The sequence below is a fragment of the Anabaena catenula FACHB-362 genome (assembly GCF_014698735.1).
GTDB lineage: Bacteria > Cyanobacteriota > Cyanobacteriia > Cyanobacteriales > Nostocaceae > Anabaena > Anabaena variabilis_A.
The window spans coordinates 1-57,671 of record NZ_JACJTQ010000018.1; the positions used below are offsets into that span (position 1 = coordinate 1).

The 57,671-nt window shown below is 39.7% G+C and carries 48 protein-coding genes, 1 tRNA gene and 1 pseudogene (1 of these 50 running past the window's edge); 20 read left to right on the plus strand and 30 right to left on the minus strand.

What is annotated here, in order from left to right:
• From H6G68_RS13075 to alr, 3 genes are all read right to left on the minus strand, one after another.
• Positions 1-104: helix-turn-helix domain-containing protein (locus tag H6G68_RS13075; RefSeq protein WP_190907044.1), on the minus strand; the 104-nt coding region annotated here is incomplete at its 3' end.
• Between the two features lie 412 nt (positions 105-516).
• Positions 517-598 (minus strand) — tRNA-Leu (locus H6G68_RS13080).
• Positions 599-697: 99 nt separating this feature from the next.
• Positions 698-1,885, minus strand: a complete 1,188-nt coding sequence (gene alr / locus H6G68_RS13085) for an alanine racemase (protein ID WP_190907045.1) — start codon at positions 1,883-1,885, stop codon at positions 698-700.
• Positions 1,886-2,739: 854 nt separating this feature from the next.
• On the opposite strand from alr, the gene H6G68_RS13090 reads away from it, so the two are divergent.
• From H6G68_RS13090 to H6G68_RS13100, 3 genes are all read left to right on the plus strand, one after another.
• A complete protein-coding gene (locus H6G68_RS13090; RefSeq protein ID WP_071187873.1) occupies positions 2,740-3,237 on the plus strand; it encodes an HNH endonuclease in 498 nt (165 codons plus the stop codon).
• A gap of 988 nt (positions 3,238-4,225) precedes the next feature.
• Entirely contained in the window at positions 4,226-5,509 is a 1,284-nt protein-coding gene (locus tag H6G68_RS13095; protein WP_190907046.1) for a DHH family phosphoesterase, read from the plus strand.
• Between the two features lie 127 nt (positions 5,510-5,636).
• A complete protein-coding gene (locus H6G68_RS13100) occupies positions 5,637-6,416 on the plus strand; it encodes an energy-coupling factor ABC transporter ATP-binding protein (protein WP_190907131.1) in 780 nt (259 codons plus the stop codon).
• Between the two features lie 83 nt (positions 6,417-6,499).
• Here the strand turns inward: H6G68_RS13100 and H6G68_RS13105 are convergent, their stop codons facing one another.
• Positions 6,500-7,270: a response regulator transcription factor gene (locus tag H6G68_RS13105; protein WP_071187879.1), complete on the minus strand. Its 771-nt coding sequence runs from the start codon at positions 7,268-7,270 to the stop codon at positions 6,500-6,502.
• A gap of 763 nt (positions 7,271-8,033) precedes the next feature.
• On the opposite strand from H6G68_RS13105, the gene H6G68_RS13110 reads away from it, so the two are divergent.
• From H6G68_RS13110 to H6G68_RS13125, 5 genes are all read left to right on the plus strand, one after another.
• Positions 8,034-8,288 carry a DUF6761 family protein gene (locus H6G68_RS13110; protein ID WP_127051794.1) on the plus strand — a complete coding sequence of 85 codons (255 nt, stop codon included), beginning with the start codon at positions 8,034-8,036 and terminating at the stop codon, positions 8,286-8,288.
• A gap of 87 nt (positions 8,289-8,375) precedes the next feature.
• On the plus strand, positions 8,376-8,543 hold the full coding sequence (locus H6G68_RS26950) for a hypothetical protein (protein ID WP_206757406.1): 168 nt from the start codon (positions 8,376-8,378) through the stop codon (positions 8,541-8,543).
• A 516-nt stretch (positions 8,544-9,059) separates the two neighbouring features.
• Positions 9,060-10,256 (plus strand): LeuA family protein, encoded by a 1,197-nt coding sequence (locus tag H6G68_RS13115; RefSeq protein ID WP_190907047.1) that lies wholly within the window; start codon positions 9,060-9,062, stop codon positions 10,254-10,256.
• A 201-nt stretch (positions 10,257-10,457) separates the two neighbouring features.
• Positions 10,458-11,480 carry a sterol desaturase family protein gene (locus H6G68_RS13120; protein WP_190907048.1) on the plus strand — a complete coding sequence of 341 codons (1,023 nt, stop codon included), beginning with the start codon at positions 10,458-10,460 and terminating at the stop codon, positions 11,478-11,480.
• A 238-nt stretch (positions 11,481-11,718) separates the two neighbouring features.
• On the plus strand, positions 11,719-13,215 hold the full coding sequence (locus H6G68_RS13125; RefSeq protein WP_242045252.1) for an MFS transporter: 1,497 nt from the start codon (positions 11,719-11,721) through the stop codon (positions 13,213-13,215).
• 255 nt (positions 13,216-13,470) lie between these two features.
• Here the strand turns inward: H6G68_RS13125 and grxD are convergent, their stop codons facing one another.
• From grxD to H6G68_RS13140, 3 genes are all read right to left on the minus strand, one after another.
• On the minus strand, positions 13,471-13,794 hold the full coding sequence (grxD, locus tag H6G68_RS13130; RefSeq protein WP_127051797.1) for a Grx4 family monothiol glutaredoxin: 324 nt from the start codon (positions 13,792-13,794) through the stop codon (positions 13,471-13,473).
• A gap of 108 nt (positions 13,795-13,902) precedes the next feature.
• Positions 13,903-14,139: a BolA family protein gene (locus H6G68_RS13135; protein WP_071187888.1), complete on the minus strand. Its 237-nt coding sequence runs from the start codon at positions 14,137-14,139 to the stop codon at positions 13,903-13,905.
• 198 nt (positions 14,140-14,337) lie between these two features.
• Positions 14,338-14,919, minus strand: coding sequence for a hypothetical protein (locus H6G68_RS13140; protein WP_190907049.1), 582 nt, complete (start codon positions 14,917-14,919; stop codon positions 14,338-14,340).
• A 170-nt stretch (positions 14,920-15,089) separates the two neighbouring features.
• On the opposite strand from H6G68_RS13140, the gene H6G68_RS13145 reads away from it, so the two are divergent.
• On the plus strand, positions 15,090-17,210 hold the full coding sequence (locus H6G68_RS13145) for a S8 family serine peptidase (RefSeq protein ID WP_190907050.1): 2,121 nt from the start codon (positions 15,090-15,092) through the stop codon (positions 17,208-17,210).
• A 32-nt stretch (positions 17,211-17,242) separates the two neighbouring features.
• Here H6G68_RS13145 and H6G68_RS13150 read toward each other — a convergent pair.
• Positions 17,243-17,473, minus strand: a pseudogene (locus tag H6G68_RS13150) (hypothetical protein); the annotation flags it as partial.
• 219 nt (positions 17,474-17,692) lie between these two features.
• Here H6G68_RS13150 and H6G68_RS13155 point away from each other — a divergent pair.
• Positions 17,693-18,223: an orange carotenoid protein N-terminal domain-containing protein gene (locus tag H6G68_RS13155; protein ID WP_190907051.1), complete on the plus strand. Its 531-nt coding sequence runs from the start codon at positions 17,693-17,695 to the stop codon at positions 18,221-18,223.
• A gap of 189 nt (positions 18,224-18,412) precedes the next feature.
• On the opposite strand, the gene arfB is transcribed toward H6G68_RS13155, so the two are convergent.
• From arfB to H6G68_RS13205, 10 genes are all read right to left on the minus strand, one after another.
• Positions 18,413-18,826, minus strand: a complete 414-nt coding sequence (gene arfB / locus H6G68_RS13160) for an alternative ribosome rescue aminoacyl-tRNA hydrolase ArfB (protein ID WP_190907052.1) — start codon at positions 18,824-18,826, stop codon at positions 18,413-18,415.
• A 240-nt stretch (positions 18,827-19,066) separates the two neighbouring features.
• The gene (locus tag H6G68_RS13165) at positions 19,067-19,831 is read right to left on the minus strand and encodes an ABC transporter ATP-binding protein (RefSeq protein ID WP_199332590.1); all 765 of its coding nucleotides are present in this window, start codon (positions 19,829-19,831) and stop codon (positions 19,067-19,069) included.
• Positions 19,832-20,223: 392 nt separating this feature from the next.
• Positions 20,224-21,441 carry an ABC transporter permease gene (locus tag H6G68_RS13170; RefSeq protein WP_190907053.1) on the minus strand — a complete coding sequence of 406 codons (1,218 nt, stop codon included), beginning with the start codon at positions 21,439-21,441 and terminating at the stop codon, positions 20,224-20,226.
• On the minus strand, positions 21,441-22,910 hold the full coding sequence (locus H6G68_RS13175; RefSeq protein ID WP_190907054.1) for an efflux RND transporter periplasmic adaptor subunit: 1,470 nt from the start codon (positions 22,908-22,910) through the stop codon (positions 21,441-21,443). The genes H6G68_RS13170 and H6G68_RS13175 overlap by 1 nt, the downstream gene beginning before the upstream one ends.
• A 176-nt stretch (positions 22,911-23,086) precedes the next feature.
• Complete coding sequence (locus tag H6G68_RS13180) at positions 23,087-24,043, minus strand: CPBP family intramembrane glutamic endopeptidase (RefSeq protein WP_190907055.1); 957 nt, start codon at positions 24,041-24,043, stop codon at positions 23,087-23,089.
• 165 nt (positions 24,044-24,208) lie between these two features.
• Entirely contained in the window at positions 24,209-24,802 is a 594-nt protein-coding gene (locus tag H6G68_RS13185; protein ID WP_190907056.1) for a TetR/AcrR family transcriptional regulator, read from the minus strand.
• Between the two features lie 213 nt (positions 24,803-25,015).
• Positions 25,016-26,371, minus strand: a complete 1,356-nt coding sequence (locus H6G68_RS13190) for a TolC family protein (protein WP_190907057.1) — start codon at positions 26,369-26,371, stop codon at positions 25,016-25,018.
• A 113-nt stretch (positions 26,372-26,484) separates the two neighbouring features.
• A complete protein-coding gene (locus H6G68_RS13195; RefSeq protein WP_277925522.1) occupies positions 26,485-27,156 on the minus strand; it encodes an ABC transporter ATP-binding protein in 672 nt (223 codons plus the stop codon).
• Positions 27,157-27,258: 102 nt separating this feature from the next.
• Positions 27,259-28,536 (minus strand): ABC transporter permease, encoded by a 1,278-nt coding sequence (locus H6G68_RS13200; RefSeq protein WP_190907058.1) that lies wholly within the window; start codon positions 28,534-28,536, stop codon positions 27,259-27,261.
• A 191-nt stretch (positions 28,537-28,727) separates the two neighbouring features.
• Positions 28,728-30,290 (minus strand): efflux RND transporter periplasmic adaptor subunit, encoded by a 1,563-nt coding sequence (locus H6G68_RS13205; protein WP_190907059.1) that lies wholly within the window; start codon positions 30,288-30,290, stop codon positions 28,728-28,730.
• Between the two features lie 408 nt (positions 30,291-30,698).
• On the opposite strand from H6G68_RS13205, the gene H6G68_RS13210 reads away from it, so the two are divergent.
• On the plus strand, positions 30,699-31,583 hold the full coding sequence (locus tag H6G68_RS13210; protein WP_190907060.1) for a tetratricopeptide repeat protein: 885 nt from the start codon (positions 30,699-30,701) through the stop codon (positions 31,581-31,583).
• Between the two features lie 159 nt (positions 31,584-31,742).
• Here the strand turns inward: H6G68_RS13210 and H6G68_RS13215 are convergent, their stop codons facing one another.
• Positions 31,743-32,147 carry a response regulator gene (locus tag H6G68_RS13215; protein WP_127051782.1) on the minus strand — a complete coding sequence of 135 codons (405 nt, stop codon included), beginning with the start codon at positions 32,145-32,147 and terminating at the stop codon, positions 31,743-31,745.
• A 325-nt stretch (positions 32,148-32,472) separates the two neighbouring features.
• On the opposite strand from H6G68_RS13215, the gene gyrA reads away from it, so the two are divergent.
• Positions 32,473-34,980 (plus strand): DNA gyrase subunit A, encoded by a 2,508-nt coding sequence (gene gyrA, locus H6G68_RS13220; RefSeq protein WP_190907061.1) that lies wholly within the window; start codon positions 32,473-32,475, stop codon positions 34,978-34,980.
• Positions 34,981-35,043: 63 nt separating this feature from the next.
• Here gyrA and H6G68_RS13225 read toward each other — a convergent pair whose 3' ends face one another.
• Positions 35,044-35,433 carry a hypothetical protein gene (locus H6G68_RS13225; RefSeq protein WP_190907062.1) on the minus strand — a complete coding sequence of 130 codons (390 nt, stop codon included), beginning with the start codon at positions 35,431-35,433 and terminating at the stop codon, positions 35,044-35,046.
• Between the two features lie 356 nt (positions 35,434-35,789).
• Between H6G68_RS13225 and H6G68_RS13230 the strand changes: the two genes are divergently transcribed.
• Complete coding sequence (locus tag H6G68_RS13230; RefSeq protein WP_127051780.1) at positions 35,790-35,969, plus strand: chlorophyll a/b-binding protein; 180 nt, start codon at positions 35,790-35,792, stop codon at positions 35,967-35,969.
• Positions 35,970-36,106: 137 nt separating this feature from the next.
• Here H6G68_RS13230 and rpoD read toward each other — a convergent pair whose 3' ends face one another.
• The 3 genes from rpoD to H6G68_RS13245 all read right to left on the minus strand — a co-directional run bounded on the left by rpoD (position 36,107) and on the right by H6G68_RS13245 (position 39,285).
• On the minus strand, positions 36,107-37,279 hold the full coding sequence (rpoD, locus tag H6G68_RS13235; RefSeq protein ID WP_016950148.1) for an RNA polymerase sigma factor RpoD: 1,173 nt from the start codon (positions 37,277-37,279) through the stop codon (positions 36,107-36,109).
• A gap of 95 nt (positions 37,280-37,374) precedes the next feature.
• On the minus strand, positions 37,375-37,629 hold the full coding sequence (locus H6G68_RS13240) for a hypothetical protein (RefSeq protein ID WP_190907063.1): 255 nt from the start codon (positions 37,627-37,629) through the stop codon (positions 37,375-37,377).
• A 975-nt stretch (positions 37,630-38,604) separates the two neighbouring features.
• Positions 38,605-39,285, minus strand: coding sequence for an SDR family oxidoreductase (locus H6G68_RS13245; RefSeq protein ID WP_190907064.1), 681 nt, complete (start codon positions 39,283-39,285; stop codon positions 38,605-38,607).
• 385 nt (positions 39,286-39,670) lie between these two features.
• Here H6G68_RS13245 and H6G68_RS13250 point away from each other — a divergent pair, with 385 nt between their 5' ends.
• On the plus strand, positions 39,671-41,464 hold the full coding sequence (locus H6G68_RS13250; RefSeq protein ID WP_190907065.1) for a WD40 repeat domain-containing protein: 1,794 nt from the start codon (positions 39,671-39,673) through the stop codon (positions 41,462-41,464).
• Between the two features lie 494 nt (positions 41,465-41,958).
• On the opposite strand, the gene ftsH is transcribed toward H6G68_RS13250, so the two are convergent.
• Complete coding sequence (gene ftsH / locus H6G68_RS13255; protein WP_190907066.1) at positions 41,959-43,896, minus strand: ATP-dependent zinc metalloprotease FtsH; 1,938 nt, start codon at positions 43,894-43,896, stop codon at positions 41,959-41,961.
• Positions 43,897-43,981: 85 nt separating this feature from the next.
• A complete protein-coding gene (locus tag H6G68_RS13260; RefSeq protein WP_190907135.1) occupies positions 43,982-44,650 on the minus strand; it encodes a DUF1614 domain-containing protein in 669 nt (222 codons plus the stop codon).
• A 520-nt stretch (positions 44,651-45,170) separates the two neighbouring features.
• Between H6G68_RS13260 and H6G68_RS13265 the strand changes: the two genes are divergently transcribed.
• Positions 45,171-46,286 carry an AI-2E family transporter gene (locus H6G68_RS13265; RefSeq protein WP_190907067.1) on the plus strand — a complete coding sequence of 372 codons (1,116 nt, stop codon included), beginning with the start codon at positions 45,171-45,173 and terminating at the stop codon, positions 46,284-46,286.
• A 68-nt stretch (positions 46,287-46,354) separates the two neighbouring features.
• Here the strand turns inward: H6G68_RS13265 and H6G68_RS13270 are convergent, their stop codons facing one another.
• Entirely contained in the window at positions 46,355-47,992 is a 1,638-nt protein-coding gene (locus H6G68_RS13270; protein ID WP_190907068.1) for a pentapeptide repeat-containing protein, read from the minus strand.
• Positions 47,993-48,151: 159 nt separating this feature from the next.
• On the opposite strand from H6G68_RS13270, the gene H6G68_RS13275 reads away from it, so the two are divergent.
• Positions 48,152-49,321, plus strand: a complete 1,170-nt coding sequence (locus tag H6G68_RS13275) for a homocysteine biosynthesis protein (protein ID WP_190907069.1) — start codon at positions 48,152-48,154, stop codon at positions 49,319-49,321.
• A 20-nt stretch (positions 49,322-49,341) separates the two neighbouring features.
• Here H6G68_RS13275 and H6G68_RS13280 read toward each other — a convergent pair whose 3' ends face one another.
• Positions 49,342-50,352: a hypothetical protein gene (locus H6G68_RS13280; RefSeq protein WP_190907070.1), complete on the minus strand. Its 1,011-nt coding sequence runs from the start codon at positions 50,350-50,352 to the stop codon at positions 49,342-49,344.
• A gap of 379 nt (positions 50,353-50,731) precedes the next feature.
• On the opposite strand from H6G68_RS13280, the gene H6G68_RS13285 reads away from it, so the two are divergent.
• The gene (locus H6G68_RS13285) at positions 50,732-51,643 is read left to right on the plus strand and encodes a tetratricopeptide repeat protein (RefSeq protein ID WP_190907071.1); all 912 of its coding nucleotides are present in this window, start codon (positions 50,732-50,734) and stop codon (positions 51,641-51,643) included.
• A 203-nt stretch (positions 51,644-51,846) separates the two neighbouring features.
• Here the strand turns inward: H6G68_RS13285 and H6G68_RS13290 are convergent, their stop codons facing one another.
• A complete protein-coding gene (locus H6G68_RS13290) occupies positions 51,847-52,470 on the minus strand; it encodes a TMEM165/GDT1 family protein (RefSeq protein WP_190907072.1) in 624 nt (207 codons plus the stop codon).
• Positions 52,471-53,133: 663 nt separating this feature from the next.
• On the opposite strand from H6G68_RS13290, the gene H6G68_RS13295 reads away from it, so the two are divergent.
• Complete coding sequence (locus H6G68_RS13295; protein ID WP_190907073.1) at positions 53,134-53,427, plus strand: type II toxin-antitoxin system HigB family toxin; 294 nt, start codon at positions 53,134-53,136, stop codon at positions 53,425-53,427.
• Positions 53,417-53,818 (plus strand): helix-turn-helix domain-containing protein, encoded by a 402-nt coding sequence (locus H6G68_RS13300; protein WP_190907074.1) that lies wholly within the window; start codon positions 53,417-53,419, stop codon positions 53,816-53,818. Before H6G68_RS13295 ends, H6G68_RS13300 begins: the two co-directional genes overlap by 11 nt.
• 524 nt (positions 53,819-54,342) lie before the next feature.
• On the opposite strand, the gene miaA is transcribed toward H6G68_RS13300, so the two are convergent.
• Complete coding sequence (miaA, locus tag H6G68_RS13305) at positions 54,343-55,233, minus strand: tRNA (adenosine(37)-N6)-dimethylallyltransferase MiaA (protein ID WP_190907075.1); 891 nt, start codon at positions 55,231-55,233, stop codon at positions 54,343-54,345.
• Between the two features lie 228 nt (positions 55,234-55,461).
• Here miaA and gyrB point away from each other — a divergent pair, with 228 nt between their 5' ends.
• The gene (gene gyrB / locus H6G68_RS13310) at positions 55,462-57,399 is read left to right on the plus strand and encodes a DNA topoisomerase (ATP-hydrolyzing) subunit B (RefSeq protein WP_190907076.1); all 1,938 of its coding nucleotides are present in this window, start codon (positions 55,462-55,464) and stop codon (positions 57,397-57,399) included.
• A 239-nt stretch (positions 57,400-57,638) separates the two neighbouring features.
• Here the strand turns inward: gyrB and H6G68_RS13315 are convergent, their stop codons facing one another.
• Positions 57,639-57,671, minus strand: the end of a protein-coding gene (locus tag H6G68_RS13315; protein ID WP_190907077.1) for a pyridoxal phosphate-dependent aminotransferase. 1,149 nt of this gene lie beyond the right edge of the window; 33 of the gene's 1,182 nt are visible here — the last part of the coding sequence; its start codon lies beyond the right edge, outside the window; it ends in the stop codon at positions 57,639-57,641.

The window sequence follows — 57,671 nt, forward strand, 5'->3', positions numbered from 1 at the left end:
GCTAAACCTTGATTCCAAGCGTGTCTAGCTACTCCTGCGTGTTGTGCCAGTAGTAGACGTTGTTGCTTGTTTACCTTGAGTTCGGTCTTGAATCCTAGTAGCATGAATATATTTTACAACAAAATCCCAATACAGTCACAATAGCTGATGACTTTGCCGGGGAGCATAAGTGAGTAATTGGTAGTAATTGTTAGCTTTTCAGCTACTGTTAATTAACCTCATTAATACAGGTTTTTACTCATGACTATAGAGACGTTCAATGGAAAGTCTCTACGGTATTTATTTAGCGCAACTTCACATGGTATTGGTTTTAAGAAAAAGTTAATTTTTAAATTAATGCCTTATTATGTGCCATAGGCTACAGTCTATGGCAAAATAATACTGATGAGAAAATCACAGAGAAGGAATAAATGCTTACAAAAAAGAAGATAAGGCAATATACACAAATCCCATCTTTAAGAAATGAGATTTAAATAGGTAAAGTTTTTACCTTAGCTACAATTATTTATTTTTAAATGCGGATGAAAGGACTTGAACCTTCACTCCTTTCGGAACTAGAACCTAAATCTAGCGCGTCTGCCAATTTCGCCACATCCGCATCGGTAACTTATAATAGCATAGCAAATTAAAGATGGCAATAGGTAATTGGTGACAGTTATCAGTAAACAGTGAAGAGACTGATAACTGATCACTGATGCTACATGACCGCTACACGGGGTAAACGATGCTTGAAGCCGCAGAGAATTTCCCAAGAAATGGTGTTTAACTGATTTGCCCAATCATCTGCTGATATTTGTTCTTTTCCCTGTTCTCCCAGTAGGGTGACTATTTCACCTTCTTGCAGATCGGGTATGGAACTCACATCTAACATGATTTGATCCATTGTAATTGTGCCAATTTGTGGTACTCGCTGACCACGAATTAATACTTCCATTTGATTGGAAAGACTGCGGGGAACTCCATCAGCATAACCAATACCGACAACAGCAATACGCATTTCTCTGGGTGCAATAAACTGATGACTATAGCTGACACCAGTTCCAGGGGCTATGGTTTTAACTTGGGTAACTCGTGCTTTGAGTTGTAAAACGGGTTGAAGTTGGATTTTGTTTTTTAAATGGGTTGCAGGGTAGAGTCCGTAAATAGCTAAACCTGCACGCACCAGATCATAGTGTAATTTTGGATCTGCAAGAGTAGCGGCTGAGTTTGCTAAATGCAAACTAGGAATTTTAATCCCTCTGGCTTTGATTTGTGCGATCGCTTCCTCAAATCGTCTATGCTGCTCTTGCATGACTGTAGCATCAGGACTATCGGCTGTTGCTAGGTGAGAATAAATGCTGACAATATCAAGAAGAGGCAATCCCTGTACCAATTGGACAAAATCAGCAGCTTCTTGCCAATTTGTGCCTAATCTAGACATTCCTGTATCTAATTTGATGTGTACAGGTAGTGGAGAATTATAGTTTATTGCTTCAAGTGTATTAGAAAATATTAAAGCTTGTTTAGGGTTGCATAGTGTCGGTTGCAGTTTCCAGTGAGCGATCGCATGAATCTGTTCTTTTGTATTAATTGCCCCTAGAATCAGAATTGGGGCTTTTATGCCACCTTCACGTAACTGGATACCCTCAGGAACTGTCGCTACTCCCAACCAACTTGCACCCGCTTCCAATACAGTTTTTGCAACTGTTACCGCCCCATGTCCATAGGCATCAGCTTTTACTACTGCCATTAACTGGGTACGTGGTGATAAAAACTTTACCAACTGCTTAACATTATAGGACAACGCCCCCAAATCAATTTCTACCCAAGCCCGTTGAGAAAACCAAGCATAGGTATCACGCTCCTGACTATCAGCAAAAGTAGGGGTTTGCTTGCTACTAAACATTGCACTTCACTCCTATCACACCACTGCAAAGCTTCCAGATTATCTAATAATTCTGGCTTGCTACCCTGCAAAGCCATATCAATTTAATCAGGAAAGTTTACCCCTTATCCGGGAGCTTGTACAAGATGGTGGTGAGTCTTGAGTTATGAGTTTCTATACGTAGGTTTAGCAAAGCTAATCACCTACCTCATCACTCTAAAATCTCTTCTCATCAACTATTTACATTAGATATTTCTTCCTTATCAAGTCTATGATAGCAAAATTAAGATTGAAAGTCAAGACTAAAAACCTCCTCTATTCTGGTTTTGTGGCTAATTTGCTGCTTTTCGTGGTATGTCAGGTAAAGGAAAGGATACGAAAAACCGAGAATTGCTTACAAACTAATGCTTTAGGAATTATTTAGCTGAGATTAATTATATTTTCAAACTCCTGTCAATCGTATTTATCGTACTTTTACACTTCTTTTTTGGAGTTTTTTGCTCGAATTTTAACGATGAGCCTACCCAAGTATTTATACATAAAATTTATTGACACAATAGTTCGATCGTATTTAGGAAATACAAGAAACAAGGAGAATATGTAATCAGATAAGAGGAAATGTTTAGGAAACATCTCCGAAAAATGAATTATCCAATTTTACTGAATCAAAACGACTTTTCCTCCCCCTGTACCCTTCACTCTGCTCTAAGATGGGGTATTTTCTGATTTACAAGTCCCATTACTTGCTTGTGTCTTCTTTTTTTCGCTCCTGTCACCTGCCAGCAAATTATTTAGGAAGTATAAATTATTCTCATCTCCCCAGGAAGGTATATCTGTGTTAAGATATCAAAAACTAATACCTTGAGCTAACATCAATGGGGAAGGTTTTAGTCCTAAACGCCTCTTACGAACCTCTCAACATCACGAGTTGGCGACGTGCCATAGTTTTGTTGATTAAAGGCAAAGCAGAACACGTAGAACATAACGGCAAATTCATATACTCAGATTTTCCATTGCCAACCGTCATTAGGTTGCGTCATTACGTGCGTGTTCCCTATAAAGAAATTCCACTTACTCGTCGGAATATATTGCATCGTGACAGTCATACTTGTCAATACTGTGGCTACACGGGAGATGAGTTGACCTTAGATCATGTGATGCCGCGATCGCGTGGAGGAGGTGACACATGGGAGAACATTGTTACTGCCTGTGTACGCTGCAACGTCAAAAAAGGCTGTCGCACACCGCAAGAAGCCCGGATGCCTTTGCGTCATCCACCTCGTCAACCTCATAGCAGCCTGTATTTCGAGGTGACAAAACATCTGAAGAGTGGACTTCACCAAGAGTGGCAAAAATATGTAATAGGACTTTGACATTACACATAATCAATTCAGACCTCAGGAGAATTAAGTCTTCATCTGTAGATGTTATTGTTTGACGTTGGTCAACACATTACACACAACTCTTCGATGACTCAGCTTGGAGATTTTTTTACCTTACAGCTTGCCGGCGACGTTTCTAAAAGCTGGAATATTCAGGTTCCCAAAATTCAGGCTATTTAACACACCGATTTTCGATTATACCTTATTTTCTTAAGGTATAGATTATTTATGAGCAAATTTATAAAAATTACCAAAGAGTTAGGCTCAAAGGCAGATTTTCCTGCAAAAGAGTTGTTTAATGTTCATTAAACATAATAAAAATGTATTAAGAGTAGCAACTGTGAAATTTAAAACTAGTGTGAAATAAGAGCCTTCAATTATCCCCTAAGTCAGACAAATATTCAAGGCTTTTATGAGCTTTTAATAAAAATCTGCTTATTTATCCCGTAGAAAAACGAGAAAAAGATGATGAAATTGAAAAAGAGGCAAGGGAGCAGGGAGCAGGGAGCAGGGGGGATAGTTCAGATGGGGATTCAACCCCACCTGGACGAGAACCACTTTGTAGAAATGGGGGACTCAGACCCTTCGCTCCGCTTCACGACAGGAGGAAGGGAGTCATTTCTCCCTGCCCCCTGCCCATTTCCCCCTGCCTCTTCATTGAGTCCAGTTTATATACACAGTCTAGGCTGATTTAACAATCCCTTGACAGACTACTAGTCCAGTGCGGAAAAAATGAGCCAATACTTCAAAATCGCTGAAAAACTTGTTAAATCAGCCTTTGGAATATTGTATCCCCAGCCGGTGAGACTATTTTAAATTCTGCCAAGTTGTACTGATAACAAAAAATAAACTGCCATACGCAGTGTCAAGAATCTAATTTTTTGCCAAGATCATAGATGTGTGGCAAAACCAGTGATGCACCGATGGGAATATCTCTGAAGGCATAATACGAGCCATCACGCTTCAACCAAAATTCCTTATGTACTTGAATTCTTCACTGACTCAATTTGAGAATTTGTCATTAGAACCGAACCCGGAGGAAGTTGAAATAGATAAAGAATCAATTGAACTTCCACTACTTACCCGACCGTCCTTACCACCGTCGTCGAATAATGGTGAAGGAAGTATCTATTTAGCTCAACGTGGTAATTCCCTCGCTGCTCAGAAATCAGAAGAGTTGCAAAAAACCCTTCTCGGACATAGACATGAGCGTCAGTTAGTAATTTTACAAGATTTTCCTGATCCTGACGCGCTTTCTTGTGCTTGGACTTACCAGTTAATTGCTCAACAATACGATATCAAGTGTGAAATTATTTATGCGGGGACTTTAAGCCACCAAGAGAACATAGCGTTAGTTAAGCTGACGACCTTACCGGCTCAACGCTGGACAATGCAAACCCTGAAAACTAAAGATTTGTCATCTTATCAAGGATTTGTATTGATTGATAACCAGGGAACTACGTCGCAACTATTACCAGCAGTACAACAGGCTGGAATTCCGCTAGTAGTGCTGGTTGATCATCATAGTTTGCAGGGGGAACTCAAAGCCGAGTTTTTCGATGTCCGTCCTTATGTGCGCGCAACTGCAACTATTTTTACGCAGTATTTACAAGCGGGGATACTGAAATTAGATAGCAGTATTAGTCAACACGTTAAATGTGCAACGGCTTTGATGCATGGCTTGCGTTCTGATACGAATCGATTAATGCAAGCGCAAGAAGAAGATTTTATGGCTGCTGCGTATTTGAGCCGATTTTATGATGCTCAGTTGCTCAATGCCATTTTACAGGCGAATCGTTCTAAGCGGGTGATGGATGTGATCGAGCGATCGCTCAAAAACCGCATTGTCCAAAATAACTTTTCCATAGCCGGCGTTGGTTATTTACGCTACGACGACAGGGACGCAATTCCCCAAGCGGCTGATTTTCTAGTGACAGAAGAAAACGTCCACACAGCTGTAGTGTACGGGATAGTTCATGATGAAGATGACGAACTAGAAGTAGTCATAGGTTCCCTGAGAACCACAAAACTTACCTTAGACCCCGATGAATTTATCAAAGAAGCCTTTGGACAAGATAGTGCTGGGCGGTTTTTTGGTGGTGGACGCACTGGTGCTGGTGGCTTTGAAATTCCAATGGGTTTCTTATCTGGGGGAAATGAAAATTCTACGTATGCCAAAATGAAATGGGAAGTTTTCGATTCGCAAATTAAGCAAAAGTTGCTGAGGTTGGTAAATCCTAGAGATAACCCAATTCAGTCTTAGAATATACCTAGCGCTCAATTACAAGTTTGAGCGCTTATACTACTTATTAAAGAGCGAGTCGAGAGGCCATTGAAACTAGTTTATTTGTTTAATTTCTTTAATTTTTTCCAAACGTCCTTTGAAAAACTTGGATAATTTGACTGCAAAAACCGTACTTAGGCTAGAGCAAGTTAATCTGTTTACAAAGCTGAAAAGTCAGGTTCAAAGCAATTTGCCAGGATATCCAATTTTACAGGATATTTCCTTTGAGGTATTTTCAGGCGATCGCATTACCATTGTCGGTACTGCTGGTGCTGGTAAAACTTCCTTACTGCGTCTCATTAACCGCTTAAGTGAACCCAGTAGCGGTAAAATTTATCTGGAAAACCAAGAATATCGCCAAATTCCGATTATTCAGCTACGTCAAGAGGTGACGCTGTTACAGCAAGAAATTAAGCTGTTGGGGATGACAGTTCGGGAAGCCTTGGCTTATCCTTTAGTTTTGCGTGGTTTGTCTAAGCAGAAAATTCAGGAACGAGTTAGTTATTGGCAAGAACAACTGCAAATACCTGATGAATGGTTAGGACGAACCGAAGTACAACTTTCAGCCGGACAAAGACAGTTAGTTGCGATCGCTCGTACTTTAGTCATCCAACCCAAAATTTTACTGTTAGACGAGCCTGCAAGCGCCTTAGACCCTGGCAAGGCTTCCCGTTTGATCAACATCATCACCCAACTCACTCAAACCCCGAAAACAGCGATTTTGATGGTAAACCACCAATTTGACCTAGCCCAAGAATTTAGCACCCGGTTATTACATCTTCAGCAAGGTCAATTATTGGCAAACCTACCAACCTCTGAGATAGACTGGGAAGACTTAAAAGCCCGCTTGATACAAGCTGAAATTCAAGCATCTGAGGAGTGGTAATTGGTCATTGGTAATGGGTAATTGGGTTATTAACCTCCCCATCTTCTCCTTCCCAGTACCCAATCCCCAGTCCCCAATCCCCACTAAGAGATTTGAGTAGCAAGGGTAGAACGTGGATTACTGAATCTCTCTTTCGCTAACTTTGTTTGTGATTGCGGAACATTAGCATTCAAAGTTTCTATGTTAAATCGGTATCCCACATTGCGGATAGTTTGGATTAAGCTGGGTTGACGCGGATCAAGTTCCACCTTTTTCCGCAGTGATAAAACGTGAGTATCAATGGTTCGCGGATTATCAATAGCGTCAGGCCAAGCACGACGCAATAATTCCGACCTACTCAAAGGTACTCCCCCAGCTTGCGCCAAAACATACAGCAAACTAAATTCTTGGGGTGTGAGATCGATAAACTCCCCTTGAAAGCGGACACGGCGCTGAACCAGATCGATTTGCAAAGTGCCATAATCCAAGTAAGCTGGTGCAGTGGGTGTACGGTTGCGACGAATCAGTGCCTCTACCCTAGCCAAAAACTCTTGCATTCCAAAAGGTTTGCTCAAGTAATCATCGGCTCCTGCTTTTAAGCCTGCAACAATATCAGCTTCATTATTACGGGCAGATAGCATTAAAATTAGAGGCTGTTGTTGACGATTTAACCAACGACAAAACTCGATTCCATCACCATCTGGCAAATCCGCATCTAGAATGACTAGTGTCGGTTGATGACTTAAAAACACTTCCCTTGCTTGATAAATGCTGGCGGCTTGATGTACTCGGTATTCCAGTTGTTGCAAGTGCCAACCAAGCAACGACCTCAGATGGGGATTCCCCTCAACGATTTCAATACAAACCGAACCCACAGTGGCAAGACCCCTTAGCGTCGATGACTTTCAAATTAACAATCTCAAGCTCAACGTTTTGTAGCCTTTGTTACTTCAACTGCCATAATCTTTACATTTACTCCTATAAAACCTTGCAATAAATTTAATTTTCCCTTTGTCTACGGCATTCCTTAAGGACTTCCAAATAAAAAATATCTTATCGCTGTTTGGGCTGGGGAGCGATCTTGCAGAGGGAGGAAAAATTGTTTTGATTCTGTGAAATGGGATAATTTGTGTTTTGGAGTTCCCCAAGTAAGTATAGCAACGGACAAGGCTGTTAGGACATCAACCAATGCTAAAACTTAGACACCAAAAGACTTTTAGCTCTGTCACCTGTCACCTGTCACCTGTCACCTGTCACCTGTCACCTGCTATATCTTAATTTTGGTCTGAGTCTTTTGAAAAGTTTTTGCTAGTTAGAGGAAAAGCTCTGTTGAAAAAAATCACGCTTAACGTGAAATATCTATCAGCCTGGGACTACATACCCTAATTTGTAGTTATTGTAAACCGTAACAATAAAGTATCAAACAAGGCTGAAAATAGATAAAATCGTAAACAAAACTTACCAAATAATCATATTTTAGCTTTTTTGGAATAGGATGTAATAAGTTTTTAGCTGCTGGGGGGTCTCACCCAACGTCAAAATATTAACTTTAGGTTAATACTTAAGAAGGAAGTCATACTTCACTTTTGAGTGTAGATCATTTACAATTCTCATTCCCAAGAGATAAACACAGCAGTTATGCTCCAAGACACACAAACCATCCGTTATTACCAAAGACTGACTGACGCCTTCGTCGAGCTATGGAATCGCGGTTATCGCATTGATGATATGCGGATGTATTTGGATGGATATCTAGCCGCACTGAGACAAGGTAATGCCATTGAGCCTTATCTGATTCACCGCCTAGAAGAAGAAGCTAGCCGCTATTTGTACGATGCATCAAACTTTGCTATGACACAACCAGAGCCAGAAAGACAACACGGCTACTACTAAACACCAACAGTGTTATGAGTAGCGACTTGTAGATTGCCGCAGATAATTATAGCACAATTTCTGCGTTAGTCAACGGGGTGCAGTTGTATGAAATTTTGTAAATATTGTATTCTTGAAGAACATCCCCTCAGTGTTACGCGACTGAGGGGACTTTTGGCTAGTTCTTTCCAGATGTCAACACAATTGATTGCGACTTCACCAGCTATTGTCAAGGCAGTGTATTGTGGCTATATTCCCAAGACTTATGTCAAATAACGATTAATGAGCAAATCTCTATATGCTCATTTAAATATTTATGTGCATAATACTGATATTATTTTTATATTTAAATTTGACATACATTATGTGTAAATGCATATTTTCTGAGCAGAAATTCAGCTAATCATTGGTTGGTTGTTTAATTTTCCATAAAACTGTGAAGGAAGCTCAAGTTTATCATGTTAGGGTAACGATGAATTAATCGTGTCTTAACTATTTTTTGTGTTGTGGTATGGCATATTAAGATAATGTTTGAACAGTGATTAATAAGATATTAAAAACTCTTATACTTTCTTCAACCCACGCTACTGGCTTTAGGACTGAAAACCCTTCCACCGCAGTAGATCACCTTAAAAAGAGAGATTTAAAAAAATTTATTCCCTCGTTGATAAGGGGGGATAAAGAACTTATGGAGACAACCTAATATGTGACAAACATCTTCCAAGATATGCATCTAATTCACCTAAGTCTTAGTAAAGACTCAGATCTAAATTATCTCAATTGATAGTAGCTATGATTAAAATTCTTGATTCTACTCTTAGAGAAGGAGAACAAACTCCTGGAGTTTATTTTTCTCCTGAAAAAAAATTGGTAATTGCCCACTTTTTAGATCAAATCGGAATTGATATTATTGAAGTAGGTAATCCAGCAGTTGATAGGGATATTGCTTTAGCTATCAATCTCATTTCTCAAGCAGGCTTAAAAGCAAAAATAGGCGCTCATTCACTTTGTAAAATAGATAATGTTCAAAAAGCATTAGATTGTGGGATAGATTTTTTAGGTGTCTTTTTTAGTGTTTCTAAAAAGCGATTGTACCAAGACTACAACATCAGTTTAGAAGCAGCAATTGAGAAAATTGTGGAAGTGATAAATTTTGCTAGAGAGCAAAAAAATGATTTATTGATTAGGTATACACCAGAAGATACAGTTCGCTCACCTATAGAAAATGTTATTGCAGCAGCAAGCGCGGCAGTCAAAGCAGGAGTCAATATAATTAGCATAGCGGATACAACAGGCTATACAAATCCTTTTCATCCTCAACGGAGTATTTATAATTATGTAAAAACTCTGAAAGAAGAACTAAAAAAACAGAATTTATATCCGCAAATAGAGGTTCATTGCCACAACGATAAAGGTTTGGCTTTAGCAAATGCACTGGATGCTTATAGAGCAGGGGCTGACATTATTGATGTTAGTGTAATGGGACTAGGAGAAAGAGCAGGTATTGTAGATTTAGGAGAATTACTCATAAATTTAAGAGAAATGGGTGAGGAAGAAACTCATTGGCAACTCAGCTATTTACAAGATTTATACAATTTTGTCAGTGAACATTCTCATATTTCAATTCCTCCACATCAACCAATAACAGGTAAAAATGCCTTTACTCACTATGCAGGGGTTCATGTAAAAGCTGTAGCCAAGGATGAGATGCTTTATCAAAGTTTAAATCCACAAATTCTAGGAAAAAAAAGCAGCTTGGCATTAGGGATGCAATCAGGATACACTGCTGTAGAACTAGCTATGAAGCAAATTGGCAGAGAAGAATTGGCTGAAAACAAAGATTTAGTGGCTAAGATTCTCCAAGAAATTAAAGTAATTGCTAAAAGGGGTACTCCGATTGATATTGAAAAGGAACTACCAGAAATTGTAGACCGCTACTGCACCAATCAACATCCGCTTACGAATGGAATTTGTACTTTATCTACGTAAGTAAGTAGGTAGGCTCAAATAAACCTAACTATGTAACGAAATGTAAAATGCTCAAAACCGTTGCGATTGCTTTACTTCGCTTCTCTCAGTTCGCAATGACATAGTTATAAATTTTCCAGCCCACCTACTTAGATAAAGTATGATATAAACTAATCAAAAGAGAAAAACAGAATCTCGTATAAATCTTAACAAGGAGTTACTATGGCAATAATGGAATCAATATTTAAGAATTTTTTGTACCCACTGAAACAGCTAGTTGTTCCAGATTCTCAAATTTACTGGATGTACCTGCTGTCATCATTATTGATAGCACTGTTAATTTACCTAATCCAGTTTACTAAAACAGAAGAAAAAAAGAATTTTCTGGAATACTGCTTTCCGAAAGAGGTTTATCTTCATAAATCTGCAATTCTGGATTATCAGAACTATTTACCGATGATGTTGCTAAAAAGCTTTCTCATATCACCAATTACTACTATTTTATCTGCAACAGTTATTGCTGGTATAGTTAGTAGTTTTTTAAGCTATCTAACTGGGAGAACTGCTATTTTTGCAATAACAGAACCTCAGCTTTGGCATCATTTTGCATTTAGTATATTTCTAATACTAGCTATTGATTTTGGTTACTTTTATAATCATTATTTGAGACATAAGATTCCTTTACTATGGGAATTTCACAAAATACATCACACGGCTGAAGTTTTGACTCCATTTACTTTATTCCGACATCATCCCTTAGATTATTTTGTGCAAATAATCACAGTTTCTATATGCTCAGGCGTATCAATAGGATTGTGGACTTATCTATTTGGTAATCAAAACCAAGTTCTGTATATCAATGGCATACCCTTTTTGCTATTTGCTTTTTATCTGACTGGTAACTTCCGCCATTCTCATATTTGGTTAGCATTTCCCTATGGGATTAGTCATGTCTTTATTAGTCCGGCTCAACACTATATCCATCACGCTAACGAGTCTAAGTATTACGATGCAAATTACGGGAAAATATTCGCAGTTTGGGATTGGATTTTTGGGACATTGTATGTGCCGAGAAACTATGAAAAGCTGGATTTAGGTTTATCTGGTGATGATGGAAAGCCATTCGATAGTGTTTTCAACTTCTATTGGCAGCCATTTAAAGCTGTATTTGAGCAATCGAAAAATAAAAACTTTTCTTCTTTGGAAGTTTTAAATGAAGATAACCCATCAACCAAACAGATGTGAAAATAAAATAGAGAGGAATCCTAAATCCTTTTTGAAAAATCTTAGGTATTATAGGGCTGGCAATGCCTACAGTATATAGATTTTGGTCGGCATTGCTCACCCTACTGATATTTCAAATTTAAGATTGCTATATTTAATTAGAGCTTACCCATTTATTTTTGAATGTGAAAGCTTATTATTCACAGCAAAAAATGTCTTCACTATTTAAGTTATGCCATTGGATCAGCTAAAGGAAATAATGATAAGGTCAGAAATTCATGAAGAGCAGTCTAGTCAGATAAAGCAAAAAACACAAACGGCTGGAAAATGGTGGGCAATAATAGGTATTAGTATTGGCGTATTTATTTTTGCCTTGGATGTTTACATAGTCAATCTAGCTTTGCCAATTATGGTGGAATCACTCCACACAAGCTTTGCGACCATTCAATGGGTGGTGTTAAGTTATCTGTTAGCGATCGCTATTTTTGTGCTTAGTGCCGCTAAATTGGGTGATATGTGGAGCAAAAAACAGCTTTACATGATGGGACTCATAGTATTCACCGTCAGTTCATTACTGTGCGGACTAGCCCCAAATATAGGATTTTTGATAGCTTTTCGCGCCCTCCAGGGACTAGGTGCTGCGTTTATCTCTGGACTGGGAACAGCAATGATTGTAGAAATATTTCCACCAGAAGAACGAGGACTAGGCTTAGGTATCAGAGCCGGAGTTTTTGGACTGGGAATTATGTTAGGACCAACAGTGGGAGGACTGCTAATTAGTTGGGGTGACTGGCCATTAATCTTCTTAATCAATGTGCCGATTGGGATTATTGCCTGTTTGATTGTGGCTTATCTTGTCCCACCTTCTGCCGTCAGCGAGACCAAACAGAAATTTGATGTTATTGGCACATTAATTCTGACTCTAACTTTGACTTGTTTTACCCTTGGCATCACGTTTTTACAAAGTGAAGGATTTGGTTCTCATATAGCCTTAAAGTTGCTAGTTGTATCTGCCATTAGTCTTGGTTGTTTTTTAGTAGCAGAAGCACGGTTATCAGAGCCAATGCTAGAATTGAGCATTTTTCAATCTTTAGATTTCAGCCTAGGGTTAGTGCTGAGGTTTTTGGGTAATTTTGTGATGGCAGGTGTGATCTTGATACTGCCTTTCTTTTTGAAATTAGTTAAGCAATATCCCACTGAACAGGCAGGTTTATTACTTGCAGTACCGCCAATTATAATTGTGTTGACAGCACCAATCGCGGGAATTCTTTCTGATCGCTACGGCTCGCGGATAATTAGTTTAATCGGACTAGTATTAATGGCAATTGGCTGTTTAGTAGTCAGCACATTTAATACTGAATTAACTTTATCAAACTATATTATCGGGATTATTCCCTATGGTTTAGGTGTGGGAATGTTTCAATCTCCCAACAATAGTGCAATTATGGGAGCCGCACCACAAGATCGCTTAGGTATTGCTTCTGGTTTATTATCTTTATCACGGATTTTAGGGCAAACAGCAGGTGTGCCACTAGTGGGGGCTGCGTTTTCTTTTTTCACCATAAACAGTGCTAATCTTCAACCAACTATGGATGTCACAAATGCACCTGTTGAGGCATTAGTTTTAGGTATACAGATTACCTTTCGCCTTGTGGCTGCCCTTTTGTTGCTTTCCACAATTTTTGCATCTGGGGTATGGTGGCTAGAGAAAAAGAATTTTATTTTTTCATACCCAAATCCACAAAAAAGCCCCTGAAAATGGGTATAAGCCAATTTTTCAAGGGCAATAAAAACATAACAGAGTCAAATTAATTCGTAATTTATAATGCGTAATTCGTAATTCGTAATTATCACCTCATATCTAAAGCCAGTGGCTTGAACCAAGGAATAAATTTTTGCATCATAACTAAAGTTAGTTGCTTTGTAACCTTGAATTACGAATTACGTATCCCTAGCGGGACTGTAAACACTATTATGAAACACGAATTATTTGGTCATATGGTGGGAAATATTAGGAAGCTAGAGCAACTTCCACTTTTTGCTGCAATTCACCACTTTGATACAGTGTAATCAAAATATCAGAACCACCAACGAATTCACCATTAATATATACTTGGGGAATTGTCGGCCAGTTGGAATATTCTTTAATTCCCTGACGAATATCTTGATCGGAAAGAACGTCAACTGTCTCAAAAGGAACTCCCAATGTATTGAGAATCTGGACTACATTGTTGGAGAAACCACATTGAGGCATCAACTTGTTTCCCTTCATGAAAACCATAATCTTGTTTTCTTGTACCAAGTTATCAATTTTCTCTTTAACTTCTGGAGTCATGGTTTTTTGTTTCCTTTGTTGTTGAGGTTCACAAGTCAAGCGTCAATACAATTTTAGATTGTGAATTGAGAAGAAAAAATCTCACATCTAAAATCAGTGTTTTGCTAGTCAAGCTTGGGGAGTAGATGTTTTGAGAGCCAAGGCATGAATTGCTTCGGTTGACATAGCTTGCTGCAACGCACCATAAACCAACTGGTGTTGTTGCACCAGTCCCTTACCTGCAAACTGCGATGAAACTACTGTCACCTGATAGTGATCACCACCACCAGTCAAGTCCTGTACCTGAACTTGGGCATCTGGCAGTTCCGCCTTAATCATTGCCTCAACCTGCTGCGGAGTAATCATCGCCATTCCTGAAAAAACTTACTTCTCTATTATTAACAGATATTGAGCAAATGCCTTGGGGAGATAGGGAATGGGGTGATGGGGTGACGCGGTGACACGGAGATGGGGTGACGCGGTGATGGGAAGAAATAACTATCTACTGTCCCCTGCACCCTGCACCCTGCCCCCTGCTTTCTATCACCTGTCACCTGTCACCTATTACTTAGTGCCTTGTCGAGGATAAGCTGTATCGACAAAACCCAATTCAAATAACTGTTGATAGGCTTTCTTGCCTAATTCTCGTGTGGGATTTTGACTTTTAATAATTTGAATTAACAAAGGAACTGCTAATTCTGGCTGATTTAGCGCCCGATGGACTAGTGCTAGGCGATAGGTGGCATCATCTCTGAGTTGGGCCGTGTCTAGGGCTTTTTTGCGCTGGGAATCGGATACTCTGATATCAATTCCCGAAAAGCTAGAGTTGAGATCCTGATAAAAATTAGATAGTTGATTAAAAACTTGACGTGCTTCTTGGAGTTTCTTAGCAGCTACGTCATATTTTTGAGCAGAAACGGCCTCGTCTGACTCTTTTAAAAGCCGCTGTCCTCCTTCAATGCTCAAAATGCTGTTGCTTTTACTGGTGGGACGCAGGGTATTAGGATCGTTAGGATCAAGAGGTTGTGCTTGGGGATTATTGCCGGGTTGCTGTATTACCTGAGCATGAACAGGTGATAGCAGGCTCATAACGGTAATGAGAGAGAGGGAAGTGAACCGAATTAAGGAAGCAGCAGCAAGGTTCATGGGGTCAATTAGTGCAACAAGTCTATAGAAAATGTATGGAAACTTCGGGTATCTTAACTCTGTTTGTGCCTCAGATACAGTAAAACCGCACAATAAGTTTCTCTGGTTTAGACGGGAAACTTGTTGAATAGAGTTCCCTACCCCCTACTCATATACCAAAAATATTCCCTATGAGCGATTCCTTCGATTCTCAACCCACAGGTTTACCCCCCAGCAACCTGGAAGTGACTTTACAACGCGGTGGAGAAGAGTTAATTCTAGAAAAAGCTCTGTATGGCTTCACCATTCGTCCAAATGCTGACTTTTCTCGTGAGCAATTATCTCAGGTTGCTTGGGGTATTTGGCAGCGCAGTATCCCCAATGCCAACCTGGAACTATTCACTGTTGAATCTGGCCAGTTAGAGATGGGGATGTCTCAAGCACGGGCTGACGAAAATGTGGCTTTTGCCAGTCATGTATACAAATTTAAAGATAATCCTGGAACTTACGTTTATCTGAGTGACCAAATTACTATTCAATTTGCTACTTGGGTAGACGCTGCCAAAATTAATGTTATTGCTACCACATTTCACTTAGTCGAAGATCAAACAGTATTGGGTATACCCAATACCTTTGTATTTCTTGTCAGCAAACAGGCAATAGAAAATCCTATCAAAATTACCAATCAGTTACAAAAACTTCCAGAAGTTTTAGCTGCTGAACCAAATATTTTTATCCAACAGGAACCACATTACAAACCTAGTGATTCCCTCTATTCCCAGCAATGGTATCTCAATCATAATGGTGGTAATCAGTTGGGAATGGGTTCTCATATTGCTGTAGAACAAGCTTGGGATATGACTCGCGGTGTGCGTTCTGTGGTGGTAGCAGTGGTGGACGATTCTTTTGATTTGAATCACCCAGATTTTCAAGGTATGGGTAAAGTTGTAGCTCCCAGAGATTTGAAGGAAAATGATTTTTTACCTTTACCTGGGGAAAAAGAGACTAGTCATGGTACTGCTTGTGCGGGGATAGCTGTGGCTGAAGAAAATGGTGCGGGAATTGTCGGGGTTGCTCCTGGTTGTGCATTAATGCCGATTCGCACGACAGGATTTTTAGATGATCAAGCTATTGAGGATATATTTAATTGGGCAATTGATCAGGGAGCTAGTGTAATTTCTTGTAGCTGGGGAGCGTCTGCTGTTTATTTCCCTCTATCTTTGCGCCAAAAGGTAGCTATTACCCGCGCTGCAACAATGGGGCGTAATGGTAAGGGATGTGTGATTGTGTTTGCTGCGGGCAATGCTAATCGTCCAATTGACGGTAGTGTAAATGAGCAAAATTGGCCGAAGAATATTTTACAAGGTAAAACGGCTTGGTTAAGTGGTTTTGCTATTCATCCAGATGTGATTGCTGTGTCGGCTTCTACGAGTTTGAATAAAAAAGCTGCATATAGTAATTGGGGCGCGAATATTTCTGTGTGTGCGCCTAGTAATAATGCACCACCGGGAATGTGGTTTCAGGAAATGGGTTTTATTTATACACAACCAACAATCACGACTTCTATTTCTGGTTTGGGAATTTTTACGACGGATCAAGTAGGTGCTGCTGGTTATGACTCTGGTAATTTTACCAACAACTTTGGCGGTACTTCTAGTGCAACTCCTGTGGTTGCTGGGGTAGCAGCGTTGATTTTGTCAGCTAATTCTAATTTGACGGCTCAACAAGTTAACCGCATTTTGCAAGAAACTACAGATAAAATTATTGATACTGAACCAGATCCGCAATTGGGTTTGCGTGGGGGTAGTTATGATAGTAACGGTCATTGTCTCTGGTTTGGCTATGGTAAGGTAAATGCGGCTAAGGCTGTACGTGCAGCACAGCAGTTGCTTACAGTTGTATCAGGTCTGAGTAAAGAAGTGCGGGGTGAGAATAAAGCCCAAGTTACTATTCCTGATAATGATAAACGGGGGGTGAAAAGTGCGATAGCTGTACTCGCGGAAGGCATCGCTCTGAATGAGGCTGTAACTATTGCAGATATTCAGGTGACGGTTAATATCACTCACGAGTTTTTAGGAGATTTGGAAGTTTATTTGATTGCTCCCAATCATCAACAAGTTTTATTACAGAGTCGGATTTTAGGTAGACGGACTCAGTTACAAAATACTTATACAGTGCGATCGCATCCTGTTCTTAAACAATTACTTTCCCTTCCTGCTCAAGGACTTTGGCAATTACAAGTTATTGATTATTCACCCCAAGATGTAGGAAAACTCAATAGTTGGGAATTGCTTATAGGCTATGAGCAGTAATTTATGGTGTGGTAAAAATCTGACAATTAGGTTGTCTTTTCTGGTTCAGGGATTTCATATTTAGGTGCAGTGGCAGCTTCAGCAGCAATTTTTCCTTCATCTGTACGGTCAATTTCACTGACACTGAATTGCTGTGCAGCAGCATAATCAGCTTCAAAATCTACCTTTGGTGCTTTTTCTTGCCCACTAACTATTTGTTCGGCAGCTAATTGTGCATCATGGGTGGTAGCTTCATTGGGATTAGGCTGCACTTTATCAGACATAATTAAAACCTTAATTCTCATATTTACTTTGCTGGGGCAAGTTTATCAAAATAATTTACTCAACTCTTGTTCCACAAGAGAGATATTACCCTCTATTACAGGGTAGATCAAACATAAGTTATTTAATTAATAAACATCCTTCTCTTGGAGGTAGACCATAATTATAAAAATTTGATAATCCTGTAAGTCTTAACTGTTCAATTATTCTGGGGATGAATTATGACCACTAGTTACAATAAAAATGTTGCTCAAGCTCAGAGCCAGAAAACTCGAAATGTAGTAGAAGAGTTTAATGCTTTAGATACCGATGCCAAATTAGCTTGGTTATATTTCGTTTATGAAAAAATGGGTGATACCATTACTCCAGCTGCTCCCTCAGCCGCAGAACCAGAATTAGCTCCTATGTTGGTAGGAGACTATTTGCAATTATCGGATGAAGAACAACTAGAAATTATGCGGGATATAGTGAAGTGTAAGGATACAGTATATTCTCGTGCTTATGGGGCATTAAAAGAAAATAACCAGTTGTTTATTTGGTATGTTTGGGCAGAAGCAATGGGGGATACAGTGGTGGGAATGCCAGATAATTATGAGTCAACTGAGGCAATTAATGATTTACTTGCTCAAATTGAAGAAATAGATTTTGAAGGTCAAATTTCTATTTTGCGGACAATTGCTGGTGAGATGGGTTATAGCGATGTCAAGCCGATTGCGACGCAAGCGGAAACAGGGAAAACATCGAGTTTATAATTAATAATTCAAAATTCAAAATTCAAAATTCAGAATTTTGAGTTGGGAATTAATAAGTACCCAATAAATACCGTAGAGACGTTCCATGAAACGTCTCTACAACGATAAATAAATGGGATAAGTTCATTTAAATCAACTGGGTTGAGGTGAAAATGTATCACTTTACCTGAGATGTATTAGTTGCGCCGCTCATTCTGTAATTTTTCCTCGGAGGGCTTTAATTTCGCCGCGCTTAGTTTTACTATCAATGCGTTTATTTTTAGCGCTGCGTGTGGGTTTTGTAGGCTTGCGTTTTGCAGAGATGATAGTGACGCTTTTAATTAAGGTTTGGAGACGGTTGAGCGCGTCTTCTTTATTCTGTTCTTGAGTACGATGTTGCTGGGCTTTGATAATAATTATCCCTTCTTTGGTAATGCGTTGATCTCCTAAATTGAGCAGACGTTCTTTGTAAAGCGGTGATAGAGAGGAGGCGTTGATGTCGAAACGCAGATGAATGGCTGTAGCAACTTTATTGACATTTTGACCACCTGCGCCTTGAGAACGAATTGCACTAATACTGATTTCGCTGAGAGGAATGATGGTTTTATTGGTAATTTGCAGCATGGTGGTTTTTTAATGGCTTTGATTTTTATCCCACTTTTATTCTAATCCTTCGATTTGACGTAAGTATTCAGGATAGAGAATACTCCAAGTCAGGAGAATAAAGGCTTTTTTAGTCAACTTTGATGATTTTGATAAAATCTCACTTCTCTCTATTCTTCATTTCATAAGCATTCTGAACCAAAGGTCTGCGAAGCGTCTCCTGACTCCTGAATTCTTACAATTTGACTGTCGATATTCTGATCAAGAAACTACAAGCTGATGTAACTCACTTGGTGTAAGGTGAGAATGTAGGACTTCACCATCACGAAACCAAACAATCCGTTTAGTTTGACGCGCAACTTCTGTTTCATGTGTCACCATGACAACTGTAATCCCACTGCTATTTAATTCACCAAAAATATCTAAAACTTCTTGAGTTGTGCGGGAATCAAGTGCGCCGGTGGGTTCGTCAGCAAGGAGAACAACGGGACGGTTGACAATGGCGCGGGCGATCGCTACTCTTTGTTGTTGTCCCCCTGATAATTGGGTAGGTTTATTATTGAGACGTTTTTCTAAACCTACTTTTATCAATGCTTCAATCGCCCGTTCTTTTCTTTCCCCAGGTTTAACACCAGCATACACCATTGGCAGCATTACATTTTCCATTGCTGTCAATTGATTTAATAAATGGAATTGTTGAAATACAAATCCTAGCTTTTTATTGCGAATATGCGCCAATTCTGTATCACCGATTTGGGCTACATCAAGATTGTCTAAATAATAATGTCCCGAACTAGGACGATCTAAACAACCGATAATATTCATAGCTGTAGATTTACCAGATCCAGAAGGCCCCATAATTGCACAATATTCACCTTCTTCTATAACTAAGTTGATATCATTTAGTGCTTTTACTTCGGTTTCACCACTACCATATATTTTGAAAATATTCTCAAGCTGAATAATTCCTGATGGTGGTTCTGAATTAGGAATGTTTGAATCAGTTAAAGTCAGAGTATTAGACATGGAGATTGATCCTTTTTTTAAATAGTTTTTTTGTCAGAATCAGGATATCCAGGATTTAAGGATTGACAGGATGAAAATTTGATAATTATCATTTATAGCAGGAGTCACGAGTCAGGAGTAAAACTGGCTTGGTGTCTAGGTTTCAATTTGGATTCTTTACCTCATTGATCTGCAATCTGCTGTATGTCCAAAAATTCTCTAATCATCTAAATATTTCAATCCTGAAAATCCTTAAATCCTGGACATCCTGATTCTGACATTTTAAAAAACCGCTATTTTCCAAAATCCACATTTGTATATACAATATGTCCAAAAATTATCTAATCATCTAAATATTTCAATCCTGAAAATCCTCAAATCCTGGATATCCTGATTCTGACATTTTTAATTATTTACGCGCTTCTTAATGCCACAATTGGGTCAAGTTGAGCCGCACGACGGGCAGGAACTACGCCAAAAAATAAACCAATTCCACCAGAAATACCAACAGCCATTGTAATTGAAATGACGGAAATACTCGCTTCTAAAGGAGTTAGGGCTGATACCAATATTATGCAGCCAACACCAACCGTAGTACCAACTAAACCGCCAATTACAGAAACAATTACTGCTTCAATAATAAACTGAAGTAAAATGTCTTGCTGGGTAGCACCAATTGCTTTTCTTAATCCAATTTCTTGGGTGCGTTCGGTGACAGAAACGAGCATAATATTCATAATACCAATGCCGCCAACAAATAAAGAAATACCTGCGATCGCAGCCAGCATAGTAGTCAACGCCGAGGAAATTTGACCTACTGTTTGCAAAGCATCCTTTTGTGTGCGGATAGTAAAGTCATTTTCACCGACGAGTTTATGTCTTTGTCGTAGTAAATTGGTAATTTGAAACTCTGCTGCATCTACACTATCGGCATCTTTCGCAGAAGCGACTATGTAGGTTACTTCTAATCCGTAGGGAGAAGTCCGTCCAACTAGTCGATTTGCTGATGTAAGAATCGGGACTAATGCTGACTCATCGTAATCTACACCCAAATTTGAACCTTTGTCCGTTAGCACTCCAATTACTTGAAAGCTGGCATTTTTGATTCTGATCTGTTGACTAACAGGATTGGTATTACCAAAAAGCTTTTCTTTCAATTTTGCACCTAGCACCACAACTTGGTTGCTGCGCTTCATATCTATGTCGGTGAAAAACCTTCCTGTGGCTACTTCAAAATCACGTACTGTCAAAAAGCTGGGAGTTGTACCAATAATGTTGACATCGGTGTTTCTGTTTTTATAAGTAACCACCTGTCTACTATTCAATTCCGCTGTGGTTGCTGCTATTGTAGGTACTTGAGTTGCGATCGCATTAGCATCTTCTAAAACCAGAGTTCTTGTCACCTCTCTAGAAACCCGCTGCACTTCCTCATTACCGGGAATGACAAATACAACGTTTGGCCCTAAGGAATTTAGTTGATTGGCTACAAACTTTTGTCCCCCTTCCCCAATCCCAATCATCGCAATTACTGAGCCGTTACCAATAATAATACCCAGCATAGTCAGGGCGCTACGTAACTTGTTAGCGAGCAATGTTTTACCCGCCATTTGGACGCTTTCTAGAAAGTTCATTATTTTTTCTCTTCTTTAGCCTTTTCAATTTTGTAGTCTTTGGGTGGATTCACAAATATCAAATCACCCTTTTGTACTCCTTCTAAAACTTGAGTTTCGTCTTTGATTTGCGCTCCAATTGTGATTTCTCGAAACTGGGGTTTATTATTTGTATCTGGTATCAATACGCCAGTTTTGCCATTTTCGGTGAGAATGGCTACAGTTGGTAAGGTTAACGCATCGTTAATGCGATCGCCCAAAAACGTCACATCCACATTTAAACCAGAACGCAGTTTATCTGCACCACTATCAATCACCACCCGCACCTGAAACGATGTCACACCTTGCTCTATTACCGCTTCAGGAGCAATCAGACGTACACGTCCTTTAAATACTTGATCTGGATAAGCATCAGCGATAATTTCCACCTGCTGTCCCTGTTTAATTCTGCCAATATCAGCTTCGGGAACTTGAGCTAAAACTTCTAAACCCGTTGCTAACGCCACAATTGAACTAGAAGTTGCTGACGTACTCGTAGAAGCCGAAGTTGTTGGTGTGACAAAAGCGCCTATATTCGCATATTTTTGAGTCACAATCCCCGTAAAAGGAGCGCGAATAATGGTATCTTCCAACTGGACTTGTTGCTGCTTTAACTGAGCATTTGCAGCCGCTACAGAGGCTTTAAGTCGGGCAATTTCTTCAGGACGGTTGCCATTTTCTAGCTGTCGTAGTGCTTGTTGTTCTTGAATAACTACGGCTTCTTGCTTTTTGATATCTTCGTTGCGGTTACCAACTTTTTGTAGTGATAATCGCCGTTGAGCTTCTTCTAAACTGGCTTTTGCTCTTTTATCTTCACTGATATATTGTTCTAGGGAATCTTGGGAAATAGCTCCTTCTTTAGCTAACCCCTGATAACGTCTGACTCTGGCTTGGGTTAGTTCCACCTGCGCTTTAGCTGAATCTACAGCAGCCCTAGCTTGATCAATTTCCTGAGAACGATTACCCGCCCGAATTATAGCTAATTGGGCTGCTGCTTGGGCTACACGAGCTTTCCCTTGAGCAATTTCTTCGGGGCGGCTTCCTGCTTGACTCTCCGCTAATTGTGCTTTGGCTTGATCTAAGTTCGCTTGAAATTGGATAATTCGCATTTTAATTTCGGAATTATCCATGCGAGCAATAATTTGCCCTTTCTGAACTTTTTCGCCCTGTTCAATATTCAAATCGGTGATAATTCCCGGATTTTTAGGACTAATATTCACGCTTTGTACTGGTTGCACTTTCCCACTAGCGGTAATCCGCACTGTGACACTTTTGGCTGCAACTGGAACAGTGAGTTTAGTAATGTCTTGTTTACGGTTTTCTGGATTCGCTATTTTTAAAGCTGTGGTTGCTCCAACTATTAAAACACCAGATGCAATCAACCCGATTAACCAGCGAAATGGATATTTAATTTTTTTGCCTATTAGCGGAATTTCTATGTGAGTTGTCATATGATTTTGCAGTATTTACTAGAATTGAAAGTTGTTGATTTTTTAAACTAAATACTAAAGAATACTATTAATGGAAAGCATCAATAAAATCAAAGCATTGTTGATTTTTAGTTTCTATTGGATACTAGCAATTAAATATATGATGAGTCATCATATGATTTGGTGACTTTTGCTGGTTAGCTAAAATTTACTGGAATCAGACCTAGTTTACCTTTAGTTTTTTGAATTAAAAACATACTCACTACAATCATGGGCAGTACTAAATTTATTTCAGTTACTTGTTGAGCAATAAAACTTTCGGACAAAACTTTACCTCCCAGTCTGACTGAATCATTTGATAAACCGTGCATGACAATAGCTATTATGGTAGTCTGCCCAACCTGATTAAAAAAATAAGTCATAATTATGGAAATCAAGATAAATTTGCAGGTAAGAATGAAAAACATAGATAAAAAATTTATTATTCCATAATCGAATAATAAATTTATTTTCACGGGTATATGCCACATAGACCAGAAAAATCCTAGTATTATCGAAGCTTGTAGAGGTCGAAAGCGTTTTTGTAATAAAGGTAGAGCAAATCCTCGCCAGCCATTTTCTTCAAATAAACCTCCAGCATCTAGAAACATGGCAATAATCAAGCCGCTCCAAAAATTAATTGATAAAAAATTGATATCCCAGATAAAATATTGTTCAGGAAGTAGCCACTTATTTAATCCAGCTGAAGCCAGATTCATCAAAATAAAAACTAATATACAAATTCCCCAAATTCTCAAGGCATACTGCCAGTTCATACCTTGTTGCCAAAAACAAAATCGGTTTTTTAGTTCTAATAAACCTTTTTTTCCGTATGCAATACTAGCAACTATAAATGCTGCAATATCTGGTGCGGCTACTTGTAATATTGCTAATAAAACTCCAAAAAATGCTTCTGGTTCTGCTGATACTACCCGAAATGCAGTTACTAAATCAGTATTAAATTGAATACCAGTTTTTTGGAGTGCTTGGTCTACGGCAACATCAGCACCAGTTAATAAAAAAACTGGAATAATCAGAATTACAATTAAAACTGAAATGATGTAGTACCATGTCAGTGGATACTTTTTTACATAAGCTGTAAATTGTCTTAGCATAGTTGTCAATATTCCAAGATTGTAAACGCTGTCATACTCAAGTGTTTTTTCTACTGACAGGACAATGTTAGGTAGAATTTCTCAGATATGCTCCTAGTAAGTAAAAATAAAATGTAAGTAATCACTTATTAATTTCCTAAAAAAAGTTTTACTTAAATTATGCAATTAATCTTCAATAGGTGCAATTCCTCGCCAAAGAATATCCACGAGATTCTGGACAAATATTGCTTCTTCTGTTTTTATAACTTCTCCGGGGTGCATTTGCTCTAAGAAAACATAGTTCATTAGTGAGCCTAGCAATATCATAGCAATAGTATGAGGATCACTGGGGCGAAGCCGTCCTTGTTCTATTTCTTGGGCTAGGAAGTTAGTAAATACTTTGATTTCACGGATAGGTTTCGACTTGATCATACTTGCCGTTTCTGGAAGTAGATTACCGCACGCTTTCAACATCATCAATCTTGGCATCACTTGACGATGGAATTCTAAAGTTTGTAGACACAAATGAATGAGGTTTTGTTTGAGATTTCCTTTCCCAGATAAAGAATCAAGTTCTTGCACCCAAGGGGGTCTTTCAGGAATTCCCATTGACGCAAAAAATAGTTTTTCTTTGGTTGAGAATCGCTTGAAAATAGACGCTTCGGAAATTCCGGCTTTTTGGGCAATTTCTAAGGTTGAAGCACCAAACCCTTGTTCGAGAAAGATTTCACGGGCTGCGTCTAAAATTTGCTCATTAGTGATTTTTGGTGTGCGTGCCATAAATAAGTGTGTAGTCACTTATTAATTTACTCGTTGTTCATGGTGATGTCAAGAAGAAGATTTACTCAGCACTTATTTCTCGTTCCCATACTCTGTATGGGAATGAATTCTAGAAGGCTCTGTCTTCCTTGTAGAGATAAGAGTCAGAGCCTCTGTGATACCATTCCCAGTCAGAGACTGGGAACGAGATACGAGATACTCAGCACTCAGCAATCATTCCTTGACACTAGTTCTTTGTAAATTAGCCAAAGCGCGGTTGTAGTTTAAAATAGCGGTGACTCGATTACCTTCAGATATTGTGAGGTCATTTTCAGCAGAAATCACTTCAGTTTGAGTACCGACACCAGCTTGAAACCTGAGTCTAGCTATACTTAAAGCTTCCTTAGCTTGATTTATAGCCACAGTAGAAGTTTGTACATTATCCAAATTGGACTGTAACTGTAAATAATATTGTTCAACATCAAAGCGAATTAGGTTACGCTGGTTAGAAAATTGAGTTTCTGCGATCGCAATATTAGCTTTTGATTGAGCCGCACGCGCTCTTGCTGCTCCCCCATCAAACAAATTTAAACTTGCTTGAAGTCCCAGTGAATAACCATCACTAACGCTAACACCGTCGTTATAACGATCTAGTAAGCTGTAGCTGCCATTTAAACTAATTTGTGGACCTAACTGTGAAATTGCCTGTCTTCGTTGTTGCTCACTAATATTGCGTTGTGCTAAAACCTGTGGTAATTCTGGACGGTTTTGAAAAGCTTGGATAATAGTTTCTTCCAAAGTTTGTTGCCAAAGACCAGCTAATTGTACAGGATCTGCCGCAGTGATATTACTTGATTGTGGCAAACTTAACCGAGTTGCTAATCGACGACGCGCAATTTGTTGTTGTGAAATAGAATTAGTGAGATTTTGGAGAGAATTTGCTAAATTCACTTGAGTTTGTAAAACATCAAATCTTGTACCTACTCCAGCCAGTTGTCGAGCTTCAGCATCTCGAAAACTAGCCTGGGAATTTTCCACAGATGACTGATTAATTCTGACTTGTTCATCTGCTTGTTGTAGATCATAATATTCAGTTGTGACATTTAACCTAATTTCTAATAATCGGTTTTCCAGGTCTAATTCATCTATTCTTAATTGTTCCTCAGCCGCTCGAATACTAGCTTTCCTATTGCCAGATGTATAAAGGTCATAATTCAGTTGTGCTTGACCATTGAAAGAAGTGCTAGATGAAGAAGATGAATTGTTAATAAACCCATCACCGCTGTTAGTTAGACTACCATTAACATTAATATTAGGAAATAAAGCAGCTTGAGTTTCCCGTAATGCAGAACGACTGCGTTCTAATTCTAATTTTACTATCTGTAATTCTTGATTATTACGTTGTGCCAATTCCAAAGCTTGTATTAACGTAATTGGCACGTTTTCTTGAATTTTAACTTCTTCTGGACGGGTAGGAAATAATAAAGGATTGGGATTAGAGTTCGGGATAGGTAGAGTTTCTGCACTTGCAAAATTTGGGATGAGAGTGATAAATATTCCAACCCAGATAGAATGCACTTTAAATAACATAATTTTTACACTTGGTAATAGCTTTATTATTTTTCAAACTAACCGCAGAGGCGCAGAGTACACAGATAAAATAAAGAGAGATTTGTCTATTTTACATAAATATTATTCCAGCATTAACTAACAATTAAACCATCTTGAACTCGGATAATTCTTTGCGTTTGAGCAGCGATATCTGGTTCGTGAGTAACAATCACAATTGTGATTCCTTGTTGATTAAGTTCTGTAAGCAAATTCATTACTTCGTAGGAAGTCTCAGTATCTAAAGCTCCTGTTGGTTCATCTGCTAGAACTAAAGCTGGTTTGTTAACCAAAGCGCGAGCGATCGCAACTCGTTGCTGTTGACCCCCTGAGAGTTGACTAGGACGGTTAGAAGTGCGATCGCCTAATCCGACCCTTTCTAGAGCTTCCAAAGCCCTTTGGCGGCGTTTTGGCTTGGGTAAGTTGGCGTAAACCATCGGTAGCATCACGTTTTCTAGGGCTGTTGAACGTGCCAAAAGATTAAATTGTTGGAAAACAAAACCTATCCTTTGATTGCGAATATACGCCAATTCATCATCATCATAAGTAGTTAGGTTTCTACCTTCAAAAATATAGTTTCCTTTGGTAGGACGATCTAAACATCCTAAAATATTCATGAGTGTGGATTTACCCGAACCTGAAGCACCCATAATTGAAACATATTCTCCTTCTTCAATAGAGAGTTGAATTCCCTTCAATATAGGAACATCAACCTCGCCTAAATAGTAAGTTTTAGTAATAGATTCCAGCCAAATCATTGTTGTCATAATACTAGTAATTAAAAATTATATCTCTCAAAATCTTCCTCTCTGAGCCTCTGCGTCTCTGCGTGAAATAAATATTTTCACTTAGCAACGCCGAATCTTTATTTAATCGCTTCTTAAAGCATTAATTGGATCTAATTTAGAAGCATTTCGTGCGGGAATTACTCCAGCAACTAAGCCAACGATCAGTGAGAGTCCAAATCCGACGATGATTGATAAAAAAGAAATGATAAATGGAAATTTAAATATAGTTGATGCTGCAAAGGCAATTACAATACCACTTACAATACCAATGCTTCCACCAGCAATGGAAATCACGATTGCTTCAGCTAAAAATTGATTGAGGATGGCTGAATTAGTTGCTCCTACTGCTTTTCTAATGCCGATTTCTCTCGTTCGTTCTACAACAGAAACTAACATAATATTGGCAATGCCAATTCCGCCAACAACTAAAGAAATTCCTGCAATTGCTACTACCATCACTGTAAATAAACCCACCACGTTAGTGAAGGTGCTAACAATATCAGCTTGGTTAGTTAGTCGGAAATCATCGGCTTGTGGTGGATAGATATTATGACGCAGACGTAAGAGATTGGTAACTTGAAATTGTGCAGCTTCTAACTGCTCTTGATTGGCAGATTTGACTAAAATTCCATTTACAGAAACACCGACTAAAGCATTGTTGCCAACTAGTCTTTTTGACATACTAGTCAGAGGGATGAAAATTTGGTCATCTCGGTCTGTTGGCCCTTGAGAACCTTTAGGTTCCATCACTCCAATCACTTCATAAGCCTCTCCCTGAATCCGAATTCTTTCACCGATGACATTATTACTTTGACTAAACAATGTTCTTTGGACTGTAGGGCCAATAATCGCAAACTGTGCAGCAGTATCTAGTTCTTCTTGGGTAAAATATCTCCCTTGCTGGGGGCGGGTATTTCTGACTTCTGGGTAGTTTAAATCTGTACCTATAACTGTTGTTGAGGTATTCTGTCCCTCATAAACAACTTGTACATTCCGCTGTAGATAAGCAGAAACAAGTTCAGCTGATGGTGCTTGTGTAGCGATCGCTTTCGCATCTTCCCAAGTCAAGGTACTGCTAGAACCTACTCCTTGTCGCACATTCCCACTTCTGGCCGCACCTGCTAAGATTTGCAGCACATCCGTACCCAAGGCTTGAATCTGTTGCTCAACTCCTTTTTGCACCCCCTGACCGATAGAGGTAATGGCGATAACTGAAGAAATGCCAATAATTACCCCCAGCATCGTTAGTCCTGTGCGTAATTTGTTACTCCACAGGGTCTCTACCGCCATTAAAAATATTTCTAATAATGGTACTGTGCGGGTATTCTTAGCTTTATTCGCGTAATAAGCTATGGCCATAATTGAGTACCGAGTAGTGAGTATTGAGTTTTGAGTTTTGAGTTTTGAGTGATGAGTTGAAAAACCATCCGGTCTCTTGTAGGGTGCGTCAGACCCAATAATTTAGCAAAAAACAGATTTCTCTATCTGACGCACCTTACTAAATCTCCTCTTCCCAGCGTCTGAAACGACGTAATTTCGTTCATATCTCACTAAGAACCACCACGACGACCACCGCCTCCACGGCCACCACCTCCACCGTCACCTCCACTTAAACCAGGAAAAACTCCTCCTCGTGGTGTTGATTGCGGTCGTGACCCCGGTGGGAAACTGAGCAATACCCTCTCGTCTCCTATCAATCCAGATTTAACTTCTGTAAAGTTATTCACAGTAATGCCAGTCTCAATGCGAGTGAAAACAGGTTTGCCATCCGCCCCAGCCACAAACACACCTGTGGCACGTTCTCGGCGTACTACTGAAGCTGTCGGCACTACTAGGACATTTTCTAATTCACCAACTTGGAAATCTGCTGCCACATTCATCCCAGAACGCAGTAGCCTTCCAGGGTCAGAGAGTGCTACCCTGACTTCAAAACTGGTAACATTTTGCTCAACTATGGCTTGGGCAGCGATTTGACTCACTTTACCTGCAAAGGTTTTTTCTGGGTAGGCATCTGCTTTAATTATCACTTCTTGACCAAGGCGGATTTTGGAAATATTAGTTTCGGCTAAATTGGCGACAACTTCATTCGTAGAAGCTAGAGATAAGATAGAAGAAGAAGTAGCAGAAGATACTGCGCTACTGGCAGTTGTGGGAGTAACGAAAGCGCCAGGATCAGCGTACTTTTTCGTCACTACACCGTCAAAGGGAGCGCGAATGATCGTGTCATTGATGTCGGATTGAACGTTTTGTAGGGAGCCACGAGCAGACATCATCTGAGCGCGTGCTTGGTCAATATCTTCTCGGCGAGTTCCTGCTTTGAGGAGTGATAAAGATTGCTGTCTCTGTTGGACTACAGCCCGTGCTTGCTGAATATCTTCTGGACGTGAACCTGCTTTTTGTAATGCTAGTGCTTGCTGGGCTTCATTCACCTGAGCCTGGGCGCTATCACGATCTGCTAATTTTTGGTTAACGGTTTGGAGAGAAATTCCTCCTGAATTGAAAAGTTGTTGATTTCGGCGGAAATCATCTTCTGCTTTACTGAAATTAGCTTGAGCGCTTTTTAAGCGTGCCTCTGCTTGGCCAATATCTTGGGAACGATTACCTGCTTCTATTTTTCGCAAATTGGCTAGGGCTTCTTCCAGTTGTGCCTGTGATTGAGCAATATCCTGGGGACGATTACCTGCAATCAACTTTTGTAGATTTGCCTCAGCTTGGGCTATTTGCCCTCTAGCAGAGGTGAGTTGCCCTTGCAGGTTGGAATCATCCATGTAAGCTACAATCTGTCCTTGTTGGACTATATCGCCTTCCTTGACGAGCAGTTTTTTGAGGATGCCTGAATTTTTAGGGCTGAGGTTGATTGATCTCTCAGGCTTCACGGTTCCATTGGCAGCAACTGTGATTGATAAGCTCTGTCTTTCTACAGGCCGGGTGACCACACGACGTTGTGCTTGTTGACTGGGAAGAACCATGAATTGAAGATAAACTACGTAGCCAATTCCACCCATCAGCCCCAGGACGATTAACCAAGGCAGCCAGTGATTTTTGCCTTTTTTTCTGTTAACTTTTGGAACCGATAAAGATGAATCTACATGATTTGATGTATCAATTTCCATATAAAATTTATTTATGTACAACGGATGCGGAGCTAGTACAAAACGGCGTAAATAATCTGCCCATTTAAAATGTCTAAAATCCCTACAGCACAGTAATTAAGTTGGCATCATCTGCGATCGCCGCTATTACGAATTATTTTAATGTTATGCAGCCTCTTCGTATAAATCTATGTAAGCAATTATCGAACAATTACCCTATATCTCAAGCATGACCAAAGTCACTAGTAACTGTAAACTTATGTATGACCAAAGTCACCAAAAAATTTCTGAAGAACGAGTTGTAAGTTATAAGACTAAACTCAGCACTCAGCACTCAGAACGGTTTCGGTAAAATTTACCTTTCTTCTAGAGCGGAGATCGTCTAAGCTATCTGAAAGATTCTTTGATTTGTGGTTTAGAGGCGGTAGTGTGCCAAAACACCTTCGTTTGATTTCTCTTTTGGTTGTCTGTAGTTTGTGGAATATTCCCAAAACTGTCCACGCACAGGCATTGATACCTCATACACTGCAACTTGATACAGCCAAGTTGGAGAAGCAGGGGTTGAGCTTGGCTCAAGAGGCGGCTCAATTAGCACAGTTTCAGCAAATTGATTTGGCTTTGCCACGAGCGCGGCTGGCTACTCAATTGGCTCCTGAAAATGATAAGGTATGGTTGCTCTTGGGTGGTTTGCATTTGCAAACGAAAGAGTATGATGCTGCGATCGCAGCGTTACAAAAAGCCCAAACCCTTAATCCCAAAAATGCTGATATTCTCTTTGCTTTGGGTTCAGCTAATTTTCAGAAACAAAATTATCAAGCATCTGCTGCCCATTACCAAACCGGGTTGCAGTTAAAACCTAATGACTCAGAGGGTTTGTTTGATTTGGGTAATGCTTACTATATGTTAGGTCGCTTGCCCGATGCGATCGCTCAATTTAATCAAGCTGTCTCTCAAGATAAAAAATTCTGGCCAGCAATTAACAACATTGGCTTAATCAAATACGAACAAGGTGATGTTCAAAGTGCGATTAAGCAATGGCAACAGGCAGTAGCTATTGATAAGCAAGCCGCCGAACCTTTATTAGCCCTGGCTGTAGCTTTGTATACTAAAGGTGACAGTCAACAAGGATTAGCAATGGGGGAAGCAGCACTCCGTATAGATCAACGTTATGCTGATTTGGATTTCCTCAAGCAAAACCTTTGGGGTGAACGCCTACTATCTGATACGAAAAAATTCTTAGAATTACCCCGCATTCAAGCAAGTCTAGGAACGCTGCAAGACACCCCACAACCCACACAACAGCCTACACAGTAGTAAGTCGATTAATTGGTAATTGGTAATTAGTGTTGCTATTACCCGTTACCTATTAATACTTGCCTAACTTTACCAATCTGTAGTACATATAAACTAAGAAAGAACAGAAGTCATCCAAAATATTTATGGATGTGTTCTTTTGACATCAGCTGGCAGTTTTCAAGAATCTTGTGTAGGTAGAAGTGCCACAATCTGGTCAACAAATTGTTGATGGTCAACAACGGGTTTAGAGATGTAGCCATCCGCACCACTTTGCTTGAGAAAGTTCTCACGATCGCCTTCCATAGCGTGTGCTGTCACCAAAATAATAGGTAAGTTTGCTGTTTGCGGATCAGATTTTAACATTTGTGTAATTTTGATACCATCAACAGACTTACCTTCGTAAACACTACGAGATAGGGAAACATCCATTAAAATCAGGTCAGCTTCCCCAGCTTGGGCAATTTTGATCACCTCTTCCACATTTTCCGTATGTTTCACACCCAAGCCACCACGCTTGGTCAAAATTTTGGAAAAAACACGAGCGTTAATCAGATCATCTTCGACAATCAAAACAGTTTTCATGAGAATTTAATCTATAAGGGTGAAGGAGGATTAAAAGCAATTTTGGATTTTGGATTTTGGATTGGGAACATGGATAGTTAGGGTGTTTCATAGCAATGAAACAAGACAACCTCTCCCAATCTGGTATAAGACCTAAGCAGCAAATAATCTCTGCTGCCTTATTTAGTAATCAATTTGTATCCCCAATATCAAGGATAATACTACTGTTTTTTATCCTATGAGGATCAAGATTTTATTATCAATACCATTTAATCCGTTATGCTGTGGTTTCTATAGTGTTAAGTTCCACCGACTTTTGTGTAGTTAAAATTCAGGGAAAAAGCTCATGGCAAAACAGTTAAACCTTCTCTCCACGGGACAGGTCATCACAACAGCCCTGCACACCGAGATGCAACGGTCTTATCTAGAATATGCCATGAGTGTGATAGTTGGGCGGGCGTTACCAGACGTGCGTGATGGCTTAAAGCCAGTGCATCGACGGATTTTGTACGCCATGCATGAACTCGGGCTGACACCAGATAGACCTTATCGTAAATGCGCTCGTGTAGTTGGAGACGTATTAGGTAAATATCATCCCCACGGGGATCAAGCCGTTTATGATGCCTTGGTGAGGTTAGTGCAGGAATTTTCCAGTCGCTATCCCTTACTGGCTGGACATGGTAATTTTGGTAGCGTGGATAACGACCCACCAGCGGCGATGCGTTACACAGAAACGCGTCTGGCACCTATTGGCCATGAGGGAATGCTGACAGAAATTGGCGAAGAAACTGTGGAATTTATCGGTAATTTCGATAATTCTCAGCAAGAACCAACTGTCTTACCGGCTCAGTTACCGTTCCTACTACTTAATGGCTGTTCTGGTATCGCTGTGGGGATGGCGACGAATATTCCCCCGCATAATTTAGGGGAAATAGTCGATGGGTTGATTGCTTTAATTGACAACCCAGATTTAACGGATGAAAAATTATTTGAGCTAATTCCGGGGCCAGATTTTCCAACCGGGGGAGAAATTGTCGGTAATACGGGGATTCGGGAAGCATACACCACAGGAAAAGGTGGGATTTTGTTGCGGGGTGTGGCGACGCTGGAAGAGATTCCCGCCACTAGGGGCAGCAAGCGGCGAACTGCAATTATTATTACTGAATTACCTTATCAGGTGAATAAGGCGGGTTGGATTGAAAAAGTAGCAGATTTGGTCAATCAAGGACGCTTACTGGGCATTTCTGATTTGCGGGATGAGAGCGATCGCGAAGGGATGCGAGTAGTCATTGAACTCAAACGCGATACCAACCCCCAAGAAGTTCTCCAACACTTGTATCACCAAACTGCTTTACAAACTACCTTTGGAGCAATTCTTTTAGGGTTAGTAAATGGACAACCCCGACAGTTAAGCTTGCGTCAACTGTTGCAGGAATTTTTGAATTTCCGAGAACATACTCTCAATCGTCGCTACAGTTATGAGTTAGGTAAAGCCGAAAACCGAGTGCAGATTGTCGCCGGTTTACTGAAAGCGTTGTCTCACCTAGATGATGTAATTGCAATTTTAAGGCAAGCTGCTGATGGTAGTACAGCCAAATTGAACCTTTGTCGCCGACTAGATTTAAGCGAAGTACAAGCGGATGCCATTTTGTCCATGCCATTACGCCGCCTCACCAGTTTAGAACAGCAAAATTTGCAGCAGGAATTTGACGAACTTAACAATCAAATTACCTCATTGCGGAGATTACTGGAAGATAGACGGGAATTACTGAAAGCTTTGAAAAAGGATTTACGTAGTCTCAAGCGAAAATATAGTGATTCTCGACGGACAAAAATTTTAGCGCCCAATGAAACCCCAATCAAACCAGAAAAGGGAAAAACAGAAACAGAGGACAATTCCAAATCCACAATCCCAAATCCCAAATCGGAACAACCACCAGAAGCAGCAGTTCTAGAATTTACCCAGCGGGGTTATGTACGTCGCATTTCTCCGACAGGGAAAAAGCCGAAAGCGGAAAATGGTTTGCATGAGAACGACTTTATTATCCACACCGAGTCAACTGACACTGAAAAAGATTTGTTGATTCTCAATAGTGGTGGTAAAGTCTACCCTGTGAAAGTGGGAGAAATTCCCGCTACAACTGGACGTTCTCCACGAGGAACACCACTCATTACCATGCTCACAAGTACGGCACAAGGTAATGCAGAAGCTGTTGTTAGCCGCTTTGTACTGCCAGAAACATCCGCAACATCTGAGATGATTCTCCTCACCAAACAAGGGCGAATTAAGCGTCTGTCTCTGGAAGAATTCACCAACCTCACTCGGCGCGGAATTACGATTTTGAAGCTGAAAGATGATGATGAATTATCTTTTACCCAGTTCACCAAAACAGGAGATCATCTAATTTTAGCTAGTTCAGGTGGGCGTTTGTTGCGGTTTGCAGTTAATGATGAGCAATTGCCCGTTATGGGTCGTGCAGCAATGGGTTTGCAAGCATTCCGGCTGTTGAAAAATCAGCAAATGGTTGGTTGTGTAACTGTCGCTAAAGATGACCAGATATTGCTAGTTACTCAAGAAGGATATGCCAAACGAATGCCTGCAAGTAACTTAAGGGCTGCTAATCGCGGCGATTTAGGTATACAAATGCTGAAATTTAACAACAAAACTGACAATTTGGCAGCGATGGTACGCGCTACACCAGGTACGGAAGTAGCTCTGTTGACCAATAAAGAACGCGTGGTGAGAATTCCTGTGGACACAGTGCCACTTTTAGATAGAGATGCTAAAGGTGAGAATGTCTTGCAAATCAACCGCGATGAGAAAATTATCTCAGTTGTAGAAGTGCGAGTGTGAGTCAAAAAAACTAGGGACACAACAATGTTGTGTCCCTAAAAAATCAAGTTTAAAAATAGTTGTTCAACTGGCTTCTTTGAAGAAATCTTCACCGGCGATATTTTCAGGTGTAGTACCTACAACCTTTCTAAAAGTCAAAGTGTAAGTGTTGCTTGAGTTCTCAAACTTTTCATATCTGAGTCCATCAAGCTTTCCTTGAGTAATCAGATTTTGCCAATCATTTGCGTTGATGCGGATAGTGACAGATGGACCACAGCAGTTGTATTTGACATCTTTTGTGATTGTGCCACTTGAAAAACTCAATGTAGGGCAAGATTGTTCATAAAGACCAAGAGGTACGGTAGCCGCACCCTGGTTGATTGTTTTGATACAATCTTCAGCTAATGCTTGTTCTTGTCCTAGGGAGAAGAATAAAGACAGCATCATTAAGAAGGCAATGATCATCTTTTTCATTGGACAAATCCTCATGAGTTGTAAATTTCATCTCCAGTCACAACAGGCTTCGAGAGATACCTATTTGACTGCAAATTTGATCTGTTTATAGATAGATATAAATTAAAAAGATTTTTCTACAAACAGAGTTTAATATTTTGTAACGATTAGTACATATTGACAAAGCCAATTAAGTGAAAACAAGTTTATCCAGTAAACTTTTTAAGTAATCTACTTACATAAGATGGCTTAAATAAAAACTACATATATAAATCACCCACAATATAAGTCAATAAATGTTGCATTATTGAAAATATTTGTTATATTAGTTTACATAAGGCAATAAAGCTTAGTAAAACCATCTTGGAGTGCGAACCATGACTAACGCAACAAAAACTATTACTTCCATACCAGAAGATCGTAACGCTTGGCGTTGGGGCTTTACTCCCCAAGCAGAAATTTGGAATGGCCGTTTGGCAATGATTGGTTTTTTAGCAGCTACCTTAATTGAAGTTATTTCTGGCCAAGGCTTCCTACACTTTTGGGGTATTTTGTAAGATAAGATTTGAGATAAAGAGTTGTTCATAAACAAAAAACCTGGTAGTTAATCAAAACTAGCAGGTTCTTTATTTTTTGCTTTCTTGGTTATTTGTCTTCAGTCATTAGGTAGAGATTTAAAGCTAATGACTAACAACTACCGAATATACTCCTTGAGAACGCTGTTGCGATTTGGATGGCGTAACTTGCGGAGTGCCTTGGCCTCAATTTGGCGAATCCTTTCGCGGGTAACGTTGAAAATCTGACCAATTTCTTCAAGGGTTTTCATCCGACCGTCATCTAAGCCATAGCGTAGTCTCAAAACATCTCTTTCGCGGGGGCTAAGGCTGTCGAGTACTTTTTCTAGGTCTTCGCGCAGAAGATTTTTAGAAACTTGGTCTTCTGGTGTTTCTCCGTCAGATTCAATAAAATCGCCCAGTCGAGAATCTTCTTCTTTCCCAATAGGTGTTTCTAAAGAAATTGGTAACTGGGCGGATTTAGCAATAAACCGCAGTTTCTCGATGGTCATTTCCATGCGAGTAGCAATTTCTTCTTCGGTGGGTTTGCGACCCATTTCTTGAGAGAGCAGTTTGGTAGTTTTCTTGATCCGTGATATGGTTTCGTAGAGATGAACCGGTAGACGGATAGTTCGAGATTGATCAGCGATCGCTCTAGTAATTGCCTGACGAATCCACCATGTAGCGTAGGTAGAAAACTTATAGCCTTTCTCGTGGTCGAACTTCTCAGCAGCGCGAATCAAGCCCAGACTGCCTTCCTGAATTAGATCTTGGAAAGACAAGCCACGATTCATGTATTTTTTGGCGATTGAAACTACCAGGCGCAAGTTTGATTGCACCATTTTATCTTTCGCCCTGCGTCCAACGTGTAGACGATAACGGAAGGTCGGTAATGGTAGTGCAACAGCTTCTGCCCATTCTTTAAATTCAGGTTCACGTTCTAACTGTTCGTACAGTCGATCCCTTACCCGTTCTAATTCCAGCAGATCGGCAATTTTCCGCGCCAATTCAATTTCTTCATCCGCTCGCAACAGCCGAATTCGACCAATTTCTTGCAAATAAAGGCGAATTGAATCTTCGGTGTAGTGCTTTTTCTTTGTTTGTGTCCGACGACGCGACTTAGCGGCTTTTCCAGACTTTGCGTCGTCCTCATCAGACTGAGGCTCTAAAAAATCATCAATTTCGCCGTCATCGGTAAGCAGCAAGTCCTCTTCATCCTCAATTAATAAGAGTTCTTCTTCGATCTCAGGCGGATTTATCATTTCTAGGTCAGGCTGATAAATGCTGTCGAGTACGTTGTTAGCCTGGTTCATGCCGCGTTCCTCATGCTCCTTGCAGAATCAATTACTCAAGATGTGTTTACTGCTCTTTTAATCGAGCTAATTGTTCACCGACAATAGACTTTTGGCTAATTGCCTGTGATATTTTCGGAATTATTGCCCCTTTGGGAGGCGGAGTTTTTTACTTTAGCAGCAACTATCACTCTTATGTGACTTGCTTTTGGGAAAGTAAATTTCGTCGCTGTCGCCGTTGTACACAACTTCTGATTGACTGGTCTAAAACCAGACTGATCTTTAATCAAGAAACTTACCATTTCAGCGCAATGGATATGACTGCTGGCAGATTTACCTGTAAAGACTGTTCCGATTGTAGCCTGTTTCACAGAAATTGCACTCTTTTTGTGTTTTAATCGCCAACTCGTTCAGAAAAGTGAAGCCACTTTTATCAAAAAGACATTAAAAACGGTAGTCACACCATTAAATCTTGTCGAAAACTTTTTGGTTTTGCAGTGGCATTCTCATTAGATTAAAAGGTAGGCACACTTGCTCCTAAAAGCTTCTAGATGTTAGGTACAACAATTATTCCCTGGCAACAGGACGTTGAATCTTAACTTAAGTCAGCAGGATTAATGCATCCATGTTTACATTTCCTTCATCCAGCAGTCAGTTTACCAGAGTAGAGCAGGGCTAACTGCTCGGTAGATCTCTTTGTAGTGGATCAGCGCGCTTGTTTACAGGCGCTTAACCTTGTATATTCTGTGCTAATAACCTGAACTTAGGAGTTAAGGTTGTAGCATAACTAGCAGGATGACAGATGAGTTTACATTTCACTCAATTCTGCCTTATTAACACATTAGCGCAAGGCTGAGATTTCAGCCTTATGCAACTTGACAAACTGTTCTTATTGTATACAAGGTTATTTTAATCAGTCGAGAAATAATTTGTCAGTGGAGATAGTAGATAATTTGCTCTCTCGATGCTAAAAGTGCATTGTTACAGGGAAAACAATCATCTTGACTACAGCGATATATGACTATATCAGCAATTGTTCAGATATTTGTTGCCCGTTGTTGAGAATGAGCAGTTGGCTCATAGAGAAGTTGCCGATTGGCTTTTTTGTATGCACTTAGCATTATTACGTATTTTTACTATTAATGTTAATCTTGTTTTGAGGAAATTCTGATACTTAGTTATAAATATCAACCTCTATACTGAGAATAACTACCGATTAGCTGATATGGCAGGGAACTCTTAACAGGGTAGAAAGTCTTTTGGTGTCTGACTTTTATGGTTACTGTCTGTCCTAACCTACCTGACAACATAAATCAGTGGTGGGCAATGCCCACCCTACGGACAAATTAACCCAAACTAAATTCTACACATTCTGGTAAACCTGGATAGATCATATTTCTGTCCAGTGCTGACAAGACTTTATGATTAGCATGATCAGAATTTAAACACCGACAAACTAATTGGGCAACATCAGCGCGATGAATACTACCAACAATACGTGGATCTTCAGTTAAAATGCCATTATTAGTTGCTGGTTCTGATTTTAAACCACCGGGACGAATAATTGTATAATTAAGTCCACTATTTATTAAGTATTGTTCAGCTTGTTCTTTGAGAATTAAAACTGGTTTGAGTGTTGCTAATGCTTGGGGAGGCATAGAAACTGCACTATTACCACTACCAATAGAAGTTACCAGGATAAACCTTTGCACTCCGGCTTTAACTGCGGCATCAATCAGGTTTTTATTACCGATATAATCAGGTTTGACATCATCTGTAGGTAAACCACCCAGGGTACTGATAACAGCTTGGATAGGTTCATCTCCTAAAATTGCCCGTTCGACATCATCCACATTCAAAGCATCTCCTAAAATCGGATGAACACCCATCGCTTCTAGTTCCTTAGCGGCAACTTCTGTTCTCAATAGTGCTTTTACCTGGATTTGTTGTGCTGTCAAATATTTGGCAATTTCTTGTCCAACACCGCGACTAGCCCCAGCTACAAAAATGTAAGATGTACTTGACATAGATATTTTCTCAGATAGATGCATTGGTTACACAAATAATTAATATATCTGGCTTTGCTCAATTTTAGAAATTACATTCATAAAGAAAATTGAGTGACTGACAAACCATACACCTCATTTGTCTGGATAACTGTTTCTCTAGAAACAGTAACTGGTTTGCCAAGTTAGTTAGAATTTATGGAAATCATCTAAATCTCTATATCCTCCTAAATAAGTTGATCAAACATTTGATGATTATCCAGATGTATCTTTAGCATAAACATAAAAATTGGTTTGTCTTCTATGAGACTGTAAATATTACTGAATTTTTACTTAACTAAAGGTTATAAAATTGAGTAATTTGTTGGTATAAATTACCCTGAGTATGCAATAGTGTGCCGCTATCATGCAGATGGATTGGATTAGCTTACTAAAAGCTCAACAAACTGACTTCCTACAACGTGTGAAAAAACCTAAAACTGCGGATCTTTCTCTCTTAGAAAGTCAAGTAAAAGGTTGTCACAGTGAAATTGTGGCCTTTTGGGGTGAGCCATTGGCAAAAATAGTAGAATGTTCGCGCCAACAAGCGGAAATTCTTGCCAAAAACCCCCCACCAATGCCACCAGAATATCCTGAACCACCTGACTGGACAATTCCCTTTCCTAGATATTTTCAACGCCAAGCAGAGGATTATCTTGTTCGAGAACAAATTGTAGATCGGTTGATTACAGAAAGATTGGGTAAATTGGTTAAAAAAGTGCCACAAGACACTTTAGAAAATATGGTCTTAGATGATGAGGGGAATTTACGTAGTGAAAGTAAATTTATTTATTGGTTGACTAATAACCCGAAAATTAGTATTCAAGTTCATGTAGCAGATGGAGAAAGTTTCAACGGAATTAAAAAAGACAAAATTCGGTGGTCAGTCAGTCAAGAAGATGTCAGAAATCACCAGGTTTTAATTTTTCTGTGTTTGTTGTATCCAGCAACTACTAAATTAGGCTATGAAAAGCAAACTGTAATCGCTGGTTTTTTACCAACACATCAACTAGAATGTACTGAACCAAAACTGTCTATCACTCCTAGTAATTTATTGTATGCAGGAGGATTAAATTGGTATTTAGAATCGCTAGGTGGCAAAAAATATGATCTTCCTGTAGCAGATGAAATAATAATAGCAGAGACTATTCAAACTTTGCCATCAGACCATCCGCAAAAGAATGTTATTGGGGATTGGGAATTTTGGCAAACTTTGAAAGGACATACTAGAGGTATTAACTGTCTAGCTTACGCTGTTAAAACTGTGCCAGTAGAAAGTTCTGGATATCAGTATGGTAAAACTGTACCCATATTAGCTAGTGGTAGCCGAGGAGAAACAAAATTATGGGATCTAACCAAAGGTGAACTAATCGAAACTTTGTCAGAATATCCTTGGATAATGTCTGAGCTAGTAGATGAAGTAAATTCCTTGGCTTTTAGTGCAGATGGACAAACTTTAGTTAGTGTAGGTGCAGATTCTACAATTAAAATTTGGCATACTGGCGCACTGGATTTAATTGATATTTTGCATAAACATAATGGGAGTGTGCGTTGTGTTGCTTTTTCTCCTGATAGCAAGATGATCGCAACTGGTGGTGATGACAGAAGAATCTTGTTTTGGGATTTGTGTAATCGCCAGGTTGAAAAATCCCTATCTTTAGATGATACAGCAGCCCATTCAATGGTGTTAAGTCAAGATGGGCAAATTTTGATTACAGGTAGTTACCGCAAAATTAAAGTTTGGCATACATCTTCTATAGTTAGTAAGAAAAAGGTTGAGGATATCCAACCACTACATATTCTTATTGGTCATTCTCACATCGTTAGTTCTTTAGCAATTAGTTCTGATGCTAAATTTTTGCTGAGTGGTAGTCGTGATAAAACTATTAAAGTCTGGAATTTGGAGACAGGGAAATTAATTCACACTCTCAAAAGTCATAGAGATGGAGTGTATGCTGTAGCCCTGAGTCCTAATGAACAAATTATTGCTAGTGGTAGTGCTGATAAAACTATCAAATTGTGGCATTTAGAAACAGGGGAACTATTAGGAACATTTACAGGTCACGCTAATACAGTTACAGCTTTGACTTTCACAGCTTCTGGGGAAATGTTGGTGAGTGGGAGTTTGGATAAGACGATTAAGATTTGGCAGAGAAGTTAAAATAATTCGTAATTCGTAATAGTGCCTACGGCAGGCTACCGCCAACGTAATTCGTAATTAAGTTTTAGAAGGGGGGCTTAAACCTCATTAAACCCCCATAATTAGTTAAATTTAAAGGCATCTCATCTAATGTGGTATGATGTGAACTTGACAAATCAAACAAAATCAGCATAAAAAACTGTGTAAAAAAAATACTTGACAGATAAAACAGATAAGTGAGATGGCAGTAGTTGGGAATGAATTCAATAAGGCTCTGCCTTCGATTAAATCAGAGCCAGAGCCTCTATAATGGCATTCCCAGTCAGAGACTGGGAACGAGATAATCCTCTGCGTTACTCTGCGCTTACCTCCGTATTCCTCTGTCTTGAAAAGTTGAGCCACTGCGTTGGACGGGTTTCCCGGCTTATAGCAAGTGGCGTTCCTACGCCGGGAAACCCGGCTTTCCTGCGGAACGCTTACGCGAACGAGGAACTTTTCGCTGCGTTTAAAACACTCTAAACTAAAAGTGTTTGCAGCAAAGGTTTATCACTATCTAACTTACCAGTCCGCAACCATTCATCCATTTCAGCAGGTGCTTTTGCTTGAGTTAGCTTTTCGCGTAAATAACTACCTTCAAGAATTTCCTTTTGTAATAATTCCTGGGCAATTTCTTCTAGTAAGTCACGGTTATTTTTCAGAATGCTTAAAGCAATGTGGTGAGCATTATCAACAATTTCCTTCACTTCCCGGTCAATTTCTTCCGTCATTTGGGGACTAATTGTACGCCGAGGATTTCCATAACCTTCAATAAACTGCTGTTGAACTTTTTCAAAAGCAACGGGTCCGAGTTTATCACTCATGCCATAAATTGTAATTGCCCTTTCTGCTAAATCAGTGACTTTTTGAATATCGTCAGAAGCACCAGTTGATACTTTACCAAATACAATTTCTTCCGAAGAACGTCCACCTAATAAAGTGGCAATACGTCCACGAATTTCATCTTCTACCATTAAGAAACGGTCTTCTTCTGGCATTTGGATTGTATAACCCAATGCACCGACACCACGGGGAACAACAGAAATTTTTTCAACTTTACCTGCACCAGGCATTAATGCACCGATGATAGCGTGTCCAACTTCGTGATAAGCAACGGTTTTTTTCTCAATTTCGTTTAACACACGAGAACGTTTTTCTAAACCTGCAATTAAACGTTCAATGGCTTCATTAAAATCTGCCATGAGTACCGCTTGACGGTTATTTCTTGCTGCTAACAAAGCTGCTTCATTGACTAAGTTAGCTAAATCTGCACCAGCAAAACCAGGTGTGCGAGTAGCAATAATTCCTAAATCCACATCTTCTGCTAATTTCACATTTCTAGCGTGGACTTTGAGAATAGCTTCTCGACCGATTTTATCAGGTCTATCGACGACAATTTGACGGTCAAAACGACCGGGACGACGTAAAGCAGGATCGAGAACTTCGGGACGGTTGGTAGCAGCGATGATAATTACACCTGTGTTAGCGTCAAAACCATCCATTTCGGTGAGTAATTGGTTGAGGGTTTGTTCTCTTTCATCGTTACCACCGACGAAACCACCAGGACCACCGCGAGATTTACCTAAAGCGTCTAATTCATCAATGAAGACGATACATGGTGCTTGTTGTTTAGCTTGTTCAAATAAATCGCGGACTCGCGCAGCACCAACACCAACGAATAATTCGATAAATTCTGAACCGGAGATACTGAAGAAGGGAACACCAGCTTCACCTGCGATCGCTTTTGCTAGTAATGTTTTACCTGTACCTGGAGGTCCGACTAACAGCACACCTTTGGGAATTTTTGCCCCTAAATTGGTGTATTTGGTCGCATTTTTGAGAAAATCAACGATTTCTTCTAATTCGGCTTTGGCTTCATCTACACCCGCTACATCCAGGAATTTTACACCTGTGCTGCCTTCAGAATAAATGCGAGCTTTGCTTTTACCTACTGTCAACGCTGCGGGGCCAGCACCTTGACGACTCATTAAAAATGCCCAAATCCCAAAGAAAATTAATGGGGGAGCTACCCAACTCAATACAGTGCCAATCCAGGCGTTTTCGTTTGGTGGTGGTGCAGCAAATTCGACATTATTCTCACGGAGAATTTTCGGTAAATCTAAGTCAATGGCTACAGGTGTAGTTATAAATACCCGTTCAACAGATTTACCTTCCGGGGTTTGGGTTTTGATAGAATATTCAATGCGATCGCTCCCCACAATTGCTTTATCTACTTTACCAGCTTGTACTTGAGCAATAAAATCACTATAGGGAACTTGCTGCAATCGAGTCCCAAACAAACTGGGAACTATCAAGTTCAGCAATAACAAAAGAGTCAATAAAATTAGGAAACTACCCCCAAACTGTCTGATTTTTGGCGGTTTCATTTGTTTGTTATTATCAGTTTCCACAGGCATAATGTCACCTCAACGAAATTTATTTGTTAGTCATTAGTCATTGGTTTATTAACCTTCCCTATTCCCTATTGCCTATTCCCTATTTTCAACTTAATAGCAAAGCAAATAGTCCACATAAAGCAATTCCATCAAATACACCCGCACCACCAATACTCAATACACCCGCACTCATAGCTTGAATATCCTTGAGATGTAGCAAATCAGCACCAATTAAAGTACCTAAAACACCACCCGCAAAAGCCACTGGTGCAGCATGAGGTGAGGCTATTAGCATTGCAGACACAGCCGCAGTCAAAGGAGCAAGCAATGGATTCATTTGAATCCCAATTCCTGGTACTACCTGGGCTGCAAAGTAGCTGACAACAGTCACAATGGCAGTAACTAGTAGAATTGCCAGCGCATTTCCCTGAGAAAATTGGTATAATGCCAACACAACAGGTATTAATCCCCCCCCCACATTCAGAGCTATCACGGTAGAGCGTTGCACATTTCTTAATGGAATACCCCAAAATTCCTTTAACCACAATGCCGCAAATTCATCTGCTAATTGGACGGGAGCTTCTAATCGGTAGATGGGAATATTGATTGTGCTGGTAATAATTACTAGCAACAACAATAAAAAAGCAATGCTAGAAGAAAAACCCAACTTAGCTACCGCAATTTCCACCACGTCTACTGCTAGAGCAAACCAAATAAATGGCAGCAACAGCAATAAAGCCAGAAATAATAGTAATGAAACTGGTAGATAAATCATGGAAATAAAGAAATAGAATGAATTTGGCACTCACATCCTCAAATCCAGCCTTTTGAAAATCTGCAAATAACTATAAAATGCGTTTATTCGACCATTTTCCGGAAATCAACTTTGTGGATGTTGACAGATACAGAATCTAAATAAGTAAAGTTTTGTATCTGTTTTCTATTGTAGAGACTGGATAGTGAAGTCTAAATTCGTGTATACCCTACCCAAAAAATGTGTATTGCCGTACTTTGATGAAAAATCAACTAGGTTTCTTACTTAAGCTACTTCTACTTTCAGCTTTAATCTCATTGTTGATTAAGTATGCCGCTCCGACGTTTTTAATTCCAGCAACATCAACAAATGCAATAATTCTAGTTTTGTTGCCTACTGTGATTATGATAACTATTTTACTTCTGCGAATTCCAGCACAAAAACAAAATTAACTAAAAATCTTTAGTAGGAATCTCTAAAATCAGCTAACCTATCTGAATTACTCAAAAATTTCATCTCACCAAGCTTTGGGAGTTAGTCTGTGAAACTGGGTCAATGGATCGGTTTAATCGCCTTAGTTATATCTTTATATATATTGTGGCAACTGCGTGAAGTGCTGTTACTGATATTTGCTGCTGTTGTTTTAGCAACGGCCTTAAATCGGTTAGCTCAACGTTTGCAAAGCTTAGGGATGAAACGTGGCCTTGCTGTTGTCTTGTCAGTAACTCTCTTTTTTGCTGGTGTGATTGGCTTTTTCTGGCTGATTGTTCCACCCTTTGCCCAGCAATTTCAAGAACTAACTTTACGAGTTCCCCAAGGATTTGAGCGCATTAATAGTTGGATTGACGAACAGAGAACTCACATTCCTGATCAATTAGCACCCTTCATCCCAGATTTTAACACTTTAATAGGAGAAGCACAGCCTTTATTCAATCGCGTATTGGGAAACTCTTTTGCCTTTGTTTCTGGCTCTTTGGTAATTGTTCTAAATATTTTATTAGTGTTAGTGTTGACAGGGATGTTTTTAGCTGCTCCTGATGCTTATATAAAAGTATTTATCCGGTTATTTCCCTCATTTTATCGACGACGGGTAGCGGGAATTTTAGCTCAGTGTGAAAGTTCATTAGAAGGATGGGTGACAGGGGCTTTTATTGCTGTCTTTGTAGTGGGATTGATGAGCTTAGTGGGCTTATCATTTTTGGGTGTGAAGGCAGCTTTAGCATTGGCCGTTTTAGCGGGATTTATGAATTTAATTCCTAATCTTGGACCAACTATGAGTGTAGTGCCGGCGATGGCAATTGCTCTTTTAGATAATCCCTGGAAACCTATTTTTGTCTTAATTCTTTACTTTTTTATTCAACAAGCTGAGAGTAATTTTATCACTCCTGTAGTCATGGCACATCAGGTATCTTTATTACCAGCAGTAACGTTAATTTCTCAATTATTTTTCGTGACTTTCTTTGGCTTTTTAGGATTATTGTTAGCACTACCTTTAACTGTTGTTGCTAAAATTTGGGTACAAGAAGTATTAGTTAAAGATGTTTTGGATGAGTGGAGGCATAATCATCAACAAGCGACTGAGTTGGTGATGGTTTCTGAATCTGCTGATATCAACGATATTCAGGAAGTAGAAGTTATAGGGAAGGATGAAGATTAATTGTAAATAGCATATCTAAAAGCGATCGCTACAGCAGCCATCGCTTTTTTGATAAACTACATTAAATTCTAATCATGGGTTGCACCTAACGGCATAATAGCACCAGTAAGATTTGTTTTATATAGATTTGCTCCACTAATATTTGCGTCTTTTAGATTTGCTTTTTCTAGGTTGGCATGACTCAAATTTGCACCACGCAAGTCGGCTGAAGTTAGGTTAGCTGCATCTAATTTTAAAGCCTGGAAAGATGCCCCACACAAGTTTGATTTACTTAAATTAGCACCACTAAAGTTACCGCTAAGGCTAACACCAACCAAGTTTACTCCACTAAGATTTGCACCACAGAGATTTGTTCCACTATCAAATTTTATGCTTGTTAAATTTGATCCAGACAATTCAGCAGCCGTTAGATTAGCACTATTTAATGCTGTTTGTATCAAATTTGTATTAATAAGGTTCGCAGCAGTTAAGTTAGCAGAAGATAGATTTGCTTCACTCAAGTTAGCAAACCTTAGATTTGCTTGAATGAGTTTTGACTCGATCAAATTTGCCTTAGTTAAATTTGCACTACTCAAGTTAGCCTGACTTAAATCTGTACCTTGCATATTAGTTAATTCGAGGTTTGAATATGATAAATTAGCCCCAGTCAAATTAACTTGACTTAAGTCAGCACCAGATAAGTCAGCCTTTGCTAATGACGCACCTGGAGCAATTAAATAAGCACCTGTTTCAGAAACAAAATCTTTAGGAAAGATGGTTTGTGAATTGTAAATTGCTTTTTGGAGATTTACACCTTCAAGATTTGCATTTTCAAGATTCGCTTCCAACAGATTCGCACTACTCAAATTAGCGTTACTCAAATCTGATCCAATTAGCCTTGCTTTCCTCAAATTAGCGTTACTCAAATTGGCTCCACTTAAGTGAGAACCAATGATGTCAATCTTATAAAGATGCGCTCCAGTAAGGTTTGCTTTTCTTAGTGTGGAATTTTCTAGACTGACTGAGTTTAGTTTAATATTCTCAAAATTAGCATTATCAAAATTAGCTTGATTAAAACTGACATAGCTCATACTTTTACCACTCAAATCAACACCAGCTAAATTAATCCCAGTAAAATCTCTTTCTCCAGCTTCATACCTGCGCCAAAATTCCTCTGCACTAACAGGAATATCCTGATAATCTTCTTCGGCTGCATAAATCCTGTTCACTAACCACATTATTCTCTCAATCTGAAATTCTAAGTTTTTGAAAGCATTGCTATTTTCTGTTTCTTCTGCAATTACATCAACTTCCTCGTCTTTCTCAATTTCATCAATATCAACATTTTTAATAACAACTTCTTTTTCTATCAATACACCTTGACTTTCTTGCCGTTCCACTCTCTCAAAAAACTCCTTCACTATTTCTGCATCATCTATAGTTTTAATGTCAGTTAAATTTTCACCCTCATTCAAATCTTCACTCATATCAGACGACTGATTTAAACACTGTTGCAACTCTGTCACTTGTGCAGTTAACTGGACTATCTCTTGTTGCATAGTTTGAATTTGATATAATTCAGGCCTATTATTAAACTCCTGTTTGAGTTCATCAAAATACTCTTTTAGCCAAGCAATATTTTTTCGTCTGAGATTTTGCTCTGCTTCAACTTGAGAAATCCGATCTGCTAAAGATGCTAAATTGAGTTCTGAGTCAGAGGTATTCATGAATTTTGCGCTAAATGTATTGTGCCTGTATTGATAGTTTTCCCAAAATTAAAGCTAGACTAACAAACACAGGATATACAGCAGTTTTCATATATTTAAACTACACCCTGAATTAATCCATATTCTTTGCGCCTTTGCGCCTTTGCGTGAGATATAAAAATGCGAACCATTGCGGAAATTAACGAAAAAATCAACCAAAAACGCGCCGTAGTGTGGACGGTTGAAGAATTAAAAGCACGAGTTACAGAAATCGGTGTCACCAAAGCCGCTAAAGAAGTTGATGTTATTACCACCGGCACCTTTGAACCAATGGAGTCCAGCGGTGCAATTATTAACCTCGGACACACAGATCCACCCATCAAAATTCGGCGTTGCTGGTTAGATGGCGTGCCAGTATATCCCGGGTTTGGGGCTGTAGATTTATACTTAGGTGCTAGTTGTGGTGTAGAAACAATGGACGGAGAAGAACTCCGAGAACGTGGCGGTGGTCATGTCATCCAAGATTTAATTGCAGGTAAATCCGTACAAGTACGAGCATTAGGACAAGTTACCGATTGCTACCCAAGAGCAACTTTTGAAACAACAGTTACTCGTGAAACTATCAATCAGTTTTATCTATTTAATCCGCGCAATCTTTATCAAAATTTTATTGTGGGGGTAAATGGAGGCGATCGCCCTCTTCACACTTATCTCGGATCTCTGCAACCACGTTTAGGTAATGCAGTTTACTCTAACCCTGGTGCAATTTCCCCCTTACTGAATGACCCCGATTTACAACTTGTGGGGATTGGGACAAGAATATTCTTAGGTGGTGGAATTGGTTATGTAGCTTGGGAAGGTACGCAGCACTTCCCTTTACAAAAGCGGTTAGCTAATCGCACACCTATTGGACCCTCAGCAACTTTAGCCTTAATTGGTGATGCCAAACAAATGGATGCCCGTTGGGTGCGGGGTTGTTACTTCAAAAGTTACGGGCCTTCCTTAATGTTGGGAGTAGGTGTCCCACTTCCCGTTTTAAATGAAACAGTAATTGAACGCTGCGCTGTCCAAAATAAAGACTTAGTAGCACCAATAGTCGATTTTTCCATTCCTCGTCGCGTCCGTCCCACCTTTGGTTTAGTCAGTTACGCACAACTCAAAACTGGAAAAATCTCCATTGAGGGTAAAGCGGTGCGAGTTGCTCCTTTAGCCAGTATGTTTCTCTCACGGCAAGTTTCCTTAGAGTTAAAACAGTGGATTGAAGCAGGCACATTTACCCTTACAGAACCAGTTGCCCCCATTCCTATGGATCGGACTTTTTTACCCCAAGACCGTCGGACTGATTTTTGATCTTGGGGGGAGTATGTCAACTACTCTTGGGTTGGTTTTGGCCGCTTTACAGGCTTAGGAAGAGGCGTTTTTGGTACAGGTTTAGACACCTCTGCTCGCGTAGCAGACGCAGCGGAGGGATCGCCGCTGGTTTTTTTGATCGGAAGTGGAGGCGCTTCCCCATTGCGTCTGGGAGGGAATGGTCTTCTTCCACCACCACCACCACGGGGGGCGCTTCTGAATGGTGGTTTGCGTTTTTTGGGCAAATCAGCGATCGCTTCCGCATTTTCTACTACTAATACGTCCACTTCTCGCTTGACTTTGAAATCCCAAAACTTGCCTACAGCTTTGGTTGTCAGCACACCCCGCAGTTTCAACTTAAAATACTTAGGTTTATCAGTTGGCTTCCGTGGAGCTTGCTTAATTTTCACCACCAAACTCTTATCGTCAAAAGATTGGTAAACTACCTCACCACGTACAGAAAAATAACCATCTGGAATTTCTGAGGATGGTTTTCGAGGTTCAGAAATTTCGTCGGGTTTCTGTAACTCTTGTGAACCCAAATCTTGGTGATCTTCTTCTAGGAAATGTTTAGCCAGATTTTCTGGTTCCCACACTCCGACAATTTGGATGTGTAATGTGTCATTTTCTTGTCTGGTGCGGGGATAAACTACCCACAGATGTTCTGTTTCTAAGTCCAAGTGATTTTTGACCAAACTCATAATCCGCCCTAAGAGGACGGTATTGAGTTCTACACCATCGACAGTGAGCAATGTTCCTTGAGTAAATTGTTCACTGCTAGCAAAGTAGCGACCTCGGACTAATCCGATAGCTCGATACTGCATTGCTTCGCTGGGAGGTGGAATCGGTTGTTGCCGATGGGCTAAATTCCCATTTGAGTTATTATCACTAGGGTTAACTGGTAAATTATCAGGTTGAGAAGAATTAGCTGCTGCTGTTTTCACATGAGCGGCTAGGTCGATTTTAGTTGGAGCCTCTTTGGAGGCAGTAGTGTTAGCGGATTCAGGAGACGGCATCAGGTCGGAATTCATAAAAACTCCTTGCGGCGGAGACACATCCCATAATTGGGATTTTACAAAAGTAGTTGAAAAGAGCGTTTGTGCGGCTGATCAAAGTATATTTCCTTTTAATCTAGCCGCTCTAGAGCGCCCAGAGCGAACGGAAAGGCGCAAAATTTGGCATTTAGAGACTAAATGTGTAATTTAGCGCCTTGACACTAGTTTCGGAAGCATAGCATAGCTACAATTCTGAAGGCTCCTCCTAAAGTCATCAATCACTTTAGCAGCGTAGATAGTTATTTGTTATAAAATTCACAGTCTCATGACCGTATTCCGCAAAGTTTTAGAAATTTTTGACTTTGCGATCTGTGTAAATGTTAATCTCGTGAAAATTCAGAAGAGGGAAAATATTGTGTCTCAACCGCGCAATCGGTGGATAATTCAGGTCGTGTTAGGTCTGGCAGTTTTGGCTTTTATTGGGGTTTCGATTTTACCCATAATTACGGCTTTCAACGATTCTGAATCGGTAGCCCAGAATACTACCAGCACCCCTAGCAGTTCTTCTGCATCTGATCAAAAGTCAAAACTGGCTGATCAAGTTCGGGGTTATGAATTAGTTTTGCAACGAGAACCAGAAAATCAAACTGCACTCAAGGGACTTTTAGAAGCAAGGCTGCAATTACTTAGTCAACAAGGCAGAGGTGAAGTTAAACCAGCTGATATTCAAGCGGTAATTGAACCTTTAGAAAAGCTGGCTAAGTTGAATCCCCAACAAACAGAGTATGGTGTGTTATTGGCACAAGCGAAGCAGCAAATTGGCGATAAGGAAGGAGCAGCCCAAACATATCGCTCAATCTTAGCAACAAAACCAGGTGATCTCAAAGCTTTACAAGGAATGGTAAATCTCCAACTCAGTGAGAAACGCCCTGAAGCTGCTATTGGTTTGCTGCAAGATACTCTATCTGCTTCTACCCAAGCAAATACAATTCAGGCTGGAAGTGTGGATGTAGTCGCTGTACAGGTGCTTTTGGGTAGTGTATACGCTTTTCAGAAAAACGATACTCAAGCTATCTCTGTATACGACCAAGCAATTCAGAAAGATGCTAAGGATTTTCGTCCTGTGTTGGCAAAGGCTATGTTACTAAAAGAACAGGGCAAAGTTGATGAGGCTAAACCTTTGTTTGCAAGTGCCACTGCTTTAGCTCCTGCTCAGTATAAAGACGAGATTAACAAGGCAGCAGGATTACCGACTCCCAGCCCAGCAGTTTCTCCTACTTCTTCACCAGAAACTACACCATCACCAGCAACAACATCCAGTCCATGAGGGAGAAGAGGAAAGGGAGCAGGGTGCGGGGTGCAGGGGAGAGGTATTTTCGTAATCGCTCAATAAATGGGGGCGAACTACCTGTTCGAGAACGATTTTACGCCATTTGAGCCTTGTCATTGAAAGATTTACCCCGGATTATTGAGCGGTTACGTATTTTCCCCCTTGCTCCCCGCTCCCTGCCCCCCAGCTTCTTCTATCACCTAATTTCCTTCTATGGCGGCGATGATACCGAAGAGAATAAATAAACAGCCGCCTATGAAGGTGATTTGTCGTTCAGATATCTTACCTGCTATTAATCTACCACCGATGACTGCGATCGCTGCACAAATTGCGTGTCCTAATATTGCTCCTGCTGTTACACCAATGGGATTATTACTGGCTGCTAGGGCTATTGTGGCTATTTGTGTGCGATCGCCCCACTCTGCTATAAATGTCAATACGAAAGATTTCAGTAACATTGACCAAATGCTTTTTTGCTGACTGTCTAAATGCGCCTTTTCTACTGCTTCTTTTGCTTCTTCTATGACTTCTTCTTCAGCTTTAGCAGGCATTTTTTTAGCATCGTAGAGCAGTTTCAACCCAAAGGCAATAAACAAAGCTATTTCAGCATAATGAACATAAATTTCTGAGCCTTGTGTTAAAGCAGACAGCAATTTCCCAAATATCACTGATAAAACTGTCATTGCTGCTAAAGCAGCTGTTACACCAACGAACACTACCCGTCGTGAGTGCTGCATTGACAAAATTACAGCGATAAAAAAGGTTTTATCACCTAATTCGGAAATGGTAATTAGAACTAAACCTGCGGTAAAAGCTGTTAACACTCTCTCAAGCTCCTGAAGGATATTTTACCTGTGTGGAGCTTCTAATGAGTGTTTAAAGACCTCACTGAAGCTCACACACTCTTTTGGTGTGAACTCAGTGAAGGTCTCGCTTTCAAATACTTTATTATTCGCCATCTGAACCAGGCTCATCGCCAGTATGTTGATTCAAATGTACTGGCTTTTTACGTCGCGCCAGCAGCTACTCCCCTTCTATTCGCTATAAATTATACATTTCTGTCGGTTAGGAGTCAAGGGTTTGGGAAATTAAGAGAAATGAACCGCGAAGGCGCGTTCACGTTCGCGGAGCGTGGCGTTAGCCATAGTGTCCCGTAGGGATAGAGCGCGAAGGTAAGAAGTTTAAGAGAGATTTTGCGTAAGTCCTGAATTGACTCTTGACATTTTACTCTCGTTTTGAGAGTATAGATACAGAACGGTTCAGATAAAGTTGATAATTGAAATTCTTCTCAATAAGATAAGAATCAACCTTTTATCATCATTCCGAAAATTGAGGTTTTCGGTTAACATAACCGTATTGTCAGTCAAACCCTCTCAAACCCTCTCAAACCCTCTCAAACCCTCTCAAACCCTCTCAAACCCTCTCAAAAAAAGAAGGCAAATTTATGAAGTTAATTACAAAACTTAGCAAACAAGGAAATTTTTTCAATGCACTTTATTTCAAAACGCAACCTATGCGAAGATGCGGCAAAATATCCCGATCTCGAAAAACTAATTAAAGGTTGGCAGACAACTGTTAAAAAAGCCGAATGGCAAAATTTAGAGGATGTGCGTAAAATTTATCGTGATGCTGAAGCAGTTGATGAGTTTACTATTTTTAATATCAAAGGTAATAATTACCGTTTAATTGTAGGAATTAATTATGAAACCAAAAAGGTTTACTACAAATACTTGCTAACTCACGCCGACTACAGTAAAAATAAATGGAAAAATGACCCTTAATTTTGATAATCATGCTTATAGTCAATTACTTGCAGAAATCGCTCCTCAAGTAATTGAAACTGAAACTGAGTATGAACGTCTTTTAAAAGTTGCAGAAAATCTAACTTTTAAAAAGAATCTTACTCCAGAGGAGCGAGTTTTAGATAAATTGCTTGTCAGACTAATTGAAGATTATGAGGAAGAAAATTATCCAATGGATGAATCTACACCTCATGAAATATTACAACATATCATGGAATCTAGCGGAATTCGTCAAGCTGACTTAGTACGTATTCTTGGTTCTAGCAGCGGTGTTGTTTCTGAAGTTGTCAACGGTAAACGTTCCATTAGTAAAGCACAAGCAAAAGCTTTGGGAGAATATTTTAAAGTTTCACCCAGTTTATTTATTTGAAGTTTGGTTTTTTTAGGATGTTCAGGTTTTTTGTCAGAATCAGGATTTAAGGATTTTCAGGATTTTTATTGATTATTCAAAAATACCAAAATATCATCTGTCTGAATCAGGATATCCAGGATTTAAGGATTTTCAGGATTTATATTGATTGATTATTCGAGAATACCAAGATATCATCTGTCAGAATCAGGATTTAAGGATTTTCAGGATTTATATTGATTGATTATTCAATCATCCCAAGATATTAAAGATTTACAATATTTTTATTGATGGATTATTTAAGAGGACTAATATATTAAGTAACATTTATTGTTGAAAATCCTGATTCAGACAATAATCCACATCCTGTAAATCCTTAAATCCTGGATATCCTGATTCTGACAAAAAGAATATCTTGCAAATCCCTAAATCCTATAAATCCTGATTCAGACAATAATCCACATCCTGTAAATCCTTAAATCCTGGATATCCTGATTCTGACAATTATTAAATTCTCTAAATCCTAAAATCTTGTAAATCCTGATTCAGACAAACTCATTTATTCTTTCCCAAACACTCTCTAACAAATCAGGATTATCCATATCAATATATTCAATATTAGGAGCTTGTCTAAACCAAGTGCGTTGACGTTTCGCAAATTGTCTTGTATGTAAAACAATTAATTCTTTGGCTTCATCTAAGGAAATTTCACCTGCTAAATATTGCTGGATTTCTTGATATCCTAAAGTATTCAATAAAGATAAATCAGCACCATACTTTTGAGATAAATATTCTACTTCAGCTACTAAACCATCTGCGAACATTTGTTCAGTGCGTCTACGAATTCTTAAATCTAATTTTTCTGCATCACAATCTAAACAAATTTGCAAAATTGGATAATTTGGTGGATTTTCTCCCTGTTGTTCAGAGATGGGAATTCCAGTAACATAATATACTTCCAATGCTCTTAACGTCCGCACCAAATCGTTAGCATGAATTTTTTGGGTTGCAATAGGATCAACTTGTTGTAACATCGGGTAAAGTTGATGTTGACCAAGAGATTCTAATTGCGATCGCAATTCTGGTTGTGGTGCTACCCTGGGAATCTTCATCCCCTGCACAATAGAACGTATATATAAACCAGTTCCACCAACCAACAAAACTGGAGAAACACCAAGATTAGCAATTACAGCTTGTGCTTGTTCCTGGTAATCTGCTACTGTCATTGTTTCAGTTGGCTCACAGATATCTATTAGATAATGTGGCACTAATTTCTGTTCTTCTACCGTTGGTTTAGCTGTACCAATGTCAAACTCACGGTATACTTGACGAGAGTCAGCACTCAAAATAACAGAATCTAACCGCCTAGCTAAACTCAACGCTAAACTAGACTTCCCCGTTGCTGTCGCTCCACAAATCACAATTAATTTAGTCATTAGTTATTAGTCATTCGTCATTAGTCACTTTCCTCTCTTTCCCTTCTTTCCCTTCTTCCCTCTGTCACCTGTCACCTGTCACCTGTCACCTATGGGTTCCATCCCCTATATAAACTTCTCATTAAATTGCGCTACAGACGGCAGCAAGGCTTTTGTGTTATAATTTTGGGGTGATTTGACTTTTTCAGCCTTTTGGCAAGTTCAACCCCAAGCATCAGGAGAATTTTCATGACGAGCAGTTACAGTGCCGATCAGATTCAAGTTCTGGAAGGTCTGGAAGCCGTCCGCAAACGACCAGGGATGTACATCGGTACTACAGGTCCGCGAGGACTCCATCATTTAGTTTACGAGGTGGTGGACAACTCTGTTGATGAAGCTTTAGCGGGTCATTGCACCCATGTTGAGGTAGATATCAATGCTGATGGTTCCGTAACCGTAACAGATGATGGTCGGGGTATCCCTGTCGATCTTCACCCAAAAACGGGGAAATCGGCTTTAGAAACAGTGTTAACCGTACTTCACGCCGGGGGTAAGTTTGGCGGTGGTGGCTACAAAGTCTCTGGGGGTTTACACGGAGTTGGGATTTCGGTAGTTAATGCCCTGTCAGAGTTTGTGGAAGTTACAGTTTGGCGAGACAAAAAGGTTCATACTCAGCGATATGAACGCAGTTTCCCTGTCACTGAATTGGTAGCAAAGCCTTATAAAGAAGCTAGAACTGGAACTTCTATCACTTTTAAGCCAGATACGGAAATTTTTACCACCAGCATTGAATTCGATTACATCACTTTATCAGGTCGCTTGCGAGAATTGGCGTATCTGAATGCAGGTGTCAGAATTATTTTCACTGATCATCGTCTTGAACTCCTCAAAAGTGAAACACCGAAGATAGAAACTTACGAGTATAAAGGCGGTATCAAAGAGTATATCGCTTACATGAACCGGGATAAGCAGCCCCTACATGAAGAAATTATCTATGTCCAAGGGGAACGTAACAATGTTCAGGTAGAAGTTTCGTTACAGTGGTGTACTGATGCTTATACCGATAATGTCCTCGGTTTTGCTAATAATATTCGCACCATTGATGGTGGTACGCACTTAGAAGGTTTAAAAGCAGTTCTCACTCGGACATTAAATGCGATCGCTCGCAAACGGAATAAAATTAAAGAAGGTGAACCAAACCTCAGTGGTGAACACGTCCGCGAAGGTTTAACCGCTGTCATTTCTGTTAAAGTTCCAGATCCTGAATTTGAAGGACAAACCAAAACTAAACTTGGTAATACAGAAGTTCGCGGTATCGTCGATTCTTTTGTGGGAGAAGTCCTCACAGAATATCTAGAATTTCACCCAGCTATAGCTGATTCGATTTTAGATAAAGCTATTCAAGCATTTAAAGCTGCTGAAGCTGCCCGTCATGCGCGGGAATTGGTACGACGGAAATCGGTTTTGGAATCTTCGCCCTTACCAGGTAAGTTAGCAGATTGCAGTTCCCGTGATCCTGCTGAATCTGAAATATACATAGTTGAAGGCGATTCAGCGGGTGGAAGCGCAAAGCAAGGGCGCGACCGCCGTACCCAAGCAATTCTTCCTCTCCGTGGTAAAATTCTTAACATCGAAAAAACCGACGATGCAAAAATCTATAAAAATAACGAAATTCAAGCGTTAATTACTGCACTCGGTTTAGGTGTAAAAGGTGAAGAATTCAACCCCGCCCAATTACGATATCATCATATAGTATTAATGACTGATGCTGACGTAGATGGGGCGCACATCCGCACTCTGTTGTTAACTTTCTTCTATCGATATCAACGGGCGCTGATTGAACAAGGTTTCATCTATATTGCTTGTCCTCCACTGTATAAAGTAGAACGGGGAAAAAATTACCAGTATTGTTATAGCGAACGGGAATTGCAACAGCACCTAGCTACTCTTCCCAGCAATGCTAACTATACCATTCAGCGTTTTAAAGGTTTGGGGGAAATGATGCCAGAACAACTCTGGACAACCACAATGAACCCAGAAACCCGTACCCTCAAACGAGTAGAAATTGAAGATGCAGCCGAAGCTGATCGTATCTTTACCATCTTAATGGGCGATCGCGTCGCACCCCGACGAGAATTCATTGAAACCTATGGTTCCAAGCTTAACATGATAGATTTAGATATCTAACATCAACCTCCTTATCTTAAAAATTAGCAATAGGTAAGGGGTTATAGCATTTCCTAGTCTAATGAAGTACAAAATTATCTGCGTTTATCTGCGTCCATCTGTGTTTAACTATTACTGCTCATACCTCACTTGAATGGGAATTGCTATATCCTCTTTCCTCTGCGTTCTCTGCGCCTCTGCGGTTCGATAAATTACCTCTCAACCACAAAGGCACAGAGTCAAAAAAAGGATTTTTCAAATCACCTTGAAAGGGATGATGATAAGATTATTTT

Bases quoted from the DNA above. Each gene is read 5' to 3' on its own strand.
- alr (WP_190907045.1), bottom strand. From the start codon at position 1,885: ATGTTTAGTAGCAAGCAAACCCCTACTTTTGCTGATAGTCAGGAGCGT.
- H6G68_RS13090 (WP_071187873.1), top strand. From the start codon at position 2,740: ATGGGGAAGGTTTTAGTCCTAAACGCCTCTTACGAACCTCTCAACATC.
- H6G68_RS13095 (WP_190907046.1), top strand. From the start codon at position 4,226: ATGTACTTGAATTCTTCACTGACTCAATTTGAGAATTTGTCATTAGAA.
- H6G68_RS13110 (WP_127051794.1), top strand. From the start codon at position 8,034: ATGCTCCAAGACACACAAACCATCCGTTATTACCAAAGACTGACTGAC.
- H6G68_RS26950 (WP_206757406.1), top strand. From the start codon at position 8,376: ATGAAATTTTGTAAATATTGTATTCTTGAAGAACATCCCCTCAGTGTT.
- H6G68_RS13115 (WP_190907047.1), top strand. From the start codon at position 9,060: ATGATTAAAATTCTTGATTCTACTCTTAGAGAAGGAGAACAAACTCCT.
- H6G68_RS13120 (WP_190907048.1), top strand. From the start codon at position 10,458: ATGGCAATAATGGAATCAATATTTAAGAATTTTTTGTACCCACTGAAA.
- H6G68_RS13125 (WP_242045252.1), top strand. From the start codon at position 11,719: ATGATAAGGTCAGAAATTCATGAAGAGCAGTCTAGTCAGATAAAGCAA.
- grxD (WP_127051797.1), bottom strand. From the start codon at position 13,794: ATGACTCCAGAAGTTAAAGAGAAAATTGATAACTTGGTACAAGAAAAC.
- H6G68_RS13135 (WP_071187888.1), bottom strand. From the start codon at position 14,139: ATGATTACTCCGCAGCAGGTTGAGGCAATGATTAAGGCGGAACTGCCA.
- H6G68_RS13140 (WP_190907049.1), bottom strand. From the start codon at position 14,919: ATGAACCTTGCTGCTGCTTCCTTAATTCGGTTCACTTCCCTCTCTCTC.
- H6G68_RS13145 (WP_190907050.1), top strand. From the start codon at position 15,090: ATGAGCGATTCCTTCGATTCTCAACCCACAGGTTTACCCCCCAGCAAC.
- H6G68_RS13155 (WP_190907051.1), top strand. From the start codon at position 17,693: ATGACCACTAGTTACAATAAAAATGTTGCTCAAGCTCAGAGCCAGAAA.
- arfB (WP_190907052.1), bottom strand. From the start codon at position 18,826: ATGCTGCAAATTACCAATAAAACCATCATTCCTCTCAGCGAAATCAGT.
- H6G68_RS13165 (WP_199332590.1), bottom strand. From the start codon at position 19,831: ATGTCTAATACTCTGACTTTAACTGATTCAAACATTCCTAATTCAGAA.
- H6G68_RS13170 (WP_190907053.1), bottom strand. From the start codon at position 21,441: ATGAACTTTCTAGAAAGCGTCCAAATGGCGGGTAAAACATTGCTCGCT.
- H6G68_RS13175 (WP_190907054.1), bottom strand. From the start codon at position 22,910: ATGACAACTCACATAGAAATTCCGCTAATAGGCAAAAAAATTAAATAT.
- H6G68_RS13180 (WP_190907055.1), bottom strand. From the start codon at position 24,043: ATGCTAAGACAATTTACAGCTTATGTAAAAAAGTATCCACTGACATGG.
- H6G68_RS13185 (WP_190907056.1), bottom strand. From the start codon at position 24,802: ATGGCACGCACACCAAAAATCACTAATGAGCAAATTTTAGACGCAGCC.
- H6G68_RS13190 (WP_190907057.1), bottom strand. From the start codon at position 26,371: ATGTTATTTAAAGTGCATTCTATCTGGGTTGGAATATTTATCACTCTC.
- H6G68_RS13195 (WP_277925522.1), bottom strand. From the start codon at position 27,156: ATGACAACAATGATTTGGCTGGAATCTATTACTAAAACTTACTATTTA.
- H6G68_RS13200 (WP_190907058.1), bottom strand. From the start codon at position 28,536: ATGGCCATAGCTTATTACGCGAATAAAGCTAAGAATACCCGCACAGTA.
- H6G68_RS13205 (WP_190907059.1), bottom strand. From the start codon at position 30,290: ATGGAAATTGATACATCAAATCATGTAGATTCATCTTTATCGGTTCCA.
- H6G68_RS13215 (WP_127051782.1), bottom strand. From the start codon at position 32,147: ATGAAAACTGTTTTGATTGTCGAAGATGATCTGATTAACGCTCGTGTT.
- gyrA (WP_190907061.1), top strand. From the start codon at position 32,473: ATGGCAAAACAGTTAAACCTTCTCTCCACGGGACAGGTCATCACAACA.
- H6G68_RS13225 (WP_190907062.1), bottom strand. From the start codon at position 35,433: ATGAAAAAGATGATCATTGCCTTCTTAATGATGCTGTCTTTATTCTTC.
- H6G68_RS13230 (WP_127051780.1), top strand. From the start codon at position 35,790: ATGACTAACGCAACAAAAACTATTACTTCCATACCAGAAGATCGTAAC.
- rpoD (WP_016950148.1), bottom strand. From the start codon at position 37,279: ATGAACCAGGCTAACAACGTACTCGACAGCATTTATCAGCCTGACCTA.
- H6G68_RS13245 (WP_190907064.1), bottom strand. From the start codon at position 39,285: ATGTCAAGTACATCTTACATTTTTGTAGCTGGGGCTAGTCGCGGTGTT.
- H6G68_RS13250 (WP_190907065.1), top strand. From the start codon at position 39,671: ATGCAGATGGATTGGATTAGCTTACTAAAAGCTCAACAAACTGACTTC.
- ftsH (WP_190907066.1), bottom strand. From the start codon at position 43,896: ATGCCTGTGGAAACTGATAATAACAAACAAATGAAACCGCCAAAAATC.
- H6G68_RS13260 (WP_190907135.1), bottom strand. From the start codon at position 44,650: ATGATTTATCTACCAGTTTCATTACTATTATTTCTGGCTTTATTGCTG.
- H6G68_RS13270 (WP_190907068.1), bottom strand. From the start codon at position 47,992: ATGAATACCTCTGACTCAGAACTCAATTTAGCATCTTTAGCAGATCGG.
- H6G68_RS13275 (WP_190907069.1), top strand. From the start codon at position 48,152: ATGCGAACCATTGCGGAAATTAACGAAAAAATCAACCAAAAACGCGCC.
- H6G68_RS13280 (WP_190907070.1), bottom strand. From the start codon at position 50,352: ATGAATTCCGACCTGATGCCGTCTCCTGAATCCGCTAACACTACTGCC.
- H6G68_RS13295 (WP_190907073.1), top strand. From the start codon at position 53,134: ATGCACTTTATTTCAAAACGCAACCTATGCGAAGATGCGGCAAAATAT.
- H6G68_RS13300 (WP_190907074.1), top strand. From the start codon at position 53,417: ATGACCCTTAATTTTGATAATCATGCTTATAGTCAATTACTTGCAGAA.
- miaA (WP_190907075.1), bottom strand. From the start codon at position 55,233: ATGACTAAATTAATTGTGATTTGTGGAGCGACAGCAACGGGGAAGTCT.
- gyrB (WP_190907076.1), top strand. From the start codon at position 55,462: ATGACGAGCAGTTACAGTGCCGATCAGATTCAAGTTCTGGAAGGTCTG.